Raw genomic sequence first — 57,671 nt, forward strand, 5'->3', positions numbered from 1 at the left:
GAGATGATGTTGTTTCCGTAGATCAAAGAACCTGCTACTGGTTCACGGATGCCATCGATGTCTACTGGAGGTGCGGCGATGAAGGCGATTACGAAGCAAGCGGTGGCGGCTAGCAGGGTGGGGATCATTACTACGCCGAACCAACCGATGTAAATACGGTTGTTGGTGCTGGTGATCCACTCGCAAAACCGATCCCATACGTTGGCGCTTTCGCGACGTTGTAAGGTTGTTGTCATTGTTTTATGAATGCGATTATTTGTGAATGAATTAGGTAGCTTTGACTACCTGTTACATATCTTAAAGAATTTATTGCGTTTTGTAAAGTACTTTGAGAAAAAATTTTCTCTTAGGATTTACGCACCCAAAATGGAAAATCCCCAACTCACTGAAAAAAGTGAGGTTCTGCGTAATCAACAGTAGCGATAAGAGCAATATCTACGACGGCTACCCTAAGCAGTTTTCTCATCTAGGTGCTTTGTCCCCAAAACTCCCATACTTCCTCTTGGCATTAAACCCTGGCGATCAATAAAAGAAATCTATTACCGATTAGGTATTAACGATTCTTCACGAATAGTTGATGGTAGGGGCGGGCGCAAGCAAAGATAAACAAGCGGGCCTAATAGCGGGACTAAGGCTGCTGTCCAAAACACCTGGGGATTATTCCAGTGGCGACGAGTGATATCATCGCCAAGGATTGTGGGGAATAGAAGACAAAAAAGGCAAAATGCCAAACTCATGCCATTAAGAAAGCGATCGCCTTCAAACTGCTGCACAAAATCTCCCCAGTCACCTAATATAAAGGCATAGGCAAGTAAGCCAGCAGTGCTTAAACTCAAAACAATCCCAAAAAAACGAGAATCTAGCAGCCGTAAAAAAGCATCCTTTTGCCCAGAAAATTCTTGATTTGATTCACGCAAAGCCAAATATGGTAACAGACCAAGCACTCCTGATGCTACTGATGCCAAGGCAAAAGGCCAAAAAGAAATCCTTTGCATTCTGCCATCAATGAACAACAAACCACTGTAAATTAATAGCCAGATGCCCACTAGAGAAAACAAGGAAAGGATAATTGGATTTATCGCAAGCCACTGAAGAGTAAATATATTTTTCAACAGAGTTAGGGTTTCCTGTAAATGCAGGGGCGGGGCTAACAGTAAAATATAAGCAATAAATCCAACCCATAGTAACCACAATGCAACTTTTCTATTCATCATCTTTAGATGGTGTGCATTTAACATAATTACTAATTTATAATTGGTATTTTTTGCCTCTAAATCCTCCTTTTTGTAGAACGCTGCCTTGAGTTTGCTTAAAAATAGTGGTAAATCTATACATGATTTTTGTTTCAGTTGAGGATTTAGACCCTAACTGAAACTGTTTTGAAATTATGAATTAAAAATTGCTTTAATTTACAGATGGCTGCTGACTGGGTATCGCCTCTACACCCACTTCTGGTAGAGGTGGACGCACACACAAATAAATCAATGGCCCAAATAGCGGTATCAACGCTATTAACCAAAACATCTGTGGATTTTTCCAACCACGACGCGCCATATCATCCCCTAGCAAAGCTGGAAATAATAGGCAAAGTAGACAGAAATCTAAACTCATCACATTGATGAAGCGGTTAGTTTGCCACTGTTGCACAAAATTACTCCAATCTCCTCCTGTTAAACCATAAACAACAAGAAGAACCGTGGCTACCGTCAAGACAACCCCAGTCACACGAGAATCTAGCAGCTTCAGCAAGGCATTCTTTTTACCAACAAACTTATTATTTGGTTCTTTAAGGGCTAAATAGGGTAATAAGGCAAATGCCCCGACTCCGAAAGAGGCAGTAGCAAATGGCCAAGCAAATATTTTTTGTCCTCTACCATCAATAAATACTACTGCGCTGTAGATCATAGGCCAGATGCCCATGAGGTTGAATAGTGCTATGACTAATGGGTTAATGCCTTGCCATTGGCCAGTAGAAAGATTTTTAATTAACTCGAATGTACCAGGTTGCTCAGGCGGAGCGAGGAAAAAAGCATAGGTAGTGAATCCCAACCACAGCAGGCCAAAGGCAATTTTTCTAACCATGAAAGAGTTAAAAGGTATTAATTATTGATTTTGCCACTATAAATTCGGCTGATCTACCTGCTATGGTATTGTTCTTTTGTCTAAACCCGTAGCAGGTTGTCTCTATTAAGGATTGAAATAACTGAAAGCTTCTGAGAGGTAATCAGCAGCAGATGCTACTACTGCGATCGCACTTTCATAATCTAGACGCGTTGGGCCTAAAACTCCCACACTTCCGACTGGTATTGAACCTCGGCGATAGGTAGAAGAAATCAAGGTGCAGGTGCGTATCGGTTCTAGAAGATTTTCTGCACCGATGCGAACCGTTACCTTTGACTTAGCCACATCCTCAAGCTCTGGTTCCTCAAATATTAATCGCCATAGTTGATCTTGTTCTTCTTCCAGCAGATGGATAATTGTTTGTACCTGCTGTAACTGGGAAAATTCTGGCTGGCGCAAAACTTCTGACACACCCCGAACCATAATTTGGGTTGCAGTCGGCGCATGAGTGCGACGAGTCAATTCCGCAACTGAATTTTTCAAAAATTCCCCATAGCGTTGGAATTCCTGATCTAGTTCGCTCCAGTTGAGGTTGGCTAATTCCAACAGACTTCGGCCTCGCAGGTGGGTATTCAAAAAGTTAGAAACAATTTGTAACTCGCGATCAATTACCTCTGAATCTCGTTGTGTTTCTTCTGATATTGGTGGCAAATCCATCAACTTGGAATGTGTCTCATAATTATCAGTAACTACAATTAACATGATCCGCCCTGCTTCAATTTGCACTAATTGCAGATGTCGCAATAATGCTGTTGTAGTTTGCGGCATAGTAATCAAGCTAATGCAACCACTTAAGGTGGCTAAAATTTGTGCGGCTCCTTGCAGTAGGGTTTCTAAACTCCACTCTTCCCACTGGAGGCGCTTTTGTAATGCTACCTCTACTTCTCGTCCTAAACTTTCTGACGGTGTAATTAGCTGGTCAACATAAATGCGATAACCTGAATCTGAAGGTACACGTCCAGCAGAGGCGTGTGGTTGGTAGAGTAACCCGGATTTTTCTAAAACGCCCATCACATTGCGAATTGTGGCTGAACTTACACCCAGGTTGTACTCCTCGACCAAAGCTTTTGAACCAACAGGCTCTGCTGTAGCAATGTAATGACGTACCGTTGCCCAAAGTATATGCTGTTGTCGATTTGTTAACTGGACTTCCATAGGGTATGTTTTGCTAGAGGCAAATTTTAATCGAAAAATTTTTTGGTTTGATTGAAAAAAAAGAATATTAATAATTTATTAAGATAACAAATTATACAATTATATTGCGATTGTTAATCTTAAGGTTCATGTACACCATTCTTTTAATGGATCTTTGTAGCAAAAGCTGAGAGTTTGAATTTACAACATCCTTTTCTGGCTTATTTTTGCATAATTCTACACTTAGAAAAGTATTATTGTATACGTATTTTTGCGGCGATCGCAGCTAAGATTGGGGTCGAAAAGTTTCGTAAATATTTAGCCAGTGGAGAAAGTTATAAGCTTTCCTGGCAAGCCCCTAAGTTTATTTACTGCTATTTTTAGCATAGCAAAAGCTAGATGGAAGTTATTTATTCTTCCATCTAAGTAATGCACCTAGACATAAGCTAATACTGGGGAATTGAATGGTCTACTAAAACGGAATAAGCATCAATACCACCCGATATATTTTGCACATTTGTAAAACCTTGAGCAATTAACCACTGGCACATCTGAGCAGAGCGGATACCGTGGTGGCATAGTACAAGGGTTTCAGCTTGAGGATTGAAGAGGGTAGGGACTTGATCTCCCCATTCGGGAAATTGACTTAAGGGTAGGTTGACAAAGCCCTCAATGCTAGCAATTTCTAATTCTTGTGGTTCGCGTACATCTACTAGCTGAATACTTGTATCACCAGAAGAAAGACGTTGTGCCAGTTCTTGTACACTAATCTGGTTCATGGGTTGACTAAAAGAATTCCCTATAAATAGTCGTAATCCTATTTATGGTGACAGAAAATCTCTGCCTTTGCATGAGTATCCATTCTCAAGAAGGCTGATAGATTCTGGTAGGCTTTCTGCTTAAATGGCTGTAAACCGTCTTTTTAAAGGTTTAATGTGAATAGGCAACGCTCATTTATTGGTTTTATCGTAGCTGGTGCGATCGCACTGCTAGTAATTGCGATCGCTGGCTTTTACTGGTTTTCCGCCAAAAATCCGGCTAACCTCACTGCTTCTACCTCTGGGCCTAATGCAGCCATCTTTGTGTCGAAACTTTCCCCAGCAATGGTTTCATTACTGGTGAATCCTGACCGTTTGCAGGCATTAGAGGGTGAAGGAGAACTATCTAAACTTAAAACCAGTTTATTCGCCAAGAGTGGCATAGATTACAAAGAAGACGTTCAACCTTGGTTAGGGGATGAAATTACCCTAGCTGTCACCACTTTAGATATTGATCGCGATCGAGAAAACGGACAGCAGCCAGGGTATTTGCTGGCACTAGCAACCAAGCAACCACAGAAAAGCCGCGAGTTTGTCGAATTGTTGTTTTCCAAACGGGCGTTAGGTGGGGCAAACTTAGCTGTTGAACAATACAAAGGTGTAAAGCTGATTTCTGACAATTCTCAACCAGAGCAGGACTTGCTTGCAGGTGCTGTTGTTGGTGAAGGCTTTGTGTTGTTTGCCAACGATCCGAAAGTGTTGCGAGATGCCATTAATAATGTCCAAGCGCCCGATCTGAATTTGACTAGCTCCCCCGAATACCAAAAAGCAACAAAACAATTTTCTAAAGGGGGTTTAGCTGTAGCTTTCTTAAATCTTCCCATCGTGGCAAAATGGCAAGGTTTAGAATTTCCAGAACAAACATATAACAGCGAAATTATTTCCTTGGCGTTAAATCCCAAAGGTTTGCTTGCAGAAACCAGCTTTTTAACTTCATCAGAAATTGTTTCCCCATCTTCACCACTATCTAAACCTGTGGGAGCATTGCAGTATGTTCCAGCGTCCGCAGGTTTGGCAATTTCTGGCTCAAATTTAAATAATTTGGGTAACAGTGATTTAGCCAAACTTTGGAGACAAGCAACAGCTACTATATATGGTTCTGAGGAAGATGTAGTTTCTCGGTTCGCAAAACCTTTGGCGGATGTTCAAAAACGCTGGGGTATAAACTTACCAGAGGATATTTTTAGCTGGGTACAAGGAGAATATGCGATCGCATTGTTACCTGGGAAAGAGCAAACAATCCCTCATTGGATTTTTGCGGTGGAAAAATCCGAGAGTGTGGATAAAGGTGTTGCTCGATTAGATGCGATCGCTTCATCCAATGGACTCAGTATTAATCTCTTAACTCTGTCCAAGCAAAAAATCTCTGCTTGGACAGAGTTAACTACAGCTACAAAAAAAAGTGATGTTAAAGAGGGAACATCCTTCAGTATTGAAACAAAAGTGCGAGGATTGCATACAACTTTAGGAAATTACGAAATTTTCACCTCTGATCTAGAAACGATGGATGAAATTCTCACAGCCAAGGATAATTCCTTAATTCACAATCCCAATTTCAAAGATAGTATTGCTGCGATTCCATTACCAAATCAAGGCTATATATATCTTGACTGGACAAAGAGCCATAATTTGTTAGAGCGTCAAGTACCGATTCTTAAACTAGTAGAAGTTTTAGGGAAACCGTTTTTTGATAATCTGCGATCGCTCACAGTTAGCAGTTATGGAACTGACACAGGAGCGCTCAAAGGTGGCGTTTTCTTCCAACTCAATAACTCATGAGATTTTCATAAAAGTTCAAAGTGCAGAAGGTCAGATAATTTTTAACCTTCTGCATTTTCTTATCCCATGATATTTACGGAGATTTTATGTACTATTTATTATTTGTATTTTATAAACATCCCAATTTAAAAGGTAGTATTGGTGAGATTCCGTTACAAAATCAATACTGTATATATCTTAACTAGACAAAAAGCCAGAATTTGTTAGAACGTCAAGTACCGATTCTCAAACTAGTAGAAGTTTTAGGGAAACCGTTTTTTGATAATCTATGCTCGTTTATATGAAGAAACAGCCTAGCAATTAGCTGTCTGCTTGAAAAACACTCAATTGTGGCACATTTTAATGTGGCACAACCAACTGAAATTTCCCTGTAATTTTTTCATTAGAATATGTATATATCATTACTAATTTAAGAGCCTGTTGGAGGGCTACTATGAAATACTGTCGCCCCCGACTTAACTTTAGCGGCGGCTGGTTGTTGGCTATAATTTCCGCCATCACAGCTACGCCTGTAATAGCACAGACAGCGAATTTTGGTACTTTTACCCTGTCAACAAACTCTAATCCAGTACCAGAAACAGTGCAGGGGTTTACAGGTGGTTCTTACTCATTGTCTGCCATAAGTAACCGCGATCGCGATCAAAAACCATGTATTGGTTTTGCTGATCCTAATCCAGATCATATTATGGTTTTGGAAAAAGACTTTCCCCAGATGACAATACAAGTCGATAGCAACGGCAATGACACCACTTTATTGATTAAAGGGCCAGACCAGACTACAATTCGGTGCGGCGATGACACTGGTAAAAGTAAAGATGCTAGCGTTAGCGATCGCAACTGGAAAAGAGGCACGTATCGGATTTGGGTGGGTACATTTAATCCTGGAGCCAAGCGCGATTACACCCTGAAAGTAGAGCAGTAGTGAAGTGAGGAGTGGGGATGAGGGAGCAGGGGAGGCAGGGGGAGAAATAAGCAATGCCCAATGCCCAATTCCCAATTCCCAATTTTGAGGTGTAACGTCTGAGAGGATAATATGGGAGAGTAGCTTGTTGTGCTTTCCGAGGGTGCTATCTCGTGCTATCTATACTGCGTGCTGACTTTCGTATCATATTTGAACGTGACCCAGCTGCTCGTAACTGGTTGGAAGTTTTATTTTGTTACCCTGGTTTGCAAGCCCTGCTATTCCATAGGCTGGCTCACTGGTTGTACACTGTTGGTCTTCCCTTTTTTCCTCGCTTGATTTCTCACCTGGCTCGGTTTTTGACTGGAATTGAAATCCACCCTGGTGCAACAATTGGAAAAAGTGTGTTTATTGACCACGGGATGGGTGTAGTAATTGGTGAAACTGCGATCGTGGGAGACTATGCCCTAATTTATCAAGGTGTCACCCTTGGGGGTACTGGTAAAGAATGTGGTAAGCGCCATCCAACTGTAGGTGAAAATGTCGTAGTTGGGGCTGGAGCTAAGGTACTGGGCAATATCCAAATTGGTAATAATGTCCGTATTGGCGCTGGGTCTGTTGTTCTAAGGGATGTCCCTTCAGACTGTACTGTGGTAGGTGTGCCTGGGCGCATTATGTATCGTTCTGGAGTTCGGGTTGCACCTCTTGAACACAATAACTTACCAGATTCAGAAGCCCAAGTAATTCGTGCTTTAGTTGACAGAATTGAGGCGTTGGAAGAACAAATACAAACTCTTCAGCGCAGCAATTCTTCAGAAAATACTCCTGTTTTAGTGGGTTGTTTAGCCACCAAAGAGGATGAGCTAACCCACGATACTCGCTGGTGTAACCTCAAAGATAAGACTATCCAGCAATTTCTAGATGGTGCTGGCATTTAGGGAATGGGGAATGGGGAATAAGAAATGGGGCATTGCTTATTTCTTCCCCTGCTTCCCCTGCCTCTCCTACTCCCTACTCCCTACTCCCCTTTCAAAAAATTAAGGATTAATTTCTTCACAAAACCATTCCTGATTTTCATCGCGGCGATAAAACTTTCTATTTTGCGGTTCGCCGCGTAATTCTAAGTGGTCTACCTGGAGTGGGTCGAGTAGCAGTAGGCAAAAATTAGGCAATGGCTGCACGAGGTCGGGTGCTGGTGGTGCAAAAGCTTCTGGGTTTTCAACTCTGGATTTACCAGGATGCGGCCAAGCAAACTGTAAACGTGCAGCATCACTCAATTCTTGCCAAATGGAAATGCGGGCTAGCTTTAAATCCTGATGAGAATCATCACCGCTTACCAGGGTCAAACAGCCAGTGATGCGGAATTGTTCGCGTGTATTGGGGAAGTACCAGCAAACTTCTGCCCAAGGTTGTTGCTGTATTTGGTCGGCTTTAGCGCTACGAGTATCGGTAATAAATTTTAGCTGGTTTGTATCTTCTAGAAAGCCACGAAAGACTAGGGTACGATTAGCAGGACGACCGTTCGGCTGCACGGTTGCTAGTTGCAGGTAACGGGCATAAATAAGGCTGCGGTTGCGATGGAGTGCATGAGCGATCGCGCTTCGCCAAGGAGCAAGAGTCATTATAAAATTTCGTACTTAAGTATTAGGTATACTACTGTTAACAAAACAAAAACACAAACTTTCTATTTATATTTATATATAATAAATGGTTACAATTCCAATAATAGATTTAACTGCCTTTAGCAATGGCAACATAACAACTCGGCAAAATATCATCAAACAAATCTATCAAGCTTGCCATGAAATTGGCTTCATGTACTTGCATAATTCAGGAATATCAAAAGACTTAATAAAGCAAGTATTCAGTTACAGTAAATATTTTTTTAATTTATCCTTAGAAGTTAAGCAAAAGCAAGCTTGGAGTAATGAGTTTAATAATACAGGATATGTTGGTCTTGAGAGAGAACGTCTTGACCCCAACAAACCAGGCGACTTGAAAGAGGCATTTAATGTAAACAAACAAGCGGCTATGGAGATAGATGCTTCTATTCTTGGCTTTTATGATAGTTGCACAGAACTTGCTAACACAGTGTTACAAGCTTATGCTTTGGCGTTGGAATTGCCAGAAGATTTTTTTATCACAAGACACAATCAACAAAATCATACCTTGCGATCGCTCCACTATCCCCCATTGCAGACACCACCCAAACCCGGACAGGTGCGTGCTGGTGAGCATTCCGATTATGGCAGTATTACTTTACTTTTCCAAGATGACGTTGGCGGGTTGGAAGTACAAACAGCATCTAAAGAATGGATTGCTGCACCTGCGATTTCTGATACTGTGGTAGTTAATACTGGCGATTTAATGCAACGGTGGACAAATGATATATTTTGCTCAACCAAGCATCGAGTGATGATTCCCAGCGATAACAAGGTAAACCAGTCGCGTTATTCTATAGCTTTTTTCTGTCATCCTAATGATGAGACAGAAATAGTTTGTCTAGAAAGTTGCCAGAAAGAACAATCGCCTATTTATCCGCCTATCCTTGCGGGAGAATATCTTTTACAACGTTTACAAGCAACTTATGGTAATTCGTAATGACGCTCTCTACAAGACGCTAAAAGCGTAGCTTGCAACTCTTACAGAGTACGCGGACTCGCTAACGTAACGTGAGTTCGATGAACCTCTCCCCAACCCATCTCCGACACGGCTACGGTGTACACACAAGTCGAATCAATACTGCGTAGGTTTTGCTCAAAAGCTGTCAAACTCACGTTAACGTAATCGCCTACGCACGTTACCATATCGCTTATCTTAGGACAAGTTAAAATGAGCCGCTAGGAACAGATAAGTTTGGTTTAACGCGTTTAACAAAGTCTAGCGGCATCACTCCTAACCATTTCTCTCGAATTATACCGTCCTCTAACAATACAGCAGTTGGAAAAGCATTGGTTAAGCGTGCCACGACAGTAGGATTCATTGCCACTACCGGAAAGTTAATATTATTAGATTGAACAAATTCTTGAACTTGTTCTGATGTTTGGGGAACTCCTGCCACTACATCAGGTAAATCAGTTCTTTGGTGAACCACTTTTAGCACTTTCAACCAGTTTTTGCACGTTGGACAACCAGGCATTAAAAACACAACCAGTTTTTCTCCGGTTGTTAAGCTTTTGGGATATTCCTTTAGCCATTGAGGTTGCCAACGACGATTAACCTGAAGCGGCTCTAAATTTAGGATAGGTTTTTTCTGCTTCCAGAAATATATATATGAAACAGCAGTTAATAGACAACTTGTTGTTAAAGAAATTAATAATGCCGTTACTTGTTGTGAAACAGTTAAAATATTGGCAACTGGATAAAACCAAGCCAACCCCATCAAAGTAATGTAGAGAGCATTGAGGAGTAAACTTTGTTTAGGACTGATGTCAATTAGACCGTTATAGCAACCACAATCATCTGTGCGTTTGGTCGAAGTACTCCAATAAGTTAAGCTTGATAGGAGTAATAATAAAACAATTGTACCGAGAAATAGCCATTGGGGAAACAGACGCAAAATCAAGGCTATTCCAAGGATGCACTCTAGAATTGTAAAAGCGATCGCTGCACCTATATTCACTTTTGGCGGAAATAACTGCAAATGACTGATGTGAATAATAAATCTTGTAGGTGCGAGTGCTTTGACAACACCAGTCACCAGAAATACACTGCCAACCACTAAAGAACTTATAACAGAAAGTGAATACATAATGCTGGCGATCGCTATTTAATCGTAATAGTCAATAGAGCGTAAATCGTTACGAATTTACACGCGCAAATCATTACGCATTTACACAAGTATTCCCAAAAGCTGGGTTAAGTAAGCCAATTACTCGGCTCCCTTAACTAAAGCTTCTAACGATTTCAACAACGCTTTACCCACTTCTGTTTGTGGATTCAATTTTTCTAATTGTGATTCCAAATCCACTATTTTTGCTCCGCCAACTATAGCTAATAAATCAGCATCATCTAGTTCTTCAAACAATTCCAAATCCTGTTGAATGAGTGTAGGCGTTTGTTTTGTTACTTGTTTCTTTGTGGAGAATATTTTTAACATGATGGTTTGACTCTTTTTGTTGTTTTCAAACTGTGTGATTGAGTGTGCTATGGCTGTCTTACATGAATTATCAAAAAATTGAATACATCATGCTAGCGATCGCTATTTCAGCGTAATAGCCAATAGAGTGCAAATGGTTACTTTATTTACAAGTATTGCCGAAAGCTGGGTTAAGTAGAGCAATTACATTGACACTATCAACACAAACGTTAACGGGTACATGAACAGGTACTTGAACAAGGTTTCCCGAAAGAACTCCAGGACTACCAATAGCAGCACCATCTGCACTTGAATCTCCGCCAACTATAGCTAATAAATCAGCATCATCTAGTTCTGTAAACAATTCACTATCTTCTTGAGTGTGTGTAGGTGCTTGTTTTGTTGCTTGTTTCTTTGTTGAAAATATTTTTAACATCTGGTTTCACTCTTTTTGTTATTTTCAAACTGTGTGATTGAATGTGCTATGGCTCTCTTACATGAATTATCAAAAAATTGAATACATCATGCTAGCGATCGCTATTTATTTGAAATGGCTACTTTGCCTGTGTATTTGCTGGTTACTTTTTATATCTATGTAGTTTACAACATAAAAACATGATTATCAGTAGCTTATGTAAAACATCCTACTTTTCCCACTTTTCTTACTTTGTCTTATTTATAAACTTTAAATAACTAGTACCGCAAAGCGGAAGTCAAAAGTCAAAAGTATTATGGAATCAGCTTTTTAGGAATTTTAAATGGTTGCTCTATTTCCGCCGTGGCGTACTAGTATAATCTCGCACAAAAATTTGTTATAGCCGTAGTCACATCTGTTTCGCGCACTCTGGATCAAATTCTGCCTTCCCTGGATCAAATTCCGCTTTCACGTTTGAGTGTTTCGCGCACTCTGGATCAAATTCCGCTTTTACGTTTGAGTGTTTCGCGCACTCTGGATCAAATTCCGCTTTCCCTGGATCAAATTCCGCCTTCACGTTTGAGTATTTCGCGCACTCTGGATCAAATTCCGCTCTGACGTTATCAGAAGTAGCTGGAAATTACTTAAATTTTAGGTTTTTAAATAAAAACCAATAATTTTACGTATGACAACTTTTGAAACAATTGTCCATTATAGAGTTATGGTAAATTTAAAAAATAAGTAACAATTATGGCAAGACCAAAACGTAATTCACGTATTCTTGGCAAAGCTGAAACACGTCTAGCAAGCGTTAAATCTATCAATTCAAGTCTAGATGTCGGAGAAGGATTGTCAGTCAAAGATTATACTGGAAAAATCGAAACCCTGCGACAATCTCTAGAAGCATACAATACTACCCTCTCTACTATTGATGTCTTGCTAACCCAGATCCTTGAAAATGAGCAAGATTTAGCAGATTATTCTGAGCAAATTTTGCGTGGTATTGCTTATAAATTTGGTAAGAATAGCTATGAGTATCAGATGGCTGGAGGTATTCGTAAAAGCGATCGCAAGCCTAATGTGCGTAAAAGCGTGGTTTCTGCTCTCGGTGAACCTGCACCTACTGTTTCGTAAATCGAATAGAAAAGAGACGTTGCAGTGCAACGTCTCTACATTTAGGTTATTAGATAAGAATCTGGCGGATTAAAATGCTCATTACCCAATCTGGGTTCTCGGTAGGTACTAGTGGACTCCAGTCCCCAACGCTGGCATAACCAATTACTTGTAAATAGTGGATGGTGCTGGTAACGGTTTTGGCAGAACCAATCAATGTATGTTTAATCGGTTCTCGCCGGGGTAATGTTTGTCTGGTTGGTTGGTGGCTGGTGGATGTATCTAAATTTTCCCCAGACAAAAACTGTTTTAACTTGGACTGGGCAGATTCTGGTAATTGTGACATGATGATATTCATACTCCGATATTGGGGTTTATATAAAGGCGATCGCTGTCTTCTTTGCGGGATTTGGCGATCGTCTTTATCGATTTTGGGGTTTAAATAGGGGCGATCGCTGTCTTCTTTGCGGGATTTAGCGTTGGCGTAGCCCGTCGTAGACATCGCCTCGATCATACTTTGATAATAATGTATAGTTTTATACTTATCAAGCAGTAGTTGGAAAATTTTTATTAATAATTCTCAAGTTTTAACGGAAATAAATTATGCATAATTTTAGTAATATTAGTTACTAAAATATCTATATAACTGAGTACAAATTATTGTTTCAGCGATTGACAAATAAAAAAACATACAATTTTTCTTGTGGGGTGGACATCTTGTCCGCCCCAAGCCTTGGGGGGGCGAGACGCCCACTCTACAAGATTGGATAATTTATTTCTTGGTAATCTCTCTTTGAGACGCTTTGCGAACGTAGCGCTAGCGAGTCCGCGAACGTCATTATCAATTACTAATTACCTTAACCAATGAAAAAAAGGATGCAAGCCCCTGAATTTATTTATGGAAAAGAAAAAATGCAAAGCAACATTAATTCAAGCCCCAGGATTTATCCGTGGGGTCTTCAATTTTGAATTTTGAATTTTGAATTTTGAATTCCCCGCAAGGGTTGACCTATTTATAATTTGCAAAATATGAAAACCTACGACTGGATTGTTGTTGGTGGTGGAATTACTGGCGCTGCACTCTCCTACGAACTAGCGAAGAAAAGTTTTGCTGTACTTTTGCTAGAACAAGATGTTACACCACAAAATGCAACTCGTTATAGTTATGGTGGACTTGCTTATTGGTCAGGTACTACACCACTCACTCGGCAATTGTGCGAAGAAGCGATCGCGCGTTACCATATCCTATCTCAAGAGTTAGACGCTGATATCCAGTTTCGGGAACTAGATTTATTACTTACTATTTCTGCCCATAGCGACTCAGAAGCAACGGCTGCATCATATAATCATTTTGCCATTCCACCCCGTTTATTGAGTGTTCAAGAAGCTTGTGAGTTGGAACCACTGCTAAATAGAGAGGCGATATCTGGTGCTTTAACTGTCAAACACGGTCATATCCACCCAGAAAAAACAGCACAAGCATATATGCAAGCTTTTGAGCGGGCTGGGGGTGAAATGCAGATTACCCAAGTATTGCAAATATTGCAAGATGGTGTAAAAACAACTACTGGAACTTTCCACAGTATTAACGTTGTCATCTGTGCAGGTGGACTCAGCCGCCAACTACTAAAATCTGCTGGTATTCCCGTCAAGCTGTATTTTACCCACGCAGAAATTATTAAAACCCCACCTGTTGATGTGCAGTTACGCACCTTAGTTATGCCAGCTAATCTGCAACGATTTCAACTAGAAGCCCAATCTACTCAAGTTGATGAATTGTGGAATCAACCAGGTAATGAGCCAGTACCACCAATTTTAGATGCGGGTGCGATTCAGTTTCAAGATGGTAGCCTTCGCATTGGTCAAATTAGCCGTGTTCTCACAGATCCTCAAGCTCAGGTAAACTCAGATGTAAGCGAAAAATGGTTGCGAAAAGGTGCTGGTCAAATTTTACCAGCATTAGAGCATTTACCAGGAACTTGGCATCATTGTTTGGTGGCATTTAGTAGCAATCAACTTCCCTTAATTGGTGCTATCCCAGAATTGGAAGGCGTTCATGTTTTCTCTGGATTTAGTAATCCGCTAGTACTTATACCACCTTTGGCAAAGCGCTTTGCTAATTTTGCAACTGGCCAGGAAGATGAAATTATTACAAAAATATTAATCTAAGAGCTGATTCGTAAATAAAATCTTAATGATACCCAATTTATTGCTGGGTATGACTTTCAGGCGAGGGAACGTGGAACTTTGATTGCTCCACGCCCGGAGATCGGCTAATAGTTAGTGAAGTGATGCTTCTGATTTTCTTAAGATCGTCACCAGCGTCACGTCCCGAGAAGCTCGGGTACAAAAATGTCCTCGCAAGTGAGCCGCCGCTTTGACAAGCCCTGCTCAAAATGATATCGCAGGAAAGTGTCAACAGCCTTGCGGTTCGCCTCCAGACCGTAGGGCCACCAGTCGTCACCCAGCAGGGTGCGATCCTCGTCTACAAGTTTGCTGAACCAAGGCATCATGGTTGCCATGTTGTTGAAAATCATGCCCTTTTTATACTGCTCCCGGACAGCATCTTTGGCATCGCAGAAGCCTTTGTAAACTGCCTTCACAATTTCGGGCCGCTCCAAAGCCAGTTCCTTGCGAACGACGACCACGTGCATGATTGGAAAAATACCCGTGCGCTGGTAATAGGCACGCTCGATCGCCTCATAGTCTTCAAACAGATGGGCGACCTTCGGCGACTTTTCCAGCACGCACTTGGGTACATCCGCAGCAATCAGCGCATCAATTTCTCCCTGTTTGAGCATTTCTCCTAAATCCGTTTCTTCGGGAGCCTGTTCAACTTCAACGTTCGCAGGATGCGGGTGCGGAATGAAGTCAATCGGCTTCAAGGGCCAGTCAAGCGTGCCAACGATCCAACGGCACTGGTCGGGCGTTACGCCATAGTCGTCCGACAATATCCCCTTGGGCCACACACCCGCGTCGTGACCGTAGACCGCAAACTCACCGATGGTTTTGCCCACAAGATCGTTCGGTGTTTTGATGCCGCTCGCCTTGTTGATGTAAATCGCCGAGTGCCGGAAACAGCGATTCGGGAATACAGGAATGGCGATGAAAGGCGGTTCTTCAAAATCCATCGTGCGTAAAAAATACGTCATTCCAAGTTCCGACACGTCAAAGGCATGCTTTCGGATCATGCCTTCAAAAACTTCGGTGACGATGGGGTTGCTGTGAAAGGTGGCATCGACTCCATCAATTTTGACAGTGCCATCCGCCAAAATGCGAGTCCGGTCGTATTCCCCGAAGGCAATTTCAAGTTTCGTATTATTCATGCTATTGTTTTGTCTCGAACAATTCTGTTTAAGTGTGGTGCGTTTGCCCTGGGCCGCAGCCGCCTGTCACGCTTCATTCAGAAATTGGCACAGTCCCTGTGTTGTGGAAAGCGGTAATCTGCCAGGTGTTCTCCTTGCGGGTTGTTACGGCTGTCCAGACACCTGTATTTTCTATTCGATGTACTTCATCAGGATTCTTCTGTCCAGTAGTTTCCCAAGTGGTATGTGCGACTGCCATATCCGGGGTGAAGAATTTAATTTGGGTGTCAGTAATAGTCATCTGGTTATCGCTTAAGAACGACGCCAGCGCCTGCGCGTGTGCTTGTTTCGTCTCGATCCGCCCTTTATACCAACGACCCATGACATCCACGAAATCGATATCCTCGGCAAACAACGTCACCAAGTGCTCCGCATCTTTAGCGTTCCACGCCTCGGCAAATGTTGTCATCACTGCTTTGATTGCCGCTTCATCCTTTGCACTGGTTTCTGTTGTAAACATAATGATTGTTCTCACTAATGATTTGTAACGAACACGCTGCTGGCCCAAAAAGAGAGTGTAGCCAAAGAGTTCTTAGCTATTTGCGATCGTCACGGCTTGATGGAGGTATTCGTTACTGTCAAGCTGGGCAAGCATGAAGGCAGCCAAGTCGGCACGGGTAATTTTATGGGCCTTCTCGCCCGTTTCGGCATCGAAGACTCGAACGTTCCCCTTGGCGGGGTCGTCGTTGAGGAGGGCTGGGCGAAGAATCACCCACTCCAGACCGCTCGACTCGACAGCAGACTCCATTGCCGCTTTGTCCTTATCTGCGCCACGCAAAAAGGTCGAAATCAGTAAACGCTCATACAGAGTGGCATTCGCCTCACTATCCCCTTCGCCAATCATTGAAGTTACCACCAGACGGCGCACACCGTTTCGCTGCATGGAAGCAATGATTGTCTTGGCGGCACTCGATTCAAGCGTAGTTGCCTTGTAAGGCGTTTTGCCGCCAATCGTGTCAATAACAGCGTCTTGACCGAGGACTGCTGCATCCATTGCGTCATTGTCGGTGGCGTCACCTTCAATGACGCGAACATCCGAGACTTCGTATTCGTCAGCTTTGTGAACGAAGGCCGTGACCTGATGACCAGCGGCCACAGCCTGTTCGACTACAGCTCTACCGGTCTTGCCGGCGGCTCCTATGACTAAGACTTTCATGTTTTAACTATCCTATGTAACGCTGTACTTGACATCTTTTAGTATGATTAATCAACTTGTATAGATAAAGGTGGTTTTTATGAATTGATTGTTTGTAATATTGGACAATAGCAGAGTGCAGATACTCTCATCGCAGTGAGTGCAGGTTATGGACGATTTGAATGCTGTTTTAGTATTTCTCAAAGTCGCACAACTGGGAGGATTTGTCGCAGCAGCACGATCGCTGGACTTGCCTAAATCTACCGTCAGTGTGAAGGTCAATGAGCTAGAGCAACGGCTAAAAGTCCGATTATTTCATCGCACCACGCGACGGGTTTCTCTAACTGAAGAAGGACGGCTGTATTACGAAAACTGTTTACCCATTCTTGATGCGTTACATGACGGTAATGATGCGATCGCGAGCCTCCAGGAGCATCCGCAAGGTATTATGCGAGTGACAGCCACCGTCTTGTTTGTGCAGTCTTTTCTCGCACCAAATTTGCCAGAGTTTCTGCTGACCTACCCCAATATTCAAGTGATTCTCCATGCAACGACTGAATACAAAGATATTGTGAAAGAAGGATACGATCTAGCGATTCGGATTGGGGAATTGCACGATTCATCCCTGATCGTGCGGCGGATTAGCACAGATCGCATGAAACTCTTTGCCAGCGCGACCTATCTCAAAACCGCTGGCGAACCAAAAGCGATCGCTGATTTGACCGGTCATGCGTTGCTTTGTATGGCTCATCGTCAGAACAATGTGACCTGGACATTGCACAATGAACAGCAGGAAACAATAACGCTCTCCTTTCGTCCACGACTACTCAGCAATGACGTTGCCCCCATTTATCAAGCGATCGTTGCTGGAGTAGGAATTGGGCTGCTGCCGGAATTTCTGTTTCAGCAGAAGTTACAGGGTGGGGATATAGTAAACGTCTTGCCTCAATGGTCACTGGCTCCAGTCCCAATTAATGCACTTTATCCTAGCCGAAAATATATTCCCACAAAAGTCAAGGTCTTTCTAGAGTTCCTTGAGCAAAAGATGCGCTAAAGGACTTCCAGAAAATAAACTATACAGAATTCAAATGATCATCATTTTTAGGAATTAGTTGAGAATAATTATAATTTGGCTATTGAAAAAAAATTTTTAGAGACGAATGGCACGTTTGTAAAGCTATCCCTCTTCTAAGAATAGAGATATATGGTGCAATGATTTTAATTCAATCTTAAACTTGGTTAATTGACAATAGTCCAGCTTGTCTGTCTAAATAAATAACTAGAGTTCGCCTAATTTTCAGTAAAGGAACAGCAGCAATGTCTTCCATTGAGGACAACAAAATCATTGCTCAACGATGGATGGAACTTATTAGCGAGCATAAAATCGAAGAAATTTGCGAGATAACCGCCCCGAATTGGAAAATCCACGGTAGTTTACCAGGACTTCCCCTTGGCCCTGAAGGGGTACGCAAACTCTTTGGTTCATTTGGCCCTATCCAGCAGAAATGGACAATTGAAGACGTAATCGCTGAAGGTGACAAAGTTGTTGTGCGTGCGACTAATACCTGCATCCAAGAGAGTTTTTTTGGCATACCTAGTCGCGGCCGTCAGCAGATATTCACTGTTACATTCATTCATTATATTGCCGACGGCAAAATCGTCGAAACCTGGCGAAACGCTGACGACCTTGGACGAATTCTTCAGCTTGGCGCACGGATTGAACCAGGAATATCTGAGTAATAGCAGTAGTTGATTAAAACTATTGTTGTGTTAACTAGCTATTTGTTCAGCACAGATCAGAATTTTGAAAAAAGATAAATAAAATAAATTCCTAGTTTGTAGTGAGCGATTTATCGCTCAGAGCAAGGATTATTGGGACTAAAGTCCTTACTACAAACTTGAAATTTATTTAGGGAACTCCAAAAAATAAATTATCCAATTTGTCTACTCAACTAGACTTCTTTCTTCCTTGTCTTCCTTGTCCCTCTGCTATGGAATATTTTTTTACTTGGAAGTCCCTTATGCCTAGATACTTAGCAGTTTTTAACTGTCTAGAATCAAAGACGTTTGTGAAAGAGAAAGCTTTTGTTCTTCCATAACGTGTTGCATAGATATGAGAATCTTTATAAAGTTAACAAAGCTTAATCTGAAAAAGTTTATTTTTTATTACAAAAACAAAGATTTTTGTATAAGACGTCACTTTTTACTAGTAAACTATCGCACTATTATCACACTTTAAAGTTTGATATTGTCAGCTTTCTATTAAGTTAGCTGATTCATCTACAGGAAAATTCATACAAAGATGAGAAGACAATTTAACCGACGCAAGTTTTTAATCTACGGTTCTTTAACTTTTGGAAGCAGCTTTTTTCTGAAGGCTTGCGCGAATAATTCCCCAACTGCTACAGAGAGTCCAGCCGCACCTCCTACTGCATCTCCAGCTGCTGCTACTGCTGGTGGCACAATCAAAATAGGTATTTTGCACTCCCTTAGTGGCACAATGGCTATTAGTGAAAAAAGCGTTGTCGATGCGGAAAAATTAGCAATCAAAGAAATTAACGCTGCTGGTGGTGTCTTAGGTAAACAAATCGAAGCAGTCACCGAAGATGGTGCTTCTAACTGGGATACTTTTAGAGAAAAGGCAACTAAGCTAATCGATCAAGATAAAGTCGCTGTAGTTTTTGGTTGTTGGACATCTGCTAGCCGCAAGAATGTTAAGCCAGTATTCGAGAGCAAAAATCACATGCTCTGGTATCCTGTGCAATATGAAGGTCAAGAGTGTTCTAAAAATATTTTTTACACTGGTGCTGCTCCAAATCAACAAATTGAACCATCAGTTGATTGGCTGTTAAAAAATAAAGGAAAAGAATTCTTCTTAGTTGGCTCTGACTACGTTTTTCCCCGTACTGCTAATACAATTATTAAAGCTCAATTAGAAGCTTTGGGCGGAAAAACAGTTGGTGAAGATTATTTACCTCTTGGCAATACAGAAGTTACACCAATTATCACTAAAATTAAGCAAGCTTTGCCTAATGGAGGTGTAATTTACAATACTCTGAATGGTGATAGCAATGTTGCTTTCTTCAAACAATTGAAAGGTGCGGGATTGACACCAGAAAAATATCCTTCCATGTCTGTCAGTATTGCTGAAGAAGAAGTTAAAGCAATTGGTGTAGAGTATCTCAAAGGTCACTATGCAGCTTGGAACTATTTTCAAACAGTAGACACACCTGCTAACAAAAAGTTTGTTGCAGCTTTTAAGAAAGAATACGGTGAAAATCGGGTGGTAAATGACCCAATGGAAGCAGCATACATCGCTATTTATTTGTGGAAGCAAGCAGTAGAAAAAGCTGGTACTACAGACATAGCGAAAGTGAGTGCTGCGGCCTATGGTCAAACTATAGATGCACCTGAAGGTAAAGTGACAATGGACGCCAATCATCACATATCCAAAGTTGTGCGGATTGGTCAAGTAAGACAAGATGGTTTGTTTGATATTGTTTATGCTACTCCGACAGCAGTTGAGCCAGTTCCTTGGAATCAATTTGTAAAAGAGACTAAGGGATTTGCTTGTGATTGGAGTGACCCGGCTAAGGGTGGTAAGTACAAGAAAGTTTAATTTCTTAGTCATTGGTCATTGGTCATTAGTCATTAGTCATTAGTGAATAACAGATGATACATGACTAATGAAAATATGTAGGAGAAATAAGTGTTAGCAGGATTTTTAGAAGCTGTATTTAATGGTATTAGTATTGGCGCTGTATTATTAATTGCTGCATTGGGACTAGCCATTATATTTGGATTGATGGGCGTTATCAATATGGCACATGGTGAATTGATGATGTTCGGCGCTTATACAACATTTGTTGTGCAAAATGCATGTAAACAGTTAGGCGGAGTATGGTTTGAAGTCTATATATTTTTGGCTTTGATTATCGCTTTTATTTTCACGGGTACTGTGGGATTAATTTTAGAGAAAGGCGTGATTCGTTATCTCTATGGAAGACCATTAGAAACTCTATTGGCAACTTGGGGAGTGAGTTTAATTTTTCAGCAGTTTGTTCGCAGTGTAAATTGGGTATTGATAATTGCTATAGGCTTATTTTCTTTGTTATTTTTTGGAGGTTTATGGATTTTAAATTCTCGCACTGATTTGGGAAGAGTTCGTAACTGGATTGTGGCGGTAATATTTTTATTATCGCTGGGGGTGACAATAGCAACAGGCAATTTATTGAGTCAAACTTATCAGTTAGCAGTGACTCAACCTTGGTTTGGCGCTCAAAATGTGGATGTGACTGCGCCTACTTGGTTGCAGGGAGGGATGTCTTTAGGTGGTGTGCAGTTACCCTTTGCTAGGTTATTTATTATCGGTTTAACAATAATCTGTGTGGCGGGAATTTATCTATTCTTGCAACGTTCTACCTGGGGTTTAAAAATTCGGGCTGTGACGCAAAACCGCAGTATGAGTGCTTGTTTGGGTATCCCAACTCAAAAGGTTGATGCAATTACTTTTGCACTAGGTTCTGGTTTAGCTGGTGTGGCTGGATGTGCAATTAGTTTGCTTGGTTCTGTAGGGCCAAATACGGGACAAAACTATATTATTGATACTTTTATGGTGGTTGTAGTTGGGGGTGTGGGAAATTTAGCCGGGACGATTGTGGCGGCGTTGGGTATTGGTACGGCTAATTTTTTAATTGGTTCTGGGACTCTGGCTTTGTTGTTGAGTCCTGTTAAGCCTTTGGCTGATTTGTTTAGCTTTTTTGCGACGACGAGTATGGCTAAGGTGATGGTGTTTGCACTGATTATTGTGTTTTTACAGTGGAAGCCTGGGGGGATTTTTCCGCAGAAGGGACGTACTGTTGATGTTTAAAACGAACCGCCAAGACGCCAAGGACGCCAAGATGAGAAAGAAGAGAGGAGGATTATTAATTGAGGTGGGGGTAGTGGTTACGATCGCACTTTTCCTCATTATTATTGTGCCATTGTTGCTGACGGAGTTTCGTCTAAATTTGTTGGGACGATTTTTGTCGCTGGCGATTGTGGCTTTGGGTATCGATTTGATTTGGGGGTATACTGGTTTATTGAGTTTGGGACATGGTATTTTTTTTGGTTTGGGTGGATATGCGATCGCAATGTACCTAAAGCTGCAAGTCCCTACTGGTGAATTGCCTGATTTCATGAGTCTTTATGGGGTTACGGAACTTCCCGCTTTTTGGAAACCTTTTTATTCTTTTCCTTTGACAGTAGCTTTTGTGGTAATAATTCCAGGGTTGTTGGCGGGATTGTTGGGATATTTGGTTTTCCGAAATCGCCTCAAGGGAGTTTATTTTTCTATCTTGACTCAAGCCGGAACTATTGTATTTTTCAACTTCTTTAACGGTCAACAACAATTTTTCAACGGTACAAATGGACTGATAGATTTTACAACTTTGTTTGGGGCAACGGTCAGTGATGCGAAAACGCAGTTTGTTTTCTACATGCTGACGGTGCTGTTTCTTGCAGCCACCTACGGAGTTTGTCGCTGGTTGACAATTGGACGCTTTGGCAGATTGTTGATAGCTATCCGTGATGATGAAAGTCGGGTAAGATTTTCTGGCTATGACCCTACAGATTTTAAGGTATTGGTGTTTGCAGTTTCAGGTGCGATCGCAGGCATAGCAGGAGCATTTTACACCATTCAGAGTGGTTCTATATCACCTAGAGCAATGGATATTGCCTTTTCGATTGAAATGGTGATTTGGGTAGCTGTAGGCGGACGCGCTACTTTAGTTGGCGCGATTGTTGGAACTTTGTTAGTAAATTATGCCCGGACTTTTTTAAGTGAACAATTTGCAGAAATCTGGCTATTTTTTCAAGGCGCACTATTTTTGATAGTTGTTACAGTGCTTCCTGACGGTATAGTGGGATGGTTGCGTAGTCAGAATATTTCTCTTTTCCACCGCCGTCAACAAATTGCTACATATCCCACCTTGGAAGAAGACCCCGAAGTGCAACATGAACGCGAAAATATTGGAAACTGAAAACGTAACTGTTAGTTTTGACGGTTTTAAGGCGCTAAATCAGCTTAACTTTAGTATGGATGTGGGCGAATTACGAGTAGTAATTGGCCCCAATGGTGCAGGAAAGACAACATTTCTGGATGTGATTACGGGGAAAGTGCAACCAACCATTGGGCGAGTTATGTTCAAAGGTAAAAATCTACGTTCTTTACCTGAATATAAAATTGCCCGATTGGGAATTGGGCGCAAGTTTCAAACACCCCGAATTTACTTAAATTTAACGCCCCGCGAAAATCTAGAAATTACCAGTAACAAAAATAAAAATGTCTTTTCTACTTTGTTTGGACATTCTAATACTGCTGAAAAGAATAGTATTAAAGGATTATTAGAAACCATCGGTTTAACTCCTAAAGCTGACATCAGAGCAGGTTTACTTTCCCACGGCGAAAAGCAGCGTTTAGAAATTGGGATGTTAGTAGCACAGTCTCCAGACTTATTACTTGTTGATGAACCCGTTGCTGGTTTAACAGATGAAGAAACTTACAATATTGGCGAATTACTTTTAGCACTAGCACAAAGTCATTCCATTTTAGTAATTGAACACGATATGGAATTTGTGCGTCAAATTGCCAAGAAAGTAACAGTCTTACATGAAGGTTCGGTGCTGTGCGAAGGAAATTTTGAGGAAGTTCAAAATGATTCTCGTGTAATTGAGGTTTATTTGGGAAAACAGGAAGAATGAAACAATTCGCAATACGCATTTTTATACCCGCTCAACAACTTCATCTTTTTCCCAAATAACAGATTCTTCCATTGTCCCAAGCTCCACGAAAGCTTTGGCAGCTTTAAGGGTTGTATTCAGGTCAACGCAGGACGAAGCTGGATAAACACCTTCTTGCCCCCCAACTATCACGAATTCATCTATATCTGATTTAGATGGGTCAACAAGATAGTGAAAACTCTCATTATCAAATGTCAAATAGACTACATATTTTCCTAAGCCACCACCTACAGCCATGTGAGTTTCGCTATCTGTTTCTAAGGTTACAAGTGTTTTGTGATGCCCGTCTAACTCTCTAATAGCTGATTCTATTTCTTTCCAACTATGCGCTTGCTCTACACAACCCTTGTTCTGATTTCCAATCCAATCTTCAACTGAAAATTTTGTTATGAACATAATTAACCTCACTTCAATGTAATTGTCTGACGACCGCTAGGGCTAATAACTTCTATTTCTTCTAAACCAAGCTGTCTAGCCATTCCTTTCACACCTCCGTTCTGACCACATGCTCTGCAAAGATCCCGATCGACTATTAAACGCGCTCGGTCTCCTCTTAATCCTGCATCAAAGGCTTGTTGGAAAGCATCAGCTTCAGCGTGTGTGCGACTAATTGGATTTACTTTAAGTGTAATCTTTCTGCGATTGGGATTGCTGCCAGCACTGATACCAAAAAATACGCTACTACCTATCTCTAACTTTGCGATTGTAGCGCGATCGTCCTCACTACCTGCTGGAGTCAGACCAAGTTGTTGCCTATACTCTGCTAATTCTTCAAAAATAAGCTTATATTTAAGCTGTTGCATCTCCAATGCTGGAGCTAAAGTGTTTATATCTGGATCTTTTACTACCTCTTCTGAGCCAACAGGACAGCTATAAACTACATAAGTCCATATTCCTGGATTACCGGCTTCAGCACTTTCACCCTCATAAAAAGTAACCGTTCCATCTTCTTCGCACTCATAATAACCTGAGTAAACATCTTCCCAATCGCAATCTGAGTTTTCTAGCACCCATCGAATTTTAGCTAATACACCAGCAATATGATGAGGTTCAGTTTCTCTCTGGACTAAACGTTCTCCTTCCCACTCATAGTTATGTAACTTAAGAGGCATTGCAACAAAGCTTTTAAACTGAATTAGGTTCCATAAACTGGAACCTAAATAATAGCCTAATGCCTAATGTCCACCAAGTAATCTCAAAATTACTGTAAATTAGTGAATTAGTTCTTATTTAGGAAAACAGGAAGATTAAAAAATGCCATAACTTCTCTTCTCTACGAGAGGCTGCGCCAATGAGACGCTCTTGCTAGCTTGCTTCCCGGTAGGGGTACGTTAAGCTGCGCGATTGCATTTTCTATTTCCCTAGTAATTCTGGTCGGTTTGCGCTCTTAAACACCTGCTCTACTGTTAGCATCCAATCAACAATTACCACTGATTCTATGCAAGCCGCACCTGTAAATATCCTATCCTCATACTGTCCCTCTACCCACTGGCAAATTGTAATTTGTTGCATCTGTGGGTCAACAATCCAATACTCTAATATTTCCCTAGCAGCATACTCCGTCCGCTTGTACCGATAATCACGAACACTGTTTGCTGTCCCCGGTGAAACAATTTCAATCACTAGCGCAGGCGGTGGCATATCACGGGTGAGGGTAGCACGAGTAGCACCGATAAGCGCAGCATAAGATTCTTCTGTGTGAACCATTAAGTCAGGTAAACGACATCTCGCCCGTCGCCCCGCCACCTCAATTTCTGTATCCTTATGAGCAACTAAATAAAATGCGAAATGTTTTAGGAGTTCAACGAATAGAAATCTTGCCAGATTGCTATTTTCCTGACTTTCTGGTGGCATCTCGACTAGTTCTCCATCCACCAACTCATAGCGCGTGTCTGTACCATCGTCATAGGCAAGATACTCCTCAAAGGTCAGCAGTTTTTGGTTTTTCGCCGTTTGGGTCATTTGCTTTGCCTAGCATCTGTATGTTATGAAGTATGAGCTATATATTCCAGTTAGCCAAACAACCAGTAGTTACACACGCACCTATTTTAGTATAATCATATACATTTATTTTGTTAAGTGTAACAATGCAATATATTCTCTTCGATACATGTATTTGGTTAAATTTAGCTCAAAAACCAGAATCACGTCCTCTGTTGAAGAGTATTCTATCTGGTCTTAACCAAAATAAATTAAAAATACTGCTTTCTAATGTAACTGTTGAAGAGTACAGTCGTCACAAAGATACTATTGTTAGCAAATACACAAGCTCGTTAAAAAGTCACCTAAATAATGCTAAAAAGATTCAAGATTATCTTGATGGTTCGGAGCGTTCAACTTTTCTGCTTCTTCTAGATAAAGCTAATGAGAATATAAAATCAGATGGCAAAGAAGGTGTAAATGCGTTAAGCATAATCGAAAGTACTTTTGACCACAAAAACACTATAAAATTGTCTAGTTCTACTGAAATATTAGCAAATGCTGCTCAAATTGCTCTTGAAAAAAAAGCTCCTTGCCATAAAGGCAAAAACTCAGTTGCAGATACTGTAATCTATCTTCAATTCGAGAATTGGGTTAAAGAAACTGAATCAATTGAGAATAAAGATTATTTCCATTTTGTAACAGACAACCACACAGATTTTTCAAGTAAGGACAATCGCAAGCCTCATGAAAATCTCATCATTTTTGCCAAAAATAATGTCTATTACCACATAGATCCTTATAAAGCATTAGAGAAAATAGAACTTGAAGATATTCCTCCAGATGAATTTGATCTTTTTGAAAGCCGTTTACGAATGATCCGATATGCTTCATCGCCTTGCACTAGTGCAGAAGGACATATTTTCAATGACAACGAAGGGCGATGGTTTCATTCTCAGTTTGGTGGCGGTCTTTCTTGGCATTTAGTTTGTGCAAGATGTGGAGCATTGCTAGACACAGGGGATTTCTTTGATTAATTGAAATCTTTTTAACATTGCCTTCCAGCAGCCTAACAACGCGCATACACCCGCACCCGACCGATATTTGTGAAGAAAAAAGCTATAATTGCCCTAGCTTTAGTTGAAATCGTTTATTCCTATGAGCCAACTGCTAACACTGGAATTAAGTGATGATGTCTATGCAGCTTTGCAGCAGCAAGCCGATGCTGTTGGGCTTTCGGTAGCAGAATTGATTGTTACATCTCTTGATGGGCAGCATCGTCTTCTGACTGCTGCAAAGCTACAACCAGAAGTTCAGCCAGAAGAAGCACATCAACGTTTACTTAGTTATGCAGGTGCAATTAGCTTGGGTTATGCCACAGGTATAGATAACGAAAGCATTGATGCTGACTTGGCAAAAGCTTACACCAATGACTTTTAAGCATTGGAATGTAGATTATGCTGCTTGATACGTCAGGATTGCTCTGCTTTCTCCATAAAGATGAGCCACAACATCAAAGGGCAGTTGAACTGATTGCTACTACAAGCAGAATTCGGCTTACGCACAACTATGTTCTAGCAGAATTAGTGGCTCTAGCATTGGTTCGAGGCTTTTCCCGTTCAATTGTATTGTCATACAGCCTTGAACTGATCAACAATTCAAACGTTCAAATTATATGGGTTGATGAGCCGCTACATCGAGAAGCAATAGATTTATTGTTAGCAAGACAGGATAAAACCTATTCATTATGTGATGCTGTAAGCTTTGTGTTGATGCGTAGGCAAGGAATTATAGAGGCATTAACAACTGATAAACACTTTGAGCAAGAAGGTTTTACTCGTTTGTTGGGGCAATAGGCTAACACTGCGTTGCACCTCTGTGTGAAATTTTCATCTCTATATCTTCTATAGCAATTTCTAGTGTCTGGCGATCAAATGGAAAATTTTGGAGATCCCAATTGTGATAAAAAGCTTGCTTCAGCCAGAGGTAGAAACACTTTTGAGATTTTAGATTGTTCAATCCAAAATCTCAAATCCCAAATCCAAAATGGTATTACCTCATTTTCTATGCAGTTTTAGCATTTTTATCTGATGCTTGTTCAGCAATATTTTTTAAGCGGCTCGCTCTCATTTTGCGGAGGCGATCGCTATTGCGAACTCCACCCGCCATTTCATATTCAGCGCTGTCTTTGCCATACTTGATAGCAAATTTCTGATCGTAAAATTTTTAGCTGATATCAGTAATATTTCGGTATATAATTAGACGAAGGCAAGAGGCAAAAGGTAGAAAATACGAGAGTAGTCGCTACAGACTTGAGAGTAGTCGCTACAGACTTGAGAGTAGTCGCTACAGACTTGGGAGTAGTCGCTACAGACTTGAGAGTAGCCACTACAGACTTGGGAGTAGTCGCTACAGACTTGGGAATAGTCACTACAGACTTGGGAATAGTCACTACAGACTTGGGAGTAGCCGCTACAGACTTGGGAGTAGTGGCTTCAGTATTCTAATAAAGCTTACTGGTATATCTCTTATCTTGTGGCACAATCCAGGGGCAGCGATGGTAAAGTCAAATATATGTGGAGGTGGTAACTATGACTCAAACCCTACCCAAGTTAGTAACCTTTGAACAATTTATCGAGTGGTATCCCTCAAACGGGGCGCGATATGAACTACATAAAGGAGTCATTGTAGAAATGCCACCCCCAACTGGTGAACACGAAAATGTTGTTGGATTTTTGGCGGCACAAATAACCTTCCAGTTCTTGCAAATGGGACTTCCGTTTCGCATCCCCAAAACTGCCTTTGTCAAAATTCAGAGCAACAACTCAACCTATTCTCCTGACATTTTGCTATTAAATCATGACAATCTCGTGAATGAACCTCTGTGGAGAAAGCAATCGACTGTTATTCAAGCTGCATCTATCCCACTAGCTGTTGAAGTTGTGAGTCAGTGCGTTGCGCGGGTTCCCCGCGTTGAAGCAACTGACGAACCCGTAAGGGTTAGTACTAACTGGCGAGACGACTACTATGACAAGTTCAGAGATTACGAAGAGATGGGGATTCCTGAGTATTGGATTGTAGATTATGCTGCGATCGGTGGCAAAAGATTTACTGGTAATCCTAAACAAAAAACTATTACAATTTGCGAATTAGTTGATGGAGATTATCAAATTACTGTGTTTAGGGGAAATAATTTTATTGTATCGCCTTTATTTCCCCAACTCAACTTTACAGCACAACAAATTTTTGATTCTGCTTTATAAGTTTCGGTTTGAACGTCTCGCGGCAGTCCCTACCCTCTTTACTCATTGAGATTTTTTTAATACAAACTGAATTTTATAATGCTAAAAATCTCTAACCTTGATGTTTATTACGGCGAAAGCCATATTCTTCGCAATGTAGATTTAAGTGTACCATCGGGGCAAATGGTATGCCTGATTGGACGCAATGGTGTAGGAAAATCCACATTACTAAAAACAATTATGGGTTTACTCAAACCCCGCAGTGGTACTATTAACTTAGCTGGAGAATTAATCAACTCAAAATCTCCAGACCAAAGGGCAAAGTTGGGAATTGGTTATGTTCCCCAAGGACGAGAGATTATCCCCCGGTTGACAGTCAAAGAAAATCTGCTGCTGGGGTTGGAAGCTAGACGTAAACCAGTAAAAAAAACAGAAATTCCAGAAGAAGTTTTTAGCTTATTTCCGGTGTTAAAAACCATGCTTTCGCGGATGGGTGGTGATTTGAGTGGTGGACAGCAGCAACAATTAGCGATCGCTCGTGCTTTAATGGGAGAACCTCAATTACTCGTCTTGGATGAACCCACCGAAGGTATTCAACCCTCCATCATCCTAGAAATTGAAGCCGCAGTCCGTCGCATCGTCGAAACTACAGGCATTTCTGTTTTATTGGTAGAGCAACATTTACACTTTGTCCGTCAGGCTGATTACTATTACGCTATGCAAAAAGGTGGTATTGTCGCCTCCGGTTCCACAGCCGAACTCAGCCAAGATGTGATTCAACGCTTTTTAGCTGTTTAATTTTTGATACTTCTATATCAATTGTATCGGTAGCAATCAAGTCTGCGGCTTCTTGTAAAAGCTCATGTTGTTCCTTTTGAATTGCTTCTAAGCGACTAGAAATTTCTGCTAATCGTTGTTGTTTATTTGGTTGAAAATTCTCAGGTGGCAAAACTGGCAGGTTATCAATTGTTTCAGTAGCTGTGATTCGTTGAACTGCAAAACTGCCAACTTTAGTTAAGGATAGAAAACTAACTTTGATTAAAGCCTGAAGTAATTTTATTGGAACTTGGAGTATTGACCAACTAGCTGTTTCAATCAAGCGGATGATTGCTTTGATGATGCTCCAAATTAAAGCAAGTGCAAACAACAAAATCACTATACTAATAATTGGGTGATTAGTAGCACAACCTAGTATTTGAACTAATCTAAAAAATATTGGATGTTGTATCAGCCAATCACTTACAGAAGATGCGATCGCATCTTTAACTGCGCCTGATGTTGTACTCTTAAATTTATCGGCAGTTTGCCAAGTTTGTTCTAAACTTGTCGTAACTGTATCAATTGCTTTATCAGTTGTTGTAGTTGCTGTTGCCTTCAAAGAGTTCCCAACTTGTTGTGCTGAGTTACTTAGAGAGTTAACATTTTCACCGACAAAATCTTTCACGTTTTGCAAGCGTTGCAAAACTCCGTTAGATAAATGTATGTCTATTTGGGATGCCATAAAATATTTCACTGAGGTTGAAATCTAATCCGCAACCCATCTTTAGGGTGATTATTGGGAACCACAACTACCTCTAAGCGTTGGTTGGGTAATATCTCTCAATGATAACTACGTAGAAAATGAGCAGCAACAATAGACCTCTTGCAAAAGTCCCTAACACCTCACCCCCAATGCCTAAGAGCTTTTCGGGAGGGGAGCGTTTGCTTTACTCAAATGCGGGGTGGGGTTCTTTATTCTTGATTTATGCAAGAGGTCTAATCTTCATAACCTAACCTCATTAAATCGAAAATCCGGGAAAAATTATGGCAAATATGATTGGAACCAATGGGAATGATACCCTACTGGGTAGTATAGACAACGATACCTTGAGTGGTGGTGCAGGGAATAATATTCTCATTGGTGGCTATGGCAATGATATCTTGAATGTTGAATTTTCAACAGGCGATAACACCCTCAATGGTGGCGTTGGTAACGATAGCTTAAGTGCTAGAGGTTCATCAGGTAATAACCTGCTCTTTGGAGCTGATGGCAATGATTCTCTTAACATCTCTGGCTACCAAGACAGCAATAGCGAAGAATACATTGACTCTCGTTCAACAGGCAATAACACTCTCAATGGTGGCGCTGGTGACGATACATTGAGTGCTAGCGGTTCAAAAGGCAATAACTTGCTCTCTGGAGGCGATGGCAATGATTCTCTTGATATTTCTGGCAATGAGGGATCAAGCAACGACGGTTTAAGCTATTATTCCTCCATCTACTCTGGTTCTTTAGGCAATAATACCCTCAAAGGAGGCGCTGGTGACGATAGATTGAATGCTAGCGGTTCAACAGGCGATAACCTGCTCTCTGGAGGTGATGGCAATGATACTCTCTCCATCTCTGGCGACTACAGTTCCTCCCATCGTGACTTTGACGACTCTCGTTCAACAGGCAATAACACCCTCAATGGAGGCGCTGGTGACGATAGATTGGGTGCTAGCGGATCAAAAGGCGATAACCTCCTCTCTGGTGGCGATGGCAATGATTTTCTTGATATCTCTGGCCGCTACATAACAACAGGCTACTTCGACGACTTTGACTCTCGTTCAACAGGCAATAACACCCTCAATGGAGGCGCTGGTGACGATACATTGAGTGCTGGCGGTTCAACAGGCGATAACCTCCTCTCTGGTGGCGCGGGAAATGATAAATTTGTTTACAACTTGGGCGATAACAACGGGAGCAACGGCACTGATATTATCAATGATTTCGGTAGCAACAACAATGCAAGCACCGACACTGATATTATCACTGATTTCGGTGGCGTGGGTAAAGGCTCAAATCCCTCAGCAGATGTGATTGCCTCCTTAGACACCTTGCAATTTATAGGTAGTGACTTTACTGCTGAAAATCTACAATTAACTCCTCATGGTAACAACTTAGAAATCACCTTTGAAGATGTCCCTATTAGCAAAGTCATTCTGCAAAACTTCCTCTTAGAAAACCTGGATAATCTGCCAGCAACTTCTTCACTACCAGCTATTGGTAATATCTTGTTTGATGGACAAACCAGCATCACTGACAGTTTTGATGTGTTTGATGCTAATTCCACTCAAACTAGCCCTTTCAAGAAGAACAGTGTTACCTTCCTGAATGATCTAGACAATAAAATTACGGGTTTTGACAATTCCAATGATGTCATTAATGGTCAGGGGGGTGACGACATCATCGACGGATTGAGTGGTAATGATATACTTAGAGGTGGTACTGGTGACGATATTCTCATTGGCTGTGAGGGAAATGATACTCTCATTGACCGTGCAGGAAATAATACCCTCAAAGGAGGTTCTGGTAACGATAGCTTGAATGCTAGCGGTTCAACAGGCGATAACTTGCTGTATGGTGGTGATGGCAATGATTATCTTGACCTTTATGGCAGCTATTACAACGTTCCTAACTACTCCTTCAACTCTCGCTCAACAGGCAATAACACCCTAGAAGGAGGTGCTGGTAACGATAGCTTGAATGCTAGCGGTTCAACAGGCGATAACCTGCTGTATGGTGGTGATGGCAATGATTATCTTGATATCTCTAGCAAATACAAATATTATGGCAACGACATCGACTCTCGCTCAAGAGGCAATAACACCCTAGAAGGTGGCGCTGGTAACGATATCTTGAGTGCTAAATTTTTAAGAGGCAATAACACCCTAGAAGGTGGCGTTGGCAATGATTCCTTTTACGTAACGGCCATATCTTCATATAGTACCCTCTCTGATTTAGTGACTCAAACTGTAGATGGAGGTAAAGGTGAGGATTTGTTGAGAGTCGATTACGCTTACTATGCTACAGGCGGGATCACAACGACATTCAATGCCACTACTAACATTGGAGCAATTACAGCTGGCATTTATCGGGTTAGTTATAAAAATATCGAACAATTAGATATTAATGGTACAAAATACGATGATTTAATTGTAGGGAGCAATGGCAACGATACCCTCTCTGGGGGTGGTAGTGGCAATGATACCCTCTCTGGGGGTGCTGGCAATGATACTCTAATTGGAGGAGCTGGTACTGATACCTTTGCGTTCGATAATTACAATCAAGGAATTGATACTATTTATGGTTTTAACGCCACTAATGAACTGATTCAAGTATCAGCTTCTTATTTTGATGGCGGGTTATCAATAGGTTCACTTAAGACAAGTGAGTTTACCATCGGAACATCTGCCACCACTAGCGAAGAGCGATTTATCTACAACAGCGCTACAGGTGGACTGTTCTTTGACCTTGATGGCAATGCGGCTGGGTTTACTCAGGTACAATTTGCTGTCTTTACTAGTGGATTGTCACTAACCGAAAAGAATTTTGTGGTTGTTTAATTTGAATTAGCGGTCTACTATCACTAAGCAATACGGGTTGTGAAGTACTATTTTTAATATCTCGCAAACAATAGTGCTGAATGTAAGTAGGGCTTGCTGATTCCATATATGAAAATGATTTTGCATAATACCAAAATCCATGTAGAGACGTAGCACTGCTACGTCTCTACATCTAGATTCATACTTCAATTCAGCAACGCCTGTCTGTGTCGTTGAAGGAGAAGATGGTTAACCCAAGGCAGACTTTAACTCACTTTCGGCTTGTTGCAACGCTTCTGGTAATTTACTCGCATCGCGTCCGCCTGCTTGGGCTAAGTTCGGTCTTCCACCGCCACCGCCACCGCAGATTTTAGCGATCGCACCTACAAATTTACCAGCTTGCAAACCTTTTTTGTTCACTTCAGAACTAAAAGCCGCAACTATACTAACTTTCCCTTCTTCAGGAACAGAACCCAGCACCACTGCACCGTTACCGATTTTTTGCAGTAAGCGTTCGGCTGCGGTTTTCAATGATTCTGGATCAACATCTTCTAATTGGGCGACAATAACTTTAGAATCGCCTACAGTTTGGGCTGTTTGCAGCAAGCTGTCAGATTTTGCGATCGCTAACTGTACCTTCAAGCTTTCCAATTCCTTTTGGGTATTTCTCAGTTCGCTTTGCAGACTTGTGATTCTGTCTGCTACTTCTTCGGGTTTAACTTTAAAGCGATCGCTCAAATCTTTAACTACTTTATCTCGCAGATTGAGATAATCCAGTATTGCTGGCCCCGAAACAGCTTCAATCCGCCGCACCCCAGAAGCCACACCAGCTTCAGAAATAATCTTGAACACGCCAATTTCAGCCGTATTACTCACATGAGTCCCGCCGCATAGTTCCATTGATACGTTGGGGAAGTCAATCACGCGCACTTCCTCGCCGTATTTTTCGCCAAACATGGCAACAGCACCCCTAGCTTTCGCCTCTGCTAAAGGTAATACTTCCACTTTTGCAGCATGTGCTTGGGCAATCCAAGTATTCACCTGTTCTTCAATTTGTTGCACTTCCTCTGCTGTCAACGCGCGGGGACAGTTGAAGTCAAAGCGCAACCTATCAAAGGAAACCAGGGAACCTGCTTGAGATATGCTATCATCAACAATTTTTTTCAAAGCTGCTTGCAACAGGTGCGTTGCGGTATGGTTAGCTTGGGCGCGACGGCGACAAGCCGGATCAATTTGAGCTGTAACATTATCGCCTACGCGCAGTGTACCGCGTTCGATGCGTCCGAAGTGAACAAAGAAATCAGATTCTTTCTTCACATCTTCCACCCGAACTACAATACCATCACCAGATATATAACCGCGATCGCCAATTTGTCCCCCAGATTCACCATAAAATGGCGTTTTGTCAAGGACAATTTGCACCTGTGTCCCCGCTTCTGCTTCCTCTTGGGCAACACCTTCTACCAAAATCGCTTCGACTTTTGCCGTCGCCGCCGATTGGGTATAGCCTAAAAACTCGGTGACTTGGATGTGTTCTGCTAATTTGTCGAGGGAACCTTGCACAGTTAAGTCGATGGTTTCGTGTGCCGCTTTGGCGCGTTCCACCTGCTTTTGCATTTCGGCATCAAATCCCGCTTCATCGACTGTAAGATTATTTTCTTCGGCAACTTCTTGAGTAAGTTCGAGAGGGAATCCGTAGGTATCATAAAGAGTAAATGCGCTTTCACCGCTAATTTGAGTTTCCCCTCGCTGTTTCACCTCTTGGATGATTTCTTCTAGGAGTTTTTCACCTCTATCCAAAGTTCTGAGGAAATTCGATTCTTCTCGTTGCAATTCAGCTTTAATTGCTGCTTCCCGTTGGCGCACATTAGGGTAAGCTGATTCAGAAAGAGCGATCGCACTTTCGGCAACTTGAGTAGTAAATTCTCCAGAAATCCCAATTAATCGCCCATGACGCACCACCCGCCGAATTAACCGCCGCAGCACATAACCCCGTCCCACATTGGAAGCGCGAATTTCATCAGCGATCATGTGCATAACAGAACGAACGTGATCGCCAATCACTTTTAGAGAAACTTTGGTTTTTTCATCACTTTTGTGGTAATCAATGCCAGCAATTTCGGCTGCTGTTTGAATAATTGGAAAAATCAGGTCAGTTTCGTAGTTATTGGGCACTTTTTGGAGGATTTGCGCTATTCTCTCCAAACCCATGCCGGTGTCGATGTTCTTATTTTGCAGTGGCGTTAAATTCCCGGAGGCATCCCGGTTATATTGCATGAAGACGAGGTTGTAAAACTCGATAAACCGAGAATCGTCTTCTAAATCTATATTTTCGTCACCGCGTTCTGGGTGGAAGTCGTAATAAATTTCTGAACAAGGGCCACAAGGGCCAGTCGGCCCAGATACCCAAAAGTTATCATCTTCGCCCAAGCGTTTAATTCTCGCTATCGGCACACCGATCTGGTCGCGCCAAATTCCAAAGGCTTCATCATCATCTTTAAAAACGCTGACGACGAGATTTTGCGGCGAAATGCCAAAGACTTGTGTGGAGATTTCCCAACCCCAAGCGATCGCTTGTTCTTTAAAATAATCACCAAAGCTGAAATTGCCCAGCATCTCAAAAAACGTCTGATGCCGTTTGGTGCGTCCGACATTTTCGATATCGTTGGTGCGGATACACTTTTGCGAAGTCGTAGCCCGCTTAAATTCTGGTGTGCGCTGCCCCAAGAATATCGGCTTAAATGGTAGCATCCCCGCGATCGTCAGCAGCACGGTTGGATCTTCTGGCACGAGGGAGGCACTTGGGAGAATTTGGTGATTCCGTTGGGCAAAGAAGTTGAGAAATATGTTGCGAATTTCGTTACCGCTTAAGTACTGAGGATTTGAAGACATAGGTATTTTTAACTTTAGACTTTAGACTTGGGCGTAGCGGCAGTAGATAGGTGTATTTTCATAAATAGCTTTATATATTCTTGCATTTTGTTTCATATTACTGCCAGCGAATTATGCCAATCCATGACATGCATACAGTGGCTATGATGTTGTTCAATCACTACTGTACTTTACTTGGGCAGGATGTGCTTAAGCGTAGCCCATCGTAAACATCGTATTTTTATCTTTAAGATTAATCCTTAAGAAATACTTTAAAACCCCATACTAAGGTAGCAAATGGCACTAAAACTAAAAGTATCAAATATTGCTTGTAAGCGATGTGCAGAAATAATTACTCAATCTATCCATCTTATGGAACTTGAAGCCAAGGTGAATATGGATGTTAATGCTGAAACTGTCACAGTGGAATCCGCAGCTTCTGAAGAGTCAATCAAATAGGTAATTGTTGCTGCTGGTTATGCTGTTGAGGGTTATTAATTAGGTTCTAACTTTTCACAGCAGTTGAGATTTTCATATCTTAGGGTACGTTAACAAAATTTTTTATATTTTTCCGCCCGTAGATAGGGTAGGAATGAAATAATTGACCTACATTCGGGGCAGGTTTTAACATAAAGTCTTTTATTTAGCTTTCTTTTCTAGATTTATGAGGTTGTGATAAACAAAAAAAGATGTGAATTAAGTAAATAAATGAACACTGCAAAAGTCTAGACAGAAACCTTTTGTTTTTTCTACTAACATATTGTGGAACTTCACTTCAATTCAGTAATTACGCAAAATAATGGAAAAATGTAGACATAGAGCTGCTTGCCGTAGGATAGCGCAAAGGACACAAAGGAATAAGAGTTTCAGAGAGTTATTGCGTAAGCTCTAAAATTTCCATCTGTATTTGTAGGTTAGGTTAGTGCATTATAGTTTTTTCTTTAAAGGAATAAATTTACTTGCTTAATGTGATCTTTTTAACAAAGTATGTTTTTGGCAATCTTATCAATGAAATAATACTTAAGAGACTACATAAAGAGGTTTTTTATCCTTCAAAAAGATTCAGTATTTTTACTGTTTTAAAAGCCTTCTGTAAAGAAGACATTAGTTATCAGAAGAGTAGGTTTTAGAAACTGTAGTAAAGATAAAATCTGAAAAAGAGATGAAAGTTGGAAAAATATTGTAGATTCGGTGTCAGAAAAGCAATATATCAGCAACTAGAACTCACCGAATAAATCATATTTGGTACTAGCCAATAAGAACAGCAAGTTTTAGTAAATTAATTTCTCAAAAAGTTAAATAGGATGAAAAAAGAAAGCAATGAATATGTCTATTCTGATCTTTGGAAAAAATAACTTTATCGCTACACTTCCAGATCAGATCCGTTATGCGACTGCTTTTAGTGTAGAAGTTATAGACAATCTTAATCAAGCAGTGTCGCACATGCACATTCAAATTACGCCACCCGATATCATACTTGTGCAGGCTAGTCTGGATGGCAGTATAGAACTTTGCAGTTGGTTGAAAGACCAGACGAAACTATCCTCAATATATTGTATTCTCTTCGAGGATCGTCCCCAGCAGCTTATTGATAGAAATAAGGGTTGGCACAGGGAATTAGAGATGACTGCTGCGGCACTAAACCAAGGAGCCGATGCTTATATTTGGCATCTTCTTGATGAAAAAATAGACCATAGCTTGGCAGAATTGACCGCCAATCATGAACTAATACTTGCTCAATTAACTGTTGGCTTGCGGAAAGCACAAAAATACCGGGATTTGATTCGGACAAATGATATGTTATCAACGATCGCCTTAGCCGATTCGTTGACAGAATTAAATAATCGTCGTGCTTTAGAATGGGACTTACCCAGGCAAATAAAAAAAGCTAGAAGTCAAAAGACTTCTATGAGTTTGATTATTCTAGATGTAGATCATTTTAAAAAAGTTAACGATACTCACGGGCATTTAGTAGGCGATCGCATTTTGCAGCTACTATGTAACCGTCTGCGACACAATCTGCGCTGTCAAGACACAGCATTTCGCTATGGTGGCGAAGAATTTGTGATTCTTTTGGCTAACACTAACGATGAAGAAGCACTAGTTGTCGCCCGTCGTCTTAATCGGGTAGTTTCCGAGGAACCATTTTCAATCAGCAATAAACTGACAATTAATGTCACCATTAGTCTAGGTACAGCCTATCTGCAAGCTAAGGATGACGATCAAGGAATAAGTCTGTTGCATCGTGCCGATCAATGCTTGCTACAAGCTAAAACTACTGGACGTAATCGGGTTATTGCCTCAAACTATTTATCTCATGTCCCACATTTAAAAGTTGTTTCTTCTTAAAAGTGGACATTGGGAAGGTTATTTAATTTTTAATTTTTAATTGTCTCCCCACTTACTCTCAACTGAGCATGACAATCTTCTACCGAAGTGTGTTGTCTCATGGCATTAACTAAAGTCTCATAATTAGACCAATTTTCTTGCAGTAGGGTTTTTGCTTGCAGGGTGTGAAACCGCAATTTCTGCTGATAAACTGATTCAGAAAATCCCAAAATTGTCAAGACTCCTATCAGCTTACTTTTATCATCGCCTCCACCCTCAGCATTATTAAAAACTAGGGTTTCAGCAGCAATACCCGCCATCCAAACAGTGCAGTAGCGGTCTAGCATTTGGGCACTGATTTTACCCACTTCCAGTTGAGATGCTAATTCGCCATCATCAAAGCTAACACCGCCTTGTCCAGGTTGCCCCTGTTTCCAAGCTTCCCATGCGCTGAGGGTGTAGCCGTTAACGGGAATACCTAACAGGTAAGCAACCAAAAAATGCCCTGCTTCGTGGTGGACGATGCGATCGCGATGTTCACTTGAAAAACCAGCAATCCAATCTAAAAAGATAGTACCACCCTTGCCTTGCAAGCTAAAGCTGTCAAAAGTGGCTATTCCCAAAATAGCGAAGGTAGCAAGCGCCGGTACTGCGGGCGATAAATTCAAGAATGGCCCCAGCAGTACCGATAAGGTCATCAGAAAGATAGATATTGCAACTAAATTTAGACTAGTCTGGCTCATTGAGAGTTTTTTAAGAATCTGCTTAATCTTTCTTCATTATCATGTGATACACAGCTTTTGTATCAAGGTGATTGTAGCGATCGCTCTTTCTACCTTTGTAATTCAAGCACAGTCCATTAATTCCATCCTGTTCATAGGCTTGTTGAGAGGTTGTTATCGAGCCTAAAGACACGTCTAAAATAGCTTGGATTTCTTCGTACAAGTGATCAAGGCATAACCAAAACTTACTTTGAGTACTTTAACTCATTGACAAAATACACTTTATTTTAAACTATCAAGGATGCGCTTGTAGAGACGTTGTATTGCAACATCTCTACACATCAGTAAATATCACAAATAACCTTAACTAAGCGGTAAAAAAATAAGAGTTTCTGAGAGTTATTGCCTAATTCATGGCTTAGTTAAGGAAATTTAACGTAATTTCATTCAACTACTGTTACCGAAGCCCCTTCATTTGCTGGAGGTACACCGGGTAATTCAAGACAGTATCCAGCACCATATACTGTCTTTATATAGCGGGGGTGGCGGGGATCTGGTTCTAGCTTGGTTCTCAAGTGGCGAATATGCACTCGAATCGTTTCTATGTCATCATCAGGATCGTAGCCCCAAACTTCTCTGAGGATTTCGCTGGGGGAAACCGTTTGACCGTGACGTTGCAATAAGCAGTGAAGTAACTCAAATTCCAAGTGAGTCAATTTCACCGTCTCATTGAACCATATTGCCTCAAATCTTTCGGGAACTAAGGTGAGTGAGCCATAGTTGAGAATTTCACTATGCTTGGCGGCTTGGGGAATGCGGTCAGTCCGCCGCAAAAGTGCCCGCACCCGCGCTAGCAGTTCTTCAACTTCAAAAGGCTTGGTGAGGTAGTCATCTGCGCCAGCATTAAAGCCTTCCACCTTGTCCTGAGTTTGGCTCAAAGCCGTCAACATTAACACAGGAATCTCAGACGTGCGATCGTCGCGGCGTAGGCGTTGGCAAACGGTAAACCCATCTACTCTGGGCAACATTAAATCGAGCATGATCAAGTCTGGTTGCAGCTGGAGAGCCAGTGCTTGACCTTTGATGCCGTCTTCAGCTTGACTAACATCGTAGCCAGCCATTTCCAAGTTGACGGCAACTAGTTCTGAAATCGCTGGGTCATCGTCTATGACAAGAATCCTCGGCATTCTTTAAAATTATTACTACTTATTAAGGATAATTAACAACCTTTGATAGATACAAAGATTTTTGAAACGATTCTAAAAAAGTTTTTAAATCTTACATAAATATTAAGATTAAATGACTGTGAAATCAAGACTCAATTACACGAAATCTTATATTCTATGATGTGTTATACTCCGCCCTACAATCCGTCTTGGTTTTTACAAAACGGTCTAATAATGACTGTATACACTGCTTTGTGGGGAAAACGTCACTGGCAAAGTACTACTTTATTACCAGAACCGTCTTATCACGAGAAAATCTTTGTTGGTGGCCAAGGTGTGCCAATTTTTGGCTTAGTTGCCATCCCGGAAAATGCTCATAGCACGATTATCGGTACTTATGGCATTACTGGAGAGTTAGAGACGGAATGGTATCTGAGGGTGCTAGGACGTAAAGCTTACGCTCAAGGCTACGCTGTAGTGTTATTTGATTGGCGGGCCCACGGCAAAACAGCCGAATTGTCCCCAACTCTAACTTCTGATGGTTTGTATGAGGGCGAAGATTTTGTTCGCATCGCTGCTGCTGCTAAGGCAATGGGATGTCCTGGGAAATTTTGGTTTACAGGATATTCTTTAGGAGGACAATTGGCATTATGGGCGGTGAAGGTTGCTAGTGAGGTGATAAGGGAGGATGAAGATTTAGGATTAGAAGATAGCGATATTGGAGGTGGTATGGTGATATGTCCGAGTTTGGATTCGGAGCGATCGCTATCTTATCTAGTTACAAAGCCCTTCGGCAGATATTTGGAAGCGGGAATTGCCCAAAATTTAAAAAAACTGGCATGGCGGATACATGATGCTCATCCTGGAAGCCTTGACTCAGCAGCGATTGAACGGGCGAACAGTATTTGGGGTTTTGATAATGAACTGGTAATTAAGCGGCTAGGTTTTTCTTCTGTAGAGGCATATTACCAAGCTAGTAGTGCTTTACAAATATTGCCGCAAATCTCGAAACCGACTTTGATTCTATATGCTGCTGATGACCCACTTTTTGACCCAAGTATCATACCAGAATTGAAAGAAGCTTGCGATCGCAATCCCGCAATAGATTTATTACTCACTCAGTATGGCGGTCATGTTGGCTATTTGAGCAGCAAAGAATGCCAACGTCAAGTACAAGATTCTGATCCTTGGTGGGCATGGAATCGGGTTTTACAATGGCTGGAAGAAAAGCGAATCGGGTAATAGACAAGAAAATATTCTAGCAGCTAGGATACTCCACGGATGGAGTCGTATTGTTTGAAAGTCTAAAAAATAGAACAGATTAGCTTGTTTTTACTAATTGTCCTAAATAAACTATTGCAATATAGAGGATGGTATTGACTAAGAAGCTACCACAATATTATTGGTAAACCAGCAATGACAGAAGCAACCCCTGTCCAAAGAGTAAAGCGCTCAACATCTACTTCATCCAAAGCAACGCTCATTTCCTTAATTGATAATAGTAACGCTGCCAGTAGCAGCACAAAGAAGGCAAGGTACCCCAAATTAATAATCATTCATCCTCGCTATGTTATAGAAAAAAGTAGTTATAATAAGTTTTTAACAAGCTTTGGCAAAATGTTTTTGTTCCAGATTTAACATTTTGCTAGAAAAATGATTTACCAGTGAACAAATATCTACTTCAGATAGCCAAATCATGGTTTCATAACCAACTCGACCCATTTCTGGCTCTGGCCCCATAGGCATCTCCACCAAATATTCCCAGCAACGTGACTCAAAGCGGTAATTTTTGATGATGCCTTCCCCACGGATAAACCTTACTCTTTGACCTTTACAAAGCTTAGGTACTGGTAAAACACTTGCAGACATTTCTCGTAATTCCTTGGAGTAATACTGTGATAGCTAATGTTGTAGCTAAAAGAAAATTTCTTATTCTCTGTCAAGGGTTTTAATGCATTCTCTTTCAGGAGATTTAACCTTGAGTTAAAGATAGTACACCTACAGTAATAAACAGGCCACGTATATGTAGGGCAATAAATTAAAATATTAGTCAGTAAAAGTAATCACAGCTACTTTAACTCAGTATTAAGTAGTGATGTTTACAGCTATACTTAATATCTAATAACTCTTTTGGTAGACTTTATAAAAACAGGCGCAGTTGTATAAACAGTGAAAGTGATTACCCGTCTTAGGCGTGTGAAGCATTGCGTTTTATATTTGTTTTTTAAGTATTTTTTGACTATTAATTGCGGCTATAAGTTGAGAGATGATTGTTCTTAATAGAACTATTTACAACACATTTTTGTACAAATATATCTTTAAGCGGATTTAAATTTTGCCGAAATATGAGTACTTTCTGTTTTGCAAATTTATTAAAGTTTGATGAAAAGATTTAAGATAACAAGGACGTGATAGTCGAGCGCAGTTAACTGCAACGCTGCAAAATCATAGCTTAAAAAGCTGTGACACTGCGTTGAATCGGCGAAGCGATAAGCCTGACGGCATGGCTACGCTTACCGCGTTGGTCTGGCGCATTGTATAGTAGCGCTAAAGCGTCAAACTAGATCCATTGATAATCGTCGTAATTAAACAAAGTACTAGAGTACAACTCCCTTGATTTTTTGACTCAATGACCGCTTCTAATGATATTTGGCTAACTGCACCGACAGATTTAACTTTGCAACTGGATGAGATTCATGTCTGGCGTATAGACCTTGAGCAACCAGAAGCACAGCTGCAAAATTTAGCAGCGACTCTTTCCAGTGACGAAATGGCTCGTGCTGAACGGTTCTATTTTCAGGAACATCGGCAGCGTTTCATTGCTGGTCGTGGTATTCTCCGAACTATATTAGGTCGCTATTTGGATATCCAGCCCCGACAAGTACAGTTTAATTATCAACAGCGTGGCAAACCAGTATTAGCAGATACATTTGCCGATAGTGGACTGGCGTTTAACTTGTCTCATTCCCAAGGGTTGGGTTTGTGTGCGGTGAATTGTACTAGAGAAATTGGTGTAGACCTAGAATATATTCGCCCGATGTCTGATCTAGAAGCCCTTGCCAAACGGTTCTTTTTACCGAGAGAATATGAGATGTTGCGATCGCTATCTCAAAACCAACAGCAAGAGGTATTTTTCCGTTACTGGACTTGTAAGGAAGCTTATTTAAAAGCAACTGGAGACGGACTATCCCAGTTAGAGCAAATTGAAGTATCCTTAACTCCCACAGAATCAGCCAAGTTACGGATAACTGAAGACTGGAGTCTTTTTGAACTAGTACCTGCTAACAATTATGTGGCTGCTGTTGCAGTAGCGAATTTTGGCTGGAATTTAAAATGCTGGCAATATTGATGTTGATTAAGCTCCTCTGGTGGTGAAACAAGAGACATTTTGCAGACAAATGACCAATGACAAATGACAACCTGCTTACTTATCTTCCTGCATATTTCGCACAATTTTTGTTACCAGTTTTCTAGGTACAAATCTGACGCTTTTTGCAAGTAGTTTATTCATAAACCCAGGAATTGCAATAGTTTTGCCCTTCATTAAGGCGCGAAAACCAATTTCGGCTACTGTTTGTGCATCCATCATCCTCTTACCCTTGAGCAACTTAGAGTCAGCCATTCCGGTTCTTTCATGAAAGGCGGATGCGGTTGAGCCTGGGCAAAGAACTGTTACAGTGACACCTGTACCTTCTAATTCATTAGCGATCGCTTCAGAAAAAGATAAGATATAAGCTTTAGTAGCAAAATAAACAGCCATCAAAGGCCCTGGTTGAAAAGCAGCAGCTGAGGCAACATTTAGTATTTTACCTTCACCTTGCTTTACCATGTGCTTCACAAATAGCTTGGTTAAATGGGTAAGGCACACCAAATTTACCTGTAACATTTCCAATTCAGTAGCCAGGTCTGTTTGGTGAAATAATCCATAGATACCAAATCCAGCATTATTGACTAGCACATCAATATAAATATCGGCGAGTTGCAATTCCGTGAAGATTTCTTCAGGAGCTGTTGATATAGATAAATCCTTGACAATAGTTTTGGCAAAATTTCCGAATTCTTCTTGGAAATTAGCTGCAATTTCTACAAGCTTTAACCCGTTTCTGTCTACTAAGACCAGATTGTAATCATGAGCAGCAAAAATACATGCTAATTCGTAGCCAATACCATTGGCTGCTCCAGTAATAAGAGCAGTTTTTTTGCTCTGAGTTTTATGTGTTGTGTTCATGAAAGAATATTGGTGAATTCAACTTGATGAAGCTGCGTTGCATTTACAGTGGTTCTCGTTCTACAATTAAGTACGCGTAATATCTCAACCAACAAGAAATGTCTTGAGTTATTACCTTTTCAAATGCTTGTGTGATGGGTTGGATAGATGTAGCAATCCAAACGTAAATTTAGGACTTATACATCGAATAAGTAGAGCATTAAAAAAGTTCGGTTATTTCAAACTGCTAGCGCTGGCTTTTGATTAATCACAGCAGTCAGCAGGAAAAATCAAACTTTTATGCCCAACACTAACCATTCTATCCTCAATTACTTCTGTCAAAGGGTGAATCCTAAAAATTTACATGATTGAGCATAAAAAAACAGGGCAATTCTATTGCCGCTGTTAGTGTATGAGTTGTTGCTGGCATCTGAAATATTGGCTATTCAGTAGTACTGAGTTTTAAAAAACATGGACTAAATAAAATTATTTTGTAGGGGAGCCAGTGCGTTGCGGAGGTTCCCTCCGTTGTAGCAACTGGCGTTGTTTACAGCTTCCGTAACGCATCGTCCCGGATATTTTTGAGACGGTGCATTACGCTCATAACACATCCTACGCAATTTGCGAATTACTAAGCGATATTTAAAAAACCGGTTTGAATCAAGTAGGCGGTGTAAGTCATAAACAATTGAGAATCAATTGGTGGACAACTAATAGAACTACCTGCTAGTGCATGAAGAGTATCTTGGCAGCTAATGTGTGGTCTTCTAGCTTGTAAGTACAAATCAGGAATAGTCAGTTGTTCATCAGACCAGCGTTCTAGTAAAAAGGGTCGCAGAGTGTACAAAGGATTGTCAGCAGAAGTCACATTATTGATTAACTCTGATTGCCATTTTTCGTAAGGAATCATCTCAACTGAATAACCAAATGAGCGTATCCACTCAACTAGCATTTTCAAAGCGGCGGGTTGGGGATGTTGTAAATTAAAAGCCTTACCTATGGATTCTTTTTGGCGTGATAGATAAACAATGGCTTTACTTACATAGTCTACAGGAGACATATCCAACATATAATCTACATCAGGGAAATATCCCATTTGTAGACAGCCCTTGGTCATCAGGTTAATAAAGTCATGTGTGTTACAAATGCCTGTTTTGCTATCACCAGAAATCAATGGTGGTCTGTGGATAGTTACAGGCAGGCCGCGGTCACGAGCAATTTTGACTAACTTTTCAGCTACCCATTTAGTTTGTGAGTAACCAAGATAAATACCTTGCCAATGATTGAATTCATCTTGTTCTTTTACAACCTTGCCAGCATAAGCGGTCGATTCAAAAACAGCAACACTAGAAACGTAATGTACAGGCTTAACTTTAATTTGGCAAGCCAGCCTCAAAACTTCTTGAGTGCCTAAAACATTGGCTGCTTTCAATGCTGAGTAGGGAAAAACATAATTCAATAAAGCACCACTATGATAAATAGTATCAATATTGGTAGCTAAAATTTGAAACTGTTCCGAACCAACACCTAACAATGGTAAAGATAAATCGCCGACAATCGGAATAATTCTGGAATTAAATTCTTCATGCCAAATTGCATACTGTTGCAGATTATTTTGGAGTTTGCTTTTGCCTTCTTCGGCATTAGCAGCACGCACTAAGCAATAAATATCCGCATTGGTTTCCTGTAGCAATTCCCGGATAAGGAAAGCTCCTAAAAAGCCAGTTCCTCCAGTTAAAAAGATATTCTTGGGTTCACCCACAAGGACATTAGATGCAGCACCAGGATTAATAGTAGGGTCAAGAACAGCCTCAGCACCTAAATCTAGAACAGAGGGTGCAGCGTTGGCATTAGAGGATGCTACCTTTGTATCTTGAGCTGGTGAACCTTCTTGTACTTCTTCAGCTAAACGCTGTGAAAGAGCTTCAATATTTGGGTAATGCCACAAGAGCAATGGAGATGGTTGAAATCCGAGCAATTTTTCTAAGTTGCTTACTAGAATCATTGCTTGGGCTGAATCCAACCCATAGTTTTCTAAATGTTCTTTTACATCTATTTCATTAGTTGCAACTCCTAGCAACTTAGCTAAGTTAGATACCAAAAATATTTGAATATCGTCTGCGGTGAAAGACTGTTTTATAGTCATTTTTAAATCTCCAACAATGATGTAGAACGAACAGGGTGATACTGACTGTAATAATTGGAAGCTTGCAGCCCTTGAATTTTCAAATTTTGGACACGATACAAAAAGGCTGCACCAGTCATAATTTGATTAGCTACATCAACTACCCGACGATTATTTGGTTCAGATAGATAAGAACCACGTACCCAGTCATTGAAACCGCCCATTGCCGGGCCACACCAAATTTGATAATCGACTTCTCTACCTTTTTCACCAGAACTAGACCAGCGAGAAGATAATCCTAGATACCAACGGAAAATCAACGCCATTTTCAGTTTAGGATTATTAACTGCTTTTCCAAGTTTCTCAGGATTCTTTTGGGACAGATAAGCCGCAGTTCCTTCCCATACTTCAGCAATAGTTTTGCGAAAAACTTGTTTTTCTAATTTCTCTCTTTCTGCCAAAGGAATCTCTTCAATGGAATCATAAGCGCGATAGAGTTCAAATAATTTTTGCGCTCGCATGGGGAACATTGTACCCCGTTTGAGAACTTGCAATTTGACTCCCATTTCAAACATATCTGCTGCTGGGGCCATAATCATATCAGCCATTTCTGCTTGGGCTAGTAATTTTTTGGTATGTTCACAAGCCCCAGATTCAACGCATGATTGATTAATGGAACCAGTCATTATATAAGCAGCACCCATCATAAAGGCTGCTAATGCTGATTGTGGTGTCCCAATTCCCCCTGCTACACCAATTCTAATAGGTGTTTGATAATGATATTGTGCTTGAATTTCATCTCGTAAGGCAATAATAGAAGGTAACACACAAACCAGGGGACGATTATCTGTATGGCCTCCAGAATCAGCCTCGACGGTAATATCATCAGCCATTGGAACTTTGGCTGCAAGGGTTGCTTGTAACTCAGTAATTAACCCTTGTTCAAGAAGTTCTTTGATTATTCTGGCCGGTGCTGGTTGCAGAAATTTAGTCGCGACTTCTCGGCGAGAAATTTTGGCAATGATTTTATTTTTGATTTCAATTTGATTGGCGTTATTTAATGCCAATCCAGCAAGACGGTAATAAACAATGTTGGGGGTTAAGTCCAGAAATGCAGAGGCTTCTACTGTTCTTACTTGATATTTGAGGTATAAATCCACAGCCCGGCGTTCAATCGCTGGTTCATTGGGACTGTGAATTAAATTAAATGCATAAGGCCCTTGAGGTAAGGCTTGTTGAATGCGATTTATGGCTGCTTCCAAGCGTTCTGGAGTTAAACCACCTGCACCAAAGGAACTCAAAATTTGCTCTTTTCCGAGTGCAATGACCATTTCTTCGGAAGCAATTCCGCCAGCCATTGCGCCGGTAACGTAGGCATATTTCACTCCATGAGAGGAGAGAAAATTGGGATCTCCAAATTGTTGAATGCGGATTGGTGCTGCAAATGTTAGCAGTTCTACTTGTGCTGTTGTGCCATTATCACCAGGGGATAAATAACCCTCATTAGTGACACCGATTTTTCCAGCAACTTTTACGATGTAGCAGGGTTTATTTAATACCATCAATTTATCTTTGATGGTTTGTTTCTCAAAAGATACAGTTTCTAAAGAACCTTTCCAAACTTGGTTTTTGTTATAAGACCAGGTGGAGAAGTTAAGGCCATTATCGTGTTTACTTAGTACCGTATCTACGGTTGTCACGGTAGTTATCCCTCGGATTACAAGCAATGGATGATAAAAGTGAAGGATGTAGACTTTTTATATAGCAATCCTATTTTCTTGGCGCTCTTGGCGTCTTGGCGGTTCGTCAATTTTCAAAATTTAGATAGGATTGCTATAGAAGTCTAGATTTTCATATCAATTCTCTCCGAAGATGCACGTAATAATTTTTAAACGAACCGCCAAGACGCCAAGGACGCCAAGGAAGAGATGAGTTAAGAATCAGTCGGTGCAAGTTGAAAGAGAATTGGTATGAAATATTAAGATTCGTCGTTAAGCAAGTTTTGGGCGCAAGCTAGTTGCAATTGAATGATTTCGCTCATTTGCTGACTGTAATCTTGTCTAGCTTGTAAGAAGGCTGTGTGTGCTTTAGTTATCTTTGAATTATTAGCATTGAGCTTTTGATACTGGGTCTTATTTAAATCGAACATGCTGATGATGCTACTAATTTTTTGAGTTCTGACGGGTGGGGAGGAAAGAGAAATTGGCTGTCTAATTGCGCTTGACTCAGAAGATTGTAATTGTTCTTTCGGTTCAAAAACGTTATCAATGATATTTTTCGGTTTTACTTCTTCTGACAGAGGCAAGATGTTAGAGGAATGACTTTCTTCTTGGGTTATATGGTTGGAAGTGTTAAGAAAATCTGTGATTTCAGATTGTTGGACATTAGGTATATCTGGATGCTGTATTTTGAAGCGTTCGCACTTAATATCCTCAACCAAATTTTCAACAAGTTTACGATTTTCTTCGCTCAAAATTGTAGCAGCGATCGCTTTCCCACCTAAGGTAACTGTTCTCAATGTTGCTTTACTTGAATTAGCACTTTCTTGGGCTTTGCTATACAACGGTGATAAATCTACGTTCACCTGATGACTGAGTAGTTTTGCTAAGGCTTTGACCATCGAAGCATGGTCATCCATCCCTCTACGATTTAGAGAGACTGTAATGTGTTCTTTATTGCCGAGAATTTTATCAATCCATCGTGAACAAACACTACCTGCGCCTGCTTCTAGAAATATTTTCACACCATCATCGTGGACACGATTTACCAATCGGGGAAAATCAAGCTCTTGGCACAATCCTTTAGCGATGTTATGCGCGATCGCATCTCTTTCGAGTGCAACTGGTTGATAATCGGCGGCAGAATAAAATACAATCCCAGGAAGATTTTGTGATGGTAAGCTGTTTACCTTCTTGATTTCCTCGAACTGCGATCGCATCGCCTCACAATGTATCACATGGTCGAAGGGAGCGGGAAAAGAATTACAACCTAAAGTTGCAATCACTCGCTTGCAGGCTGCATCGTCACCAGCAATTAATACTTCTTCTGGTGTGTTGATTTGAGTTAAGTAGACGTGATTTTCATGTTTCAGGCATTCTCTAACTTGAGATGGAGTAGCCATGAGAACATAAGTATTCCAAAAATTGTTGTTTGGTGAATCTGTTAATCCCCAATATTCACGCACAGCATTTTTCGGCCCAGATAGCTTATCACCAAATAAAGGTGATGAGTTTAAAGTGTTACTTCCACCTTCAAAATCACTCCAAACCCCTTGGGCAACCATCATGCTAGTTTCACCCAAGCTATACCCAAAAACGCATTGCGGCTTGACTTGAAAATCATCTCGAAAAATTGCTGTCATGTATCTAGCAAAAGCGATTTCACTTTCAAACATTGCTAGTGAATCATCTAACAATTGCTTTTCGAGAGTTTCTAATTGCCTGGTTGTCAATTTAGGCAAGCTTCTGGGATAAACCAATTTTTCAACATCGGCAGCTCGATTGTAGAGATTGTTACTTTTTAAATCCTCAAAGACTTTCGGAAATAACCGGAAGACGGTACGACCAATGCCGATATAAGAATTAACTGCTGCGGGATAAACATAAGCAACTGCTCCAGTTTTACCCAATGGTTTTGCTGTGAAATAACTTCCTATTGGTGTTTGCCAATCTGTGCCATTTTCAAAGGCGTTATTTACACCTTTGCGGGCAGATTCAATTTCTTTGAGTAGTTCTTTTGTGTTACGTCCTGCGATTGATAAGACGTATTTTGGAGCAGATTGCTGTTGAAAGGTAGTGAATGTTTGGCTGGCGGTAGCTGATAAAGAAGAACTAGCTTCGATGGATTTTTGGAGATGGTTTAAGATATCGGGTATAGTGGAGCGATCGCTAACTGCGATCGGAAACAGATGAAAAGGCATTTGTTGCAAATATCTGTTGTCGCGCTCCTCTTGGCTGGGTTCCTCCGATAAGATTAAATGGGCGTAACTGCCATCTATACCCATGCTATTAATTGCTGCTATTCTGCGTGTGCCGCCTTTATCGACAAACCAAGGTCTTGATTCCATTGCCACATAGAAAGGGCTACCTTCCCATACTTGCGGTGTTTTGACACCAGACCATTTGGGGGTAGCGGGAATGTACCTGTAATAAAGACAGAGAGCAGTTTTGATTAAGCTAGCAATTCCCGATGCTGTATAGGTGTGGCCAATATTGGCTTTAACGCTGCCCAATGCACAGTGCAAACCATTGCCCACTTTCGGATAAGCTTGCAGTAAACCTGTGATTTCGGCTTCATCCTCCTGGGGAACACCGCTACCGAAGACTTCCACATAGTTAACCTCTGTGGGTTGAATCTCAGCCATCTGGAAGGCTTGTTTGCAGACATCACTGATAGCTGAAGCATCAGGTTTTACCAAAGCATCACTCAAAGTAGAATTACCTTGTGCAAAACTCATAGCATCAATTACTGCATAGATGCGTTCATTATCTTCCTTAGCAGCTTTGTAACGCTTGAGGACAACTGCACCAGCACCTTCACCAACCGTCCAGCCATTAGCTTGCTGGTCATAACCCAAGGTATTGACACCCGTATTAATCGGTGCAAATTGGCTGCGGAACAAGACATTTTCTACACCACCGGCTAAATCTACCGCACCCACAACCACTGCATCAACTTCTCCCGTAGCGAGTAGCATTTGGGCAACTTCCAACGCTTTGAGGGCAGAATTTTCGCCAGCACTGACGGTGAATGCAGGGCCAGTGAAGTTCCACAAAGCCGAAATCCGACTCGCCATGATGTTGGCAATGTGACTGACATATTCGCCGATTTCTACTGGCTGGTGAATGCTATCTTTGACAATGGTTTCCAGTTGGGAAAGCTGTTGGGCAGGTAGAGAAATTCCTTGGTTGAGTAAGCCGTCTTTAACTTGCCAAGATAGATTCCATCTTTGCTGTAGCTGATGCACAGAGAATTCTGTCTCGGCGGCGACAATCACAGCCACATTGCCACCCTCCTGTAGTTTCGCATCTTTCACGGCGCGATCGCTAACCTTCAGGAGTAACAATTGCTGCGGATTTAACTTGTCTATTTCGTTCGGTGGGATTTTACACGATAAAGTATCGATTTCAAAATCTTTGATGTATGCCCCTACTGGCGCTTTCCCATCGGTTAAACCGTATTCTTTCAGGACATTTTCTTGATTTTCTATCCCATGCCATCTTTGAGGCGGTAGGGAAGTAAAATGCTGTGTTCCATCATAAATACTGCGTTCAAAAGCATCTAAACCATTACAGTTACCAAAAAAGGCATCCATGCCAACAATGGCAACTTTGGTAGGTGGAACAGGTGGAGTTGATTCAACTGATTCTGTTGTATTTCCTTGTTCTAAAATCAGATGAGAATTAGTGCCGCCAAAACCAAAAGCACTGATAGCTGCCCGTTTGATTGGTGCGTTATTATTAGGCCATGCCGTAGCTGTTCTAACAATTTTGTCGGCGGAAATTGTACCATTTTCTGATGTTAAAGGTTCCGAAACATTCATGGTTGCTGGAATTACACCATGAGACATACTCAAAATCACCTTAGTCAAGCCAACCATCCCAGCAGCAGTTAGCAAGTGACCAGTATTTGCCTTAGCAGAACCTACCAGAGGTGCAGCTTGATTTTGACCAAAGAATGTTTCGATGGAATTGAATTCGGTTGTATCTCCTAGTAATGTGCCGGTGGCGTGACACTCTAGATAATCGATGGTTTTGGGGCTAACTTTTGCCTCGTTATAGGCTCGTTCAAAAGCTAGGACTTGTCCTTTAGGATTTGGACTGAGTAAATGTTTACCTTTGCCATCATTTGAGAGTCCATTACCGCAGATAGTAGCGAGAATATTGTCGCCATCCCTAACGGCATTAGAATATCTTTTCAGCATCACCATCCCAACACCATCGGCGGGGATTAGCCCTCTAGAGGATTTATCTAAGGGGCGGCTAATGCCGTTTTCTGCATACCCTTGAACACCGGAAAATAACATCCGCACAAACAGGGAATCTGCACAACTGATGGCTCCAGCTAACATGACATCAGCTTTGTGTGACCATAAGTAATGAGATGCTAATTTAATCGCATAAAATGATGATGAGCAAGCAGCATCCAGACATAAATTAATCTGGGATAGCGATAGAGCTTGAGCTACGATAGATGCTGGTAAACCAGATATCATCGCATTGTATAAAGATGCTTTAGTTGCACTTGGTACAGCTAAATTGAAGTCTTCATACTGCAAAAGTTCTCTAACGGCAGGATTAATAGCTTGCTGGTAAATTGGAGAGAATAATTGATTAGATAATTTTGTTGGGAATGATAAATTACCTAAAATTACGCCGCATTTTGCCAGGACATTTTGATTACCCCAATAACCACTTTGTTCAATTGCTTGTTTAGCGGCATACAATGACCATTTAAAGGTGTTATCTAAGCTATCAACAAATTCTGATGGTAGATTGTATTCAGATGGATTAAACTGGAAGTTGTGGATGTACCCACCTTTGAGGGAATAAGTTTTGTCTGGTGTGCCTTTAACTGGATTGTGAAATATTGTCGGCTCTACTCCGATTTCTTCGACGGTTGCAGAGGATGTCGAATCTTTTTGAGCAATAATGTTTTGCCAGTATTCTTCAGGATTCTTCGCATCGGGGAATAGGCATGATAATGCGATGATGGCTATTTTTTCCACGATTTATATTCTCCGAGTTTGGGTATTTAGCAAGAGATAATTAAAAGGCAGGATTTACGCTGTTCCCCAAACTTTGAAGTGGCAAGTTATAGCAATCCTATCTGAGTTGTGATAAATACTCTTTTTAACGAACCGCAAAGAACGCAAAGGGCGCGTTCGCGCAGCGTCTCGTAGAGAAGAAAAGTAAGAATTTTACAGAGATTTTAGGATTGCTATATGGATGTTGACTGGTAAGAAGATTATTAGCTTCTGAGCATTTTCATTGACCAAATAATGGCGTGGGCGCCGAGCATTCGTGAATAGATTTTACCTTGGCGATCGTGTATGATGAAGTTTGCGATCGCACTACTTGGTGTCTTAGCTAATACTTCACAAGAAACGTAAAATGTTTCGTTATGTGGTATCATCGCAAATTGTTCAAACTTTTCTACTTTTCCAGGTAAACAACCTTCTTCATGAAAGTGTTGTGTCCAAACCCATAAGGCGTGCATACTCAAGTCAGTTGTATAAGGATTGACCCATTGCACCGGGAATTGTCCTTGTTGCTGTGGTGTGAGTTCTGGCCACAGACATTCTGTAGTAATTTTTTCAGAGCTGATATTTAAGACTCTTTTGATTTCTTGAAAAGCTGGGCCATGAAATAATGTAGCCCCACCATTTTGATAAAAATCTTTTCCTGTAGCGGTGATAATATTATCTTCTTCGAGATTGAGAGATTCATAAGTGGGTATATCTGGGATTTCTCGCTGGAGATTGAGTTGAGCGCTAAAATGAAAATGAATTCTACCATGTGGGTTTTTACTCGAAATTTTGGCTTTAAGTTCGATTCTTTCAAGATTAACTTTAGAAATTTCTTCTATTTCTAAAATATGTTCCTTTGCTAATGTTTCATTGAAAGTAATCCCCTTCAAAACCTTGAAATCTTGGTAATTAAACAGCCGATAACCAGGATATAATTGTTCAGAAGCATTGATAATCCATGTCATTGCACAAGTTGCTGGTAAAACTGGAGAGCCAGCAATAGTATGATCGTGTAAAAATGGATTAGCCTCCAATGTCATTTGGCGACGAATACGATGGGTTCGTAGTTCTGAATCTAACTCCGCCGCCAGTGGAACGAGTGGGCTACCAATAACAACTTGTGAGGTTGCATGGTTGGTATTATCCATTTCCTTAACGAGCATTTGTGCCCCAACTGCAATCGGAATTATATCAATTTTTCGCTCTTGAAAAATCTTCTTTAATTCTGCTGTCACCATCCCACTGTCCCAAGCGCCCCAGTTGATAGCGACGACATGACATGAAGGATAACTTTGCTTAAATATATGGGCTGATTTGTTCAAAATTTCATTTGCGATCGCATAATCAGATTGTCCAGGATTTCCGTAAAAGCCTGTTACTGAAGAAAACAAAACTAAATGCTGAAGTTGATTAGGGTTAACGCAAGTTAGCAGGTTTTCTAAACCTTGAACTTTGGCAGTGTAAACTTTTTCAAAATCCTCTTCTGTTTTCTTTTCTATTAACTTATCAGCTAAGTTTCCCGCGCCGTGAATGATTCCGGTAATTGGGCCAAGATGTTGTACAGCAGTGGCAAGTTTTTCTTGTAAAGCTTGTGTATCTGTGACATCGACGCTGATATATTCTGCTTTAGCTCCGGTTTTTTCAATTGCTGCTAGAGTCTTTTTAATTTCACGGCTAGAGGTAATTTTGTTATATATTTTTTGTACATTCATGGGTGTGGGCTTCTCTCCTTGAGAAAGAAGATTTTCCATGATGCATTTTTTCAATGCGGATTCATCGGCATTTTGAGCGTAATCTGGCTCGGTTTCTAATAGTTCGGAGCGACCGAGGAGGATGAATTTGCAGGGTTGCTGTTGGGCTAATTTGATAGTACACTCAGCCGTAATCCCTTTTGCACCGCCGCTCACGACAAAGACAGATGATGGACTAAGCTGGGCTGTTTGTGTCATAAATCCTCGTGAATACCTGTATAAATTGGGTTTTTTGATGTGTAACTTATTTTTGAAACCCCCGCTTCCATTCCTCTCCCGCACAGGGCTACGGTGTACATGCAAGTCTGAAGTAGCTGATTAACCGGGGTTTTACCCCACCCTAACCCTCCCCTTATAAAGGGGAGGGAACTAGATTTCCTGTTTCCCCCCTTTATAAGGGGGTATTAAGGGGGGTAATTCGACTTGTGTGTACACCGAGGCTTTGATTCTTATTCCCCAAGGCTAGTAGGGAAGGGGTTGGGGGTTAGGTTTGAGAGAAAGTAATCTACTTTTTAATCGGCGATAATGGTGACTCGTCCCTGTGAACCATACCCAACTTCACTGATATAAAGATTAGGGTCGTGAAGCTCGGCTATGATGTTTTTTACTGACTGTTTAGCATCAAGTCTGGGGCTTAAATCGATCGCACGAGTAAACACCTTTGGCCATTCCCATCTCAAAGTTTTGGTTAATCCGAACAAACCAGCACCGATCGCACCGAAGTTGACTTTGTACTCTAACCCGAAGGCTCCATCCAGGTGAGCTACTGTGCAGAAACAACTACGTCCATGTTTTGCGGCTTCGTTTAGAGAAGGTTTCAGGTGTTTCGCCATCAAAAATACGTGCTTGACGATCGCCTTTTCTGATTCGTTATAAGAAATACTTCCGGTGTGATTTCCTACAAACATTGGATGTAAGTGGATGAAGGCCCCAATCGTTCCGCAGTGAGATGCGATCGCTTGCAATTGTTGTTGAAGATGTTCTTCACTCAAATTTGCTAAGGTGACGCGGGTTACTCCTGTGGGTAAGGGTGCTTGTTGGGCGATGAGCGATTGGGGGAAGCTGATAACTACTACTTTCCAGCCTTTCTCGATTAGGGATTCAGTTAATTTATAGGTGGTGAGGGAACCATCATCGGTGATTAAACCGATGTGTCCCTCTGGTAACGTGAAATCCAAATAATCGGGCTGTGCGAGACTTCTGAGTTTGACCGGATGGCGCTGGATATTATGCTCTAATTCATGTTCTAATTGGGGTGGCTGCTGTTGGACAAACTCAGGCTCAGACTTTTTTTTTTCACCTCCAGCCAACTGCTGTAGGTAATCGACTATTTGACCGATGGTGCGGAGATCGCCGAGTTCTTCGATATTCGGTTTGGGTAAGTTGGGGTACATTTCTTGCATCGCCCCTAAGATTTCCACCCGTTTGATGGAATCAATTCCTAAGTCGGCTTCCATGTCCATTTCCAGTTCCAGCATCTCCACTGGATAGCCGGTTTTATCGCTGGTGATGGCTAACAGAGTTTCACCTAAGTTTGCAAATTCATCACCCTCCGGGTTCGCCAGTTCAACGCCAGTCGCCTGCGACGGGAAACCCGTCTTCAGCGCTAGCTCCTCTTTGTTGGAGTAACTTGTAGCGGGTTCTGGTTCTGGAGTGAATGCGACAACTACGCTTGGTTCAGGTGCAACGACTACCTCAACTACTGGTGCAGCCTCTACTGCAATATCAGTTGCTTTTTGTACTTCGTGAATTGCAATTTCTACAGAAACACTTTTGGAAGCGTGGGATTGCAGATACTCAACAACTTGACCGATGGTGCGTTTTTCTGACAGTTCTTCTAAATTGGGCTTGGGTAGGTTGGGGTACATTTCTTGTAGCGCTCCCAAGATTTCCACCCGTTTGATGGAGTCAATTCCTAAATCAGCCTCCATATCCATGTCCATTTCCAGCATTTCGACTGGGTAGCCCGTTTTGTCGCTGGTGATGGCTAACAGGTTTTTATCCAAGTCAACAATATCGATGGTTGCGCCAGATACAGGTGCAGCAGTTGTGGGTGCTGGTGGGGTGAATGCAACAACTTCCTCGACTGGAGGTGCGCTAATTTTGACTACAACCTCTGCTTGGGGTTCTACTACTGGGACAGGTGGCTCTACTGTCTCGACAGTGGCGAAATGCGGAGTTGGTAGAGATGCGACTGATCGCGTCTTTATTGGCTCTACAGCAGGCGGCAGAGGTTCTTGAGTAACATTTAAGCCATTTTTAGCTACAGGCTCAGTTACAGGCAAAGGCTGGCTTTCTACTATCTTGGTAGTAGCAGGTACTGGTGCATCACTAACAGTTGTTTCTGTTGTGAAGGGAGTGAAATTGCTTATCTCTGTTAATTGGGTTGCTCCCTCACCAGAGATGATTTGAGAATACTCTTGCTGGATGAGTTGGAAAAAGCTCTTAGTATATTCCAACTGCTCTTGAAGATATTGCTCATGGATGCGTAGAGTTTCACCTTGTTGGGAGTGAAACTGCATCATACTACGCTCTAAGCTTTCCATGACAACTAGCTTCATTTTGGCAGTTTCGGCTGTTGATTTACTTTCACTCAACAAGGAAT

At 41.3% G+C, this 57,671-nt stretch carries 53 protein-coding genes and 1 pseudogene (1 of these 54 running past the window's edge); 23 read left to right on the forward strand and 31 right to left on the reverse strand.

From position 1 onward, the window contains the following. From RMZ43_RS33425 to RMZ43_RS33445, 5 genes and pseudogenes are all read right to left on the reverse strand, one after another. Positions 1-236 (reverse strand): annotated as a pseudogene (locus RMZ43_RS33425) (photosystem II q(b) protein); the annotation flags it as partial. Between the two features lie 303 nt (positions 237-539). Then, positions 540-1,211: a hypothetical protein gene (locus RMZ43_RS33430; protein WP_322652250.1), complete on the reverse strand. Its 672-nt coding sequence runs from the start codon at positions 1,209-1,211 to the stop codon at positions 540-542. Between the two features lie 193 nt (positions 1,212-1,404). Further along, on the reverse strand, positions 1,405-2,082 hold the full coding sequence (locus tag RMZ43_RS33435) for a DUF2834 domain-containing protein (protein ID WP_322652247.1): 678 nt from the start codon (positions 2,080-2,082) through the stop codon (positions 1,405-1,407). 105 nt (positions 2,083-2,187) lie between these two features. Then, positions 2,188-3,276, reverse strand: a complete 1,089-nt coding sequence (hrcA, locus tag RMZ43_RS33440) for a heat-inducible transcriptional repressor HrcA (protein ID WP_322650205.1) — start codon at positions 3,274-3,276, stop codon at positions 2,188-2,190. A gap of 425 nt (positions 3,277-3,701) precedes the next feature. Further along, positions 3,702-4,034, reverse strand: a complete 333-nt coding sequence (locus RMZ43_RS33445) for a rhodanese-like domain-containing protein (RefSeq protein ID WP_322652246.1) — start codon at positions 4,032-4,034, stop codon at positions 3,702-3,704. 156 nt (positions 4,035-4,190) lie between these two features. Here RMZ43_RS33445 and RMZ43_RS33450 point away from each other — a divergent pair, with 156 nt between their 5' ends. The 3 genes from RMZ43_RS33450 to cysE all read left to right on the forward strand — a co-directional run bounded on the left by RMZ43_RS33450 (position 4,191) and on the right by cysE (position 7,691). Then, complete coding sequence (locus tag RMZ43_RS33450) at positions 4,191-5,852, forward strand: DUF3352 domain-containing protein (RefSeq protein WP_322652245.1); 1,662 nt, start codon at positions 4,191-4,193, stop codon at positions 5,850-5,852. 433 nt (positions 5,853-6,285) lie between these two features. Further along, on the forward strand, positions 6,286-6,774 hold the full coding sequence (locus tag RMZ43_RS33455; protein WP_322652244.1) for a hypothetical protein: 489 nt from the start codon (positions 6,286-6,288) through the stop codon (positions 6,772-6,774). 152 nt (positions 6,775-6,926) lie between these two features. Further along, positions 6,927-7,691 (forward strand): serine O-acetyltransferase, encoded by a 765-nt coding sequence (gene cysE, locus RMZ43_RS33460; RefSeq protein ID WP_322650209.1) that lies wholly within the window; start codon positions 6,927-6,929, stop codon positions 7,689-7,691. A gap of 99 nt (positions 7,692-7,790) precedes the next feature. Here cysE and RMZ43_RS33465 read toward each other — a convergent pair whose 3' ends face one another. Then, entirely contained in the window at positions 7,791-8,375 is a 585-nt protein-coding gene (locus RMZ43_RS33465) for an Npun_F5749 family FMN-dependent PPOX-type flavoprotein (RefSeq protein WP_322652243.1), read from the reverse strand. Between the two features lie 85 nt (positions 8,376-8,460). Here RMZ43_RS33465 and RMZ43_RS33470 point away from each other — a divergent pair, with 85 nt between their 5' ends. Continuing rightward, a complete protein-coding gene (locus RMZ43_RS33470) occupies positions 8,461-9,354 on the forward strand; it encodes an isopenicillin N synthase family dioxygenase (RefSeq protein WP_322652242.1) in 894 nt (297 codons plus the stop codon). Positions 9,355-9,395: 41 nt separating this feature from the next. Here RMZ43_RS33470 and RMZ43_RS33475 read toward each other — a convergent pair whose 3' ends face one another. The 5 genes from RMZ43_RS33475 to RMZ43_RS33495 form a co-directional block, all read right to left on the reverse strand. Next, the gene (locus RMZ43_RS33475; protein ID WP_322650212.1) at positions 9,396-9,560 is read right to left on the reverse strand and encodes a hypothetical protein; all 165 of its coding nucleotides are present in this window, start codon (positions 9,558-9,560) and stop codon (positions 9,396-9,398) included. A gap of 20 nt (positions 9,561-9,580) precedes the next feature. Continuing rightward, positions 9,581-10,504: a peroxiredoxin family protein gene (locus RMZ43_RS33480; protein ID WP_322652241.1), complete on the reverse strand. Its 924-nt coding sequence runs from the start codon at positions 10,502-10,504 to the stop codon at positions 9,581-9,583. Positions 10,505-10,577: 73 nt separating this feature from the next. Further along, positions 10,578-10,625 carry a hypothetical protein gene (locus RMZ43_RS33485; RefSeq protein WP_416212402.1) on the reverse strand — a complete coding sequence of 16 codons (48 nt, stop codon included), beginning with the start codon at positions 10,623-10,625 and terminating at the stop codon, positions 10,578-10,580. Next, entirely contained in the window at positions 10,625-10,852 is a 228-nt protein-coding gene (locus tag RMZ43_RS33490) for a hypothetical protein (protein ID WP_322652240.1), read from the reverse strand. Before RMZ43_RS33490 ends, RMZ43_RS33485 begins: the two co-directional genes overlap by 1 nt. A 142-nt stretch (positions 10,853-10,994) precedes the next feature. Then, positions 10,995-11,267, reverse strand: a complete 273-nt coding sequence (locus RMZ43_RS33495; RefSeq protein WP_322652239.1) for a chaplin — start codon at positions 11,265-11,267, stop codon at positions 10,995-10,997. 729 nt (positions 11,268-11,996) lie between these two features. Between RMZ43_RS33495 and RMZ43_RS33500 the strand changes: the two genes are divergently transcribed. Next, entirely contained in the window at positions 11,997-12,380 is a 384-nt protein-coding gene (locus RMZ43_RS33500; protein WP_322652238.1) for a hypothetical protein, read from the forward strand. A gap of 49 nt (positions 12,381-12,429) precedes the next feature. On the opposite strand, the gene RMZ43_RS33505 is transcribed toward RMZ43_RS33500, so the two are convergent. After that, positions 12,430-12,705 (reverse strand): hypothetical protein, encoded by a 276-nt coding sequence (locus RMZ43_RS33505; protein WP_322652249.1) that lies wholly within the window; start codon positions 12,703-12,705, stop codon positions 12,430-12,432. Positions 12,706-13,388: 683 nt separating this feature from the next. Between RMZ43_RS33505 and RMZ43_RS33510 the strand changes: the two genes are divergently transcribed. Beyond that, a complete protein-coding gene (locus RMZ43_RS33510; protein ID WP_322652237.1) occupies positions 13,389-14,528 on the forward strand; it encodes an NAD(P)/FAD-dependent oxidoreductase in 1,140 nt (379 codons plus the stop codon). A gap of 155 nt (positions 14,529-14,683) precedes the next feature. On the opposite strand, the gene RMZ43_RS33515 is transcribed toward RMZ43_RS33510, so the two are convergent. The 3 genes from RMZ43_RS33515 to RMZ43_RS33525 all read right to left on the reverse strand — a co-directional run bounded on the left by RMZ43_RS33515 (position 14,684) and on the right by RMZ43_RS33525 (position 16,880). Then, positions 14,684-15,685: a hypothetical protein gene (locus RMZ43_RS33515; protein WP_322652236.1), complete on the reverse strand. Its 1,002-nt coding sequence runs from the start codon at positions 15,683-15,685 to the stop codon at positions 14,684-14,686. 73 nt (positions 15,686-15,758) lie between these two features. Beyond that, entirely contained in the window at positions 15,759-16,184 is a 426-nt protein-coding gene (locus tag RMZ43_RS33520) for a YybH family protein (RefSeq protein WP_322652235.1), read from the reverse strand. A gap of 72 nt (positions 16,185-16,256) precedes the next feature. Beyond that, positions 16,257-16,880, reverse strand: coding sequence for an NAD(P)-dependent oxidoreductase (locus RMZ43_RS33525; protein WP_322652234.1), 624 nt, complete (start codon positions 16,878-16,880; stop codon positions 16,257-16,259). A 148-nt stretch (positions 16,881-17,028) separates the two neighbouring features. On the opposite strand from RMZ43_RS33525, the gene RMZ43_RS33530 reads away from it, so the two are divergent. The 6 genes from RMZ43_RS33530 (at position 17,029) to urtD (ending at position 23,600) form a co-directional block, all read left to right on the forward strand. Beyond that, on the forward strand, positions 17,029-17,913 hold the full coding sequence (locus RMZ43_RS33530; RefSeq protein ID WP_322652233.1) for a LysR family transcriptional regulator: 885 nt from the start codon (positions 17,029-17,031) through the stop codon (positions 17,911-17,913). A 263-nt stretch (positions 17,914-18,176) separates the two neighbouring features. Next, on the forward strand, positions 18,177-18,599 hold the full coding sequence (locus RMZ43_RS33535) for an ester cyclase (protein ID WP_322652232.1): 423 nt from the start codon (positions 18,177-18,179) through the stop codon (positions 18,597-18,599). Between the two features lie 562 nt (positions 18,600-19,161). Continuing rightward, a complete protein-coding gene (urtA, locus tag RMZ43_RS33540) occupies positions 19,162-20,478 on the forward strand; it encodes an urea ABC transporter substrate-binding protein (RefSeq protein WP_322652231.1) in 1,317 nt (438 codons plus the stop codon). A 90-nt stretch (positions 20,479-20,568) separates the two neighbouring features. Further along, positions 20,569-21,729, forward strand: coding sequence for an ABC transporter permease subunit (locus tag RMZ43_RS33545; protein ID WP_322650228.1), 1,161 nt, complete (start codon positions 20,569-20,571; stop codon positions 21,727-21,729). A 31-nt stretch (positions 21,730-21,760) separates the two neighbouring features. Beyond that, on the forward strand, positions 21,761-22,879 hold the full coding sequence (gene urtC, locus RMZ43_RS33550; protein WP_322652248.1) for an urea ABC transporter permease subunit UrtC: 1,119 nt from the start codon (positions 21,761-21,763) through the stop codon (positions 22,877-22,879). Further along, the gene (gene urtD, locus RMZ43_RS33555; protein WP_322652230.1) at positions 22,854-23,600 is read left to right on the forward strand and encodes an urea ABC transporter ATP-binding protein UrtD; all 747 of its coding nucleotides are present in this window, start codon (positions 22,854-22,856) and stop codon (positions 23,598-23,600) included. Before urtC ends, urtD begins: the two co-directional genes overlap by 26 nt. Positions 23,601-23,621: 21 nt before the next feature. Here the strand turns inward: urtD and RMZ43_RS33560 are convergent, their stop codons facing one another. The 3 genes from RMZ43_RS33560 to RMZ43_RS33570 form a co-directional block, all read right to left on the reverse strand. Continuing rightward, positions 23,622-24,035: an Imm1 family immunity protein gene (locus tag RMZ43_RS33560; RefSeq protein ID WP_322650232.1), complete on the reverse strand. Its 414-nt coding sequence runs from the start codon at positions 24,033-24,035 to the stop codon at positions 23,622-23,624. Positions 24,036-24,043: 8 nt separating this feature from the next. Further along, entirely contained in the window at positions 24,044-24,751 is a 708-nt protein-coding gene (locus RMZ43_RS33565) for a deaminase (RefSeq protein WP_322652229.1), read from the reverse strand. Between the two features lie 241 nt (positions 24,752-24,992). Continuing rightward, positions 24,993-25,601 (reverse strand): Uma2 family endonuclease, encoded by a 609-nt coding sequence (locus RMZ43_RS33570; protein ID WP_322652228.1) that lies wholly within the window; start codon positions 25,599-25,601, stop codon positions 24,993-24,995. Between the two features lie 125 nt (positions 25,602-25,726). On the opposite strand from RMZ43_RS33570, the gene RMZ43_RS33575 reads away from it, so the two are divergent. The 6 genes from RMZ43_RS33575 to urtE all read left to right on the forward strand — a co-directional run bounded on the left by RMZ43_RS33575 (position 25,727) and on the right by urtE (position 29,599). Continuing rightward, positions 25,727-26,596 (forward strand): PIN domain-containing protein, encoded by an 870-nt coding sequence (locus RMZ43_RS33575; RefSeq protein ID WP_322652227.1) that lies wholly within the window; start codon positions 25,727-25,729, stop codon positions 26,594-26,596. A gap of 121 nt (positions 26,597-26,717) precedes the next feature. After that, positions 26,718-26,999, forward strand: coding sequence for a hypothetical protein (locus RMZ43_RS33580; RefSeq protein ID WP_322652226.1), 282 nt, complete (start codon positions 26,718-26,720; stop codon positions 26,997-26,999). Positions 27,000-27,016: 17 nt separating this feature from the next. Next, positions 27,017-27,415 carry a type II toxin-antitoxin system VapC family toxin gene (locus RMZ43_RS33585; protein ID WP_322652225.1) on the forward strand — a complete coding sequence of 133 codons (399 nt, stop codon included), beginning with the start codon at positions 27,017-27,019 and terminating at the stop codon, positions 27,413-27,415. A gap of 456 nt (positions 27,416-27,871) precedes the next feature. Continuing rightward, positions 27,872-28,066 (forward strand): hypothetical protein, encoded by a 195-nt coding sequence (locus RMZ43_RS33590; protein WP_322652224.1) that lies wholly within the window; start codon positions 27,872-27,874, stop codon positions 28,064-28,066. Between the two features lie 84 nt (positions 28,067-28,150). Further along, positions 28,151-28,822: a Uma2 family endonuclease gene (locus RMZ43_RS33595; RefSeq protein WP_322652223.1), complete on the forward strand. Its 672-nt coding sequence runs from the start codon at positions 28,151-28,153 to the stop codon at positions 28,820-28,822. A 78-nt stretch (positions 28,823-28,900) separates the two neighbouring features. Beyond that, positions 28,901-29,599, forward strand: coding sequence for an urea ABC transporter ATP-binding subunit UrtE (urtE, locus tag RMZ43_RS33600; protein ID WP_322652222.1), 699 nt, complete (start codon positions 28,901-28,903; stop codon positions 29,597-29,599). Here urtE and RMZ43_RS33605 read toward each other — a convergent pair. Further along, on the reverse strand, positions 29,562-30,302 hold the full coding sequence (locus tag RMZ43_RS33605; protein ID WP_322652221.1) for a hypothetical protein: 741 nt from the start codon (positions 30,300-30,302) through the stop codon (positions 29,562-29,564). The genes urtE and RMZ43_RS33605 overlap by 38 nt on opposite strands. 302 nt (positions 30,303-30,604) lie before the next feature. Here RMZ43_RS33605 and RMZ43_RS33610 point away from each other — a divergent pair, with 302 nt between their 5' ends. Next, on the forward strand, positions 30,605-33,169 hold the full coding sequence (locus RMZ43_RS33610; protein ID WP_322652220.1) for a beta strand repeat-containing protein: 2,565 nt from the start codon (positions 30,605-30,607) through the stop codon (positions 33,167-33,169). Positions 33,170-33,397: 228 nt separating this feature from the next. Here the strand turns inward: RMZ43_RS33610 and alaS are convergent, their stop codons facing one another. Then, positions 33,398-36,040, reverse strand: coding sequence for an alanine--tRNA ligase (gene alaS, locus RMZ43_RS33615; protein WP_322650241.1), 2,643 nt, complete (start codon positions 36,038-36,040; stop codon positions 33,398-33,400). A gap of 276 nt (positions 36,041-36,316) precedes the next feature. On the opposite strand from alaS, the gene RMZ43_RS33620 reads away from it, so the two are divergent. Together RMZ43_RS33620 and RMZ43_RS33625 are read left to right on the forward strand one after the other, a co-directional pair. Continuing rightward, complete coding sequence (locus RMZ43_RS33620; RefSeq protein WP_322652219.1) at positions 36,317-36,478, forward strand: copper chaperone; 162 nt, start codon at positions 36,317-36,319, stop codon at positions 36,476-36,478. Between the two features lie 861 nt (positions 36,479-37,339). After that, positions 37,340-38,368, forward strand: coding sequence for a diguanylate cyclase (locus tag RMZ43_RS33625; protein ID WP_322652218.1), 1,029 nt, complete (start codon positions 37,340-37,342; stop codon positions 38,366-38,368). A gap of 29 nt (positions 38,369-38,397) precedes the next feature. Here RMZ43_RS33625 and RMZ43_RS33630 read toward each other — a convergent pair whose 3' ends face one another. The 3 genes from RMZ43_RS33630 to RMZ43_RS33640 all read right to left on the reverse strand — a co-directional run bounded on the left by RMZ43_RS33630 (position 38,398) and on the right by RMZ43_RS33640 (position 40,256). Continuing rightward, positions 38,398-39,090, reverse strand: a complete 693-nt coding sequence (locus RMZ43_RS33630; protein ID WP_322650244.1) for an ATP-dependent Zn protease — start codon at positions 39,088-39,090, stop codon at positions 38,398-38,400. A gap of 22 nt (positions 39,091-39,112) precedes the next feature. Continuing rightward, a complete protein-coding gene (locus RMZ43_RS33635) occupies positions 39,113-39,292 on the reverse strand; it encodes a hypothetical protein (RefSeq protein ID WP_416212104.1) in 180 nt (59 codons plus the stop codon). Between the two features lie 220 nt (positions 39,293-39,512). Continuing rightward, the gene (locus RMZ43_RS33640) at positions 39,513-40,256 is read right to left on the reverse strand and encodes a response regulator transcription factor (protein WP_118170349.1); all 744 of its coding nucleotides are present in this window, start codon (positions 40,254-40,256) and stop codon (positions 39,513-39,515) included. Between the two features lie 156 nt (positions 40,257-40,412). On the opposite strand from RMZ43_RS33640, the gene RMZ43_RS33645 reads away from it, so the two are divergent. After that, the gene (locus RMZ43_RS33645) at positions 40,413-41,477 is read left to right on the forward strand and encodes a YheT family hydrolase (protein WP_322652217.1); all 1,065 of its coding nucleotides are present in this window, start codon (positions 40,413-40,415) and stop codon (positions 41,475-41,477) included. A gap of 146 nt (positions 41,478-41,623) precedes the next feature. On the opposite strand, the gene RMZ43_RS33650 is transcribed toward RMZ43_RS33645, so the two are convergent. Both RMZ43_RS33650 and RMZ43_RS33655 read right to left on the reverse strand, forming a co-directional pair. Beyond that, positions 41,624-41,791, reverse strand: a complete 168-nt coding sequence (locus RMZ43_RS33650) for a hypothetical protein (protein ID WP_322652216.1) — start codon at positions 41,789-41,791, stop codon at positions 41,624-41,626. A gap of 43 nt (positions 41,792-41,834) precedes the next feature. Continuing rightward, entirely contained in the window at positions 41,835-42,104 is a 270-nt protein-coding gene (locus RMZ43_RS33655) for a hypothetical protein (protein WP_322652215.1), read from the reverse strand. A 760-nt stretch (positions 42,105-42,864) separates the two neighbouring features. On the opposite strand from RMZ43_RS33655, the gene hetI reads away from it, so the two are divergent. Then, positions 42,865-43,584 carry a 4'-phosphopantetheinyl transferase HetI gene (gene hetI / locus RMZ43_RS33660; protein ID WP_322652214.1) on the forward strand — a complete coding sequence of 240 codons (720 nt, stop codon included), beginning with the start codon at positions 42,865-42,867 and terminating at the stop codon, positions 43,582-43,584. A gap of 75 nt (positions 43,585-43,659) precedes the next feature. Here the strand turns inward: hetI and RMZ43_RS33665 are convergent, their stop codons facing one another. From RMZ43_RS33665 to RMZ43_RS33690, 6 genes are all read right to left on the reverse strand, one after another. Then, positions 43,660-44,463: an SDR family NAD(P)-dependent oxidoreductase gene (locus RMZ43_RS33665; RefSeq protein WP_322652213.1), complete on the reverse strand. Its 804-nt coding sequence runs from the start codon at positions 44,461-44,463 to the stop codon at positions 43,660-43,662. Between the two features lie 610 nt (positions 44,464-45,073). Continuing rightward, positions 45,074-46,588: a thioester reductase domain-containing protein gene (locus RMZ43_RS33670; protein ID WP_322652212.1), complete on the reverse strand. Its 1,515-nt coding sequence runs from the start codon at positions 46,586-46,588 to the stop codon at positions 45,074-45,076. A gap of 2 nt (positions 46,589-46,590) precedes the next feature. Then, positions 46,591-48,267: a PfaD family polyunsaturated fatty acid/polyketide biosynthesis protein gene (locus RMZ43_RS33675; protein WP_322650250.1), complete on the reverse strand. Its 1,677-nt coding sequence runs from the start codon at positions 48,265-48,267 to the stop codon at positions 46,591-46,593. Between the two features lie 278 nt (positions 48,268-48,545). Beyond that, positions 48,546-53,294: a PfaB family protein gene (locus tag RMZ43_RS33680; protein ID WP_322652211.1), complete on the reverse strand. Its 4,749-nt coding sequence runs from the start codon at positions 53,292-53,294 to the stop codon at positions 48,546-48,548. A 242-nt stretch (positions 53,295-53,536) separates the two neighbouring features. Next, positions 53,537-55,264, reverse strand: a complete 1,728-nt coding sequence (locus tag RMZ43_RS33685) for an SDR family NAD(P)-dependent oxidoreductase (RefSeq protein WP_322652210.1) — start codon at positions 55,262-55,264, stop codon at positions 53,537-53,539. 314 nt (positions 55,265-55,578) lie between these two features. Next, positions 55,579-57,671 carry the 3' end of a polyketide synthase gene (locus RMZ43_RS33690; protein ID WP_322652209.1) on the reverse strand. The gene runs 3,394 nt beyond the window's last position, so only the last 2,093 of its 5,487 coding nucleotides appear in the window; the start codon falls outside the window, past its right edge; it ends in the stop codon at positions 55,579-55,581.

Origin of the sequence: Nostoc sp. CmiVER01 (assembly GCF_034531135.2) — a bacterium.
GTDB lineage: Bacteria > Cyanobacteriota > Cyanobacteriia > Cyanobacteriales > Nostocaceae > Nostoc.

Excerpts from the sequence above, each read along its gene's own strand:
- RMZ43_RS33430 (WP_322652250.1), bottom strand. The coding sequence starts at position 1,211 with ATGAATAGAAAAGTTGCATTGTGGTTACTATGGGTTGGATTTATTGCT.
- RMZ43_RS33435 (WP_322652247.1), bottom strand. The coding sequence starts at position 2,082 with ATGGTTAGAAAAATTGCCTTTGGCCTGCTGTGGTTGGGATTCACTACC.
- hrcA (WP_322650205.1), bottom strand. The coding sequence starts at position 3,276 with ATGGAAGTCCAGTTAACAAATCGACAACAGCATATACTTTGGGCAACG.
- RMZ43_RS33445 (WP_322652246.1), bottom strand. The coding sequence starts at position 4,034 with ATGAACCAGATTAGTGTACAAGAACTGGCACAACGTCTTTCTTCTGGT.
- RMZ43_RS33455 (WP_322652244.1), top strand. The coding sequence starts at position 6,286 with ATGAAATACTGTCGCCCCCGACTTAACTTTAGCGGCGGCTGGTTGTTG.
- RMZ43_RS33465 (WP_322652243.1), bottom strand. The coding sequence starts at position 8,375 with ATGACTCTTGCTCCTTGGCGAAGCGCGATCGCTCATGCACTCCATCGC.
- RMZ43_RS33470 (WP_322652242.1), top strand. The coding sequence starts at position 8,461 with ATGGTTACAATTCCAATAATAGATTTAACTGCCTTTAGCAATGGCAAC.
- RMZ43_RS33475 (WP_322650212.1), bottom strand. The coding sequence starts at position 9,560 with ATGGTAACGTGCGTAGGCGATTACGTTAACGTGAGTTTGACAGCTTTT.
- RMZ43_RS33480 (WP_322652241.1), bottom strand. The coding sequence starts at position 10,504 with ATGTATTCACTTTCTGTTATAAGTTCTTTAGTGGTTGGCAGTGTATTT.
- RMZ43_RS33490 (WP_322652240.1), bottom strand. The coding sequence starts at position 10,852 with ATGTTAAAAATATTCTCCACAAAGAAACAAGTAACAAAACAAACGCCT.
- RMZ43_RS33495 (WP_322652239.1), bottom strand. The coding sequence starts at position 11,267 with ATGTTAAAAATATTTTCAACAAAGAAACAAGCAACAAAACAAGCACCT.
- RMZ43_RS33500 (WP_322652238.1), top strand. The coding sequence starts at position 11,997 with ATGGCAAGACCAAAACGTAATTCACGTATTCTTGGCAAAGCTGAAACA.
- RMZ43_RS33505 (WP_322652249.1), bottom strand. The coding sequence starts at position 12,705 with ATGTCACAATTACCAGAATCTGCCCAGTCCAAGTTAAAACAGTTTTTG.
- RMZ43_RS33510 (WP_322652237.1), top strand. The coding sequence starts at position 13,389 with ATGAAAACCTACGACTGGATTGTTGTTGGTGGTGGAATTACTGGCGCT.
- RMZ43_RS33515 (WP_322652236.1), bottom strand. The coding sequence starts at position 15,685 with ATGAATAATACGAAACTTGAAATTGCCTTCGGGGAATACGACCGGACT.
- RMZ43_RS33520 (WP_322652235.1), bottom strand. The coding sequence starts at position 16,184 with ATGTTTACAACAGAAACCAGTGCAAAGGATGAAGCGGCAATCAAAGCA.
- RMZ43_RS33525 (WP_322652234.1), bottom strand. The coding sequence starts at position 16,880 with ATGAAAGTCTTAGTCATAGGAGCCGCCGGCAAGACCGGTAGAGCTGTA.
- RMZ43_RS33530 (WP_322652233.1), top strand. The coding sequence starts at position 17,029 with ATGGACGATTTGAATGCTGTTTTAGTATTTCTCAAAGTCGCACAACTG.
- RMZ43_RS33535 (WP_322652232.1), top strand. The coding sequence starts at position 18,177 with ATGTCTTCCATTGAGGACAACAAAATCATTGCTCAACGATGGATGGAA.
- urtA (WP_322652231.1), top strand. The coding sequence starts at position 19,162 with ATGAGAAGACAATTTAACCGACGCAAGTTTTTAATCTACGGTTCTTTA.
- urtC (WP_322652248.1), top strand. The coding sequence starts at position 21,761 with ATGAGAAAGAAGAGAGGAGGATTATTAATTGAGGTGGGGGTAGTGGTT.
- urtD (WP_322652230.1), top strand. The coding sequence starts at position 22,854 with ATGAACGCGAAAATATTGGAAACTGAAAACGTAACTGTTAGTTTTGAC.
- RMZ43_RS33560 (WP_322650232.1), bottom strand. The coding sequence starts at position 24,035 with ATGTTCATAACAAAATTTTCAGTTGAAGATTGGATTGGAAATCAGAAC.
- RMZ43_RS33565 (WP_322652229.1), bottom strand. The coding sequence starts at position 24,751 with ATGCCTCTTAAGTTACATAACTATGAGTGGGAAGGAGAACGTTTAGTC.
- RMZ43_RS33570 (WP_322652228.1), bottom strand. The coding sequence starts at position 25,601 with ATGACCCAAACGGCGAAAAACCAAAAACTGCTGACCTTTGAGGAGTAT.
- RMZ43_RS33575 (WP_322652227.1), top strand. The coding sequence starts at position 25,727 with ATGCAATATATTCTCTTCGATACATGTATTTGGTTAAATTTAGCTCAA.
- RMZ43_RS33580 (WP_322652226.1), top strand. The coding sequence starts at position 26,718 with ATGAGCCAACTGCTAACACTGGAATTAAGTGATGATGTCTATGCAGCT.
- RMZ43_RS33585 (WP_322652225.1), top strand. The coding sequence starts at position 27,017 with ATGCTGCTTGATACGTCAGGATTGCTCTGCTTTCTCCATAAAGATGAG.
- RMZ43_RS33595 (WP_322652223.1), top strand. The coding sequence starts at position 28,151 with ATGACTCAAACCCTACCCAAGTTAGTAACCTTTGAACAATTTATCGAG.
- urtE (WP_322652222.1), top strand. The coding sequence starts at position 28,901 with ATGCTAAAAATCTCTAACCTTGATGTTTATTACGGCGAAAGCCATATT.
- RMZ43_RS33605 (WP_322652221.1), bottom strand. The coding sequence starts at position 30,302 with ATGGCATCCCAAATAGACATACATTTATCTAACGGAGTTTTGCAACGC.
- RMZ43_RS33610 (WP_322652220.1), top strand. The coding sequence starts at position 30,605 with ATGGCAAATATGATTGGAACCAATGGGAATGATACCCTACTGGGTAGT.
- alaS (WP_322650241.1), bottom strand. The coding sequence starts at position 36,040 with ATGTCTTCAAATCCTCAGTACTTAAGCGGTAACGAAATTCGCAACATA.
- RMZ43_RS33620 (WP_322652219.1), top strand. The coding sequence starts at position 36,317 with ATGGCACTAAAACTAAAAGTATCAAATATTGCTTGTAAGCGATGTGCA.
- RMZ43_RS33625 (WP_322652218.1), top strand. The coding sequence starts at position 37,340 with ATGAATATGTCTATTCTGATCTTTGGAAAAAATAACTTTATCGCTACA.
- RMZ43_RS33630 (WP_322650244.1), bottom strand. The coding sequence starts at position 39,090 with ATGAGCCAGACTAGTCTAAATTTAGTTGCAATATCTATCTTTCTGATG.
- RMZ43_RS33640 (WP_118170349.1), bottom strand. The coding sequence starts at position 40,256 with ATGCCGAGGATTCTTGTCATAGACGATGACCCAGCGATTTCAGAACTA.
- RMZ43_RS33645 (WP_322652217.1), top strand. The coding sequence starts at position 40,413 with ATGATGTGTTATACTCCGCCCTACAATCCGTCTTGGTTTTTACAAAAC.
- RMZ43_RS33650 (WP_322652216.1), bottom strand. The coding sequence starts at position 41,791 with ATGATTATTAATTTGGGGTACCTTGCCTTCTTTGTGCTGCTACTGGCA.
- RMZ43_RS33655 (WP_322652215.1), bottom strand. The coding sequence starts at position 42,104 with ATGTCTGCAAGTGTTTTACCAGTACCTAAGCTTTGTAAAGGTCAAAGA.
- hetI (WP_322652214.1), top strand. The coding sequence starts at position 42,865 with ATGACCGCTTCTAATGATATTTGGCTAACTGCACCGACAGATTTAACT.
- RMZ43_RS33665 (WP_322652213.1), bottom strand. The coding sequence starts at position 44,463 with ATGAACACAACACATAAAACTCAGAGCAAAAAAACTGCTCTTATTACT.
- RMZ43_RS33670 (WP_322652212.1), bottom strand. The coding sequence starts at position 46,588 with ATGACTATAAAACAGTCTTTCACCGCAGACGATATTCAAATATTTTTG.
- RMZ43_RS33685 (WP_322652210.1), bottom strand. The coding sequence starts at position 55,264 with ATGACACAAACAGCCCAGCTTAGTCCATCATCTGTCTTTGTCGTGAGC.